Consider the following 55209-nt stretch of genomic DNA (forward strand, 5'->3'; position numbering starts at 1 on the left):
GGCGGTTCGTATTGAATATCGTAAAACAGAGCAATTGTGGTGCTCGAAGTCAGAGAAACAAGCTAAAAAGAGCCGGCTGGAATGACGACTATCGGGCTCAGTTATTCTTTGGTTAAAATATCAACAAAGTGTGCTCCCGCCCTGCCTTCACGCCAGCCATGCCGTTCAGCTTGGTTCACTCTCTGGCCTCACTCCTCCCGAGCAGATGCTCTTCCTGCTCCACAAAACAGGGGTTGTCACCCTGTATTGCCACTTCATGCCCATGGAGTGAACAAGGGGAGGGTGCAACCTATTTAGCGCCTGCGCCACGTGAGTCCCCTTGATTGACCAGCTTAGGCCCCAGTGGCCGGTCTTTTCATAGGGCGAGTGAGGCGTTCTGAGGCGTTCTTCAATCCTGTGAGTCGATGGCCGGTTGCAGATACGCAGCGGTTAGAGCAGCGTAGAGAGGGGAGGGGGTTGGTATCCTGAACCGGAATGCCACAAGGAGCGGCACCCCGGGAGATAAAAAAACCGGCCTCAGGGGCCGGTTTTTGTTGTGTGCCAGGGGCTTAACGCAGCACCACGTGCTGGAAGCCCTGCACCAGGCTGATGACAGGCTGGGGGTAGATGCCGAGCAATACCACCAGGATGGCGGAGAGCAGCACCACCAGGCCCCCGGAGGAGAAGGCCCAGTCGGCCCTGGCATCGCGCAGCTGCATGCCGGGCTCGCGCAGGTAGAGGGTGACCATGACGCGCAGGTAGTAGTAGAGACCCAGGGCGCTGCCGAGCACGATGGCGCCACTGAGCCACCACAGCTTGGCATCCACGGTGACGCCGATGAGATAGAACTTGCCGATGAAGCCGAGCGTCATGGGGATGCCCGCCAGGGAGAGCATCATCACCGTCATCACGGCCGTCAGATAGGGGCGCTTCCAGAACAGGCCGCGATAGCTGTGCAGGGAGTCCGCATCCTTGCCACGGTAGGGGCTGGACATCATGCTGATGACGCCGAAGGCCCCCAGGCTGGTGAACAGGTACATCAGCAGGTAGACACCCGCCGCTTCCACCGGCATCTCGCCGAGGCGGCTTGCCACCACCACCGCCAGCAGATAGCCGAAGTGGGAGATGGAGGAGTAACCCATCATCCGCTTGATGTTGGTCTGGATCAGCGCCAGGAGGTTGCCGACCACGATGGAGATGACTGCCATGGCCGCCAGCAGCCAGTGGATCATGGGATCCGAGGTGGCGGGTACCGCCAGGTAGAAGCGCAGCAGCACGCAGAACACGGCTATCTTGCTCACGGTGGCGAGGAAGGTGGCCACCGGTGCCGGCGCCCCTTCATAGACGTCCGGGGTCCAGAGGTGGAAGGGGGCGAGGGACAGCTTGAACGCAAAGCCGACCAGCATCAGGCCAAAGCCCCCCATCAGCAGCGGATGGTGAGCCGGGCTCTGGGCCAGGGTCACACCGAGATCGCTGAAGCTCAGGCTCCCGGCCTGGGCGTAGAGCAGCGCCATGCCGAACAGCAGGAAGGCGGTGGCACTGGCGGAGAGCACCATGTACTTGATGCTGGCTTCCAGCGAGCGCCGCTCGCGATAGGCATACCCCACCAGACCGAACATGGGCAGGGTCAGCATCTCGATCCCGATAAAGAGCGAGGCGAGGTGACGGGAGGCCGCCAGCACCAGACCACCGGCGGTGGCGATGAGCAGCAGCAGGTAGAACTCTTCCCGGTTGTCCGGATAGCCCTTGAGCCAGGTGCGACCGAAGGTGCAGGTGGCCAGGGCCCCGATGAGCACCAGCCCCATGTAGAAGACCGCGTAAGCGTCCACTTGCAGCAGGGGAGTGACCCCCTGATCCCCCTGGGCCATCACGATGGGCAGGGAGAAGAGCGCGAGGTTGAGGCCGATGATGGTGACCACGAAGGCGGTGTCGTCACAGCGCTTCCAGGCGATGGTCAGCATCAGGGCCACCATGGCCCCCGTGGTCAGCAACAGGGGCAGCAGGGCCAGCAGTTGAGAAACAGTAAACGTCATGACAGTGCTCCCGACATGGACAAGGAAGGCGAAAGAGAAAGCATCATTGCAGCGCCCCCGTGCCCGGCAGCGCGTACCAGTGCAGCACGCTCAGGAGGCTGCTGCTGGCGGTGTCGAGCACCGGCTGGGGATAGAGACCGAGCAGCACCAAGAGGCCGGCGATGGTCAGCATCATGGTCAGTTCCCGGGTATCCAGCCCCTTGAGCATACTCTCCTCCCGGGGCGTCCCGAAGCAAGCCCTTTGCAGCATGATGAGGGAGTAGACCGAGGCCAGCACCAGCCCGAAGGTGGCGATGACGGTGATGACGGGGGCCACCTGGAAGCTGCCGATGAGGATCAGGAACTCGCCGACGAAGTTGCCGGTCCCCGGCATCCCGAGGGATGCAACGGAGAAGAACAGCATCACGCCGGGCAGGTAGCGCAGCCGTCCCCAGAGACCGCCCATCTGGCGCAGATCCCGGGTGTGCAGGCGCTCGTAGAGCTGGCCGCACAGGATGAAGAGGCCGGCGGCCGAGAGCCCGTGGGCAATCATCTGTACCACTGCCCCTTGCAGGGCGAGCTCGCTGCCGGAGTAAATGGCGATCATCACGAAGCCCATGTGGGAGATGCTGGTGTAGGCAACCAGCCGCTTGATGTCGGTCTGGGCAAAGGCCAGCAGGGCGCCATAGACGATGCCGATGAGGCCGAGCACCATGGCGTAGGGGGCAAACTCGGCGGACGCCTCGGGGAAAAGCGGCAGAGTGAAGCGCAGCAGGCCGTAGGCCGCGGTTTTCAGCAAGATGCCCGCCAAGTCCACGGAGCCTGCGGTGGGCGCCTGGCTGTGGGCATCAGGGAGCCAGCCATGGAGCGGCACCAGGGGCATCTTGACCGCGAAGGCGATGAAGAAGCCCAGCATCAGCAGCCACTGTACCGTGCTGCTCATGGGGGTGTTGAGCAGTTCCTGATAGTTGAAGGTGAAGACACCGGTGGCGGCGTGGTGGGTCAGTACCAGGCCCAGGATGGCCACCAGCATGATGAGGCCGCTCGCCTGGGTGTAGATGAAGAACTTGGTGGCGGCGTTGATGCGCGACTTGCCATCGGTGACCGAGTGGCCCCAGAGCGCGATCAGGAAGTACATCGGCACCAGCATCATCTCCCAGAAGAAGAAGAAGAGGAACAGATCCACCGCCATGAAGACGCCGAGCACGCCCCCCAGGATCCACAGCAGGTTGAGGTGGAAGAAGCCGATGCGCTGGACGATCTCCTTCCAGGAACAGAGGATGGCCAGCACGCCGATGAAGCTGGTGAGGATCACCATCAGGAGCGACAGCCCGTCCACGGCGAGGTGCAGGGAGATGCCGAAGCGGGGGATCCAGGGTTGTTGCCACTCGGCTGCCCAGACGGGGAGGCCGGGGTTGGCGATGGTGAAGTCACCACCGAGCCAGATGGCGCTGGAGAGCACCAGACAGGCGCTCATGGAGGCGAGGGCCACCCAGCGGACAAACTGTCCGCCGAGCCGCTCCATCTGCCAGCAGAGCAAGCCGCCGATGAAGGGAATTAGCAAGATCCAGAGTAAGGTCACGATATCAGCTCTCATCTAGGTTCTAGTCGGGCAGGCGCTGAGCCTGCCACACAATATTGGGCTCATGGATCAGCCGAGCAGCAGCAGGGCCAGGATCAGGGCGGCGCCCATCCCCATGGAGGCCGCGTACCAGCGCAACTTGCCGGAGACGGTCCAGGCCAGCAGCTGATGCCCCCCCTGGGCCAGCACGGCGGGCAGGTTCATCATCCTGTCCAGCGGATCCTTGCCGAGCAGGCGAGTCGCCAGCAGGTAGGGCTTGACCCAAATCAGGTCATAAAGCCAGTCAAAGCCCCAGGCATTGAACCAGAGGGTGGACAGAGCCCGCCCCGGTGCGCTCTGTGCGATCCCCTTCGCCAGGCGACGTTCGCCGAGGAAGAGGAAGGCGGCCAGCGCAATGCCTGCCACGGCGATGACGCCGGAGAGGATCTCGAGGCCATGGCGTCCCTCTTCGATGTGATCCCCGGGGCCTGCCGGCAGTACTCCGGCGAGCGGTGGCACGATGAGGGCGCCGACTCCGGTGGAGAGCACCAGCAGCACCAGCAGTGGCAAATGGTGGGCAAGGCCCTGTCCGGCGTGAGCCTGGGTCTGCTCCTTGCCGTGGAAGGCGATGAAGATGAGGCGGAAGGTGTAGAGGGAGGTGAGGAAGGCACCACCCAGACCGGCCCACAGCAGGGCGCTCTGGCCGCTGGCCTGCACCTGCCAGAGGATGGCGTCCTTACTGTAGAAACCGGCGGTCACCAGTGGCAGCGCGGCCAGGGCCGAGCCCCCCACCAGGAAGCAGGCATAGACCAGTGGTAGCGATTTGCGCAGCCCCCCCATCTTGAAGATGTTCTGTTCGTGGTGGGTCGCATTGATCACGGCCCCGGCAGAGAGGAACAAGAGCGCCTTGAAGAAGGCGTGGGTCATCAGGTGGAAGATGGCCCCTTCCCAGGCACCGACCCCCAGGGCCAGGAACATGTAGCCTATCTGGCTCATGGTGGAGTAAGCCAGGATCCGCTTGATGTCGGTCTGCACCAGGGCCGCAAAGCCCGCCAGCACCAGGGTGATGGCACCGACCAGCGCCACCAGATGGAGGATCTCGGGGGCCAGCAGGAACAGGCCGTGGGTGCGGGCTATCAGGTAGACGCCGGCAGTCACCATGGTGGCCGCGTGGATCAGCGCCGAGACCGGGGTGGGACCCGCCATGGCGTCCGCCAGCCAGGTCTGCAGCGGTAGCTGAGCTGACTTGCCGACCGCGCCGCCGAGCAGCATCAGGCAGGCGAACGACAGGGCAGGGGAGCCGTCGGCAAACATCGCAGGGGCTCGCACCAGCAGCTCGTGAATGTTGAGGGTGCCGAGCTCGCGATAGAGCACGAAGAGCCCGATGGCGAGGAAGACGTCGCCGACCCGGGTCACCACGAACGCCTTGAGGGCGGCGGCGCCGTTGTTGCGATCCTTGTAGTAGAAGCCGATCAGCAGGTAGCTGCACAGCCCCACTCCTTCCCAGCCCAGATAGACGAACAGCAGGTCATCGGCCAGCACCAGGAACAGCATGCTGGCGATGAAGAGGTTGGTGTAGGTGAAGAAGCGTGAATACCCCTCTTCCCCGCGCATGTACCAGGAGGCGAACAGGTGGATGAAGAAGCCCACTCCGGTCACGACCCCCAGCATGGTCAGTGACAGCCCGTCCAGGGAGAGACGGAAGGCGGGCTGGAACTCGCCCACCGTCATCCACTGCCACAGGGTCTGGGTATAGACGCCGCCTTCCGGCATGGTATTGAGGAAATCGATGCCGACCCACAGGGTAGTGAGGGCCGAGAGACCGATGCTGCCGACACCGATGAGCGCCGAGGTGCGCTCGCCGAGGCGGCCGAGGGAGAAGGCCAGCAGCAGCCATCCCAGCAGCGGGAACAGGAAAGTCAGATATAGGAGGCTCATCCGCGCATCTCGCTCACAGTGTCCACGTTCAGGGTGTGGTAACGACGATAGAGCAGCAGTAACAGGGCGAGGCCGATACTGGCCTCCGCTGCCGCCAGAGAAATCACCAGTATGTACATGATCTGGCCGTCGGCCTGGGCCCAGCGGCTACCCGCCACCACGAATGCCAGGGCGGACGCGTTCATCATGATTTCGATACTCATGAGGATAAACAACAGGTTGCGGCGTATCAGCAGGCCGCACAGGCCGATGGCAAACAAAATGGCCGCCAGCAGGAGGCCGTGCTCCATGGGAATTCCACTCATCGCCATGCTCCTTGTGCTTGCTGGATGGAAAGGGGGCGGGCTGCCGGCAGCGAGCCATGCATCACCACGGGGATGTCGCTCATTGCTGACCTCCTTCCTGTGTGGTGCGAGGTACGGAGAGCACTTCCCCGCTCTTGTCCTCGCGGCCCAGGTGATAGGCGGTGACCAGACCCGCCAGCAGCAGGATGGAGGCGAGCTCCACCGCCAGCACATAGGGGCCGAACAGGGCGATACCGACTTCCTTGGCGCTGACCTCGGTCAGACCCAGTTCACCGCCGGTCACGCCGAGAATGCCGTGGGCCAGAAAGCCCAGCAAAATGAGGGAGAGCAGGGCCGGGCCACCCCAGGTCATGGGGGTGAGCCACTTCTTCTCCTGATCCTGGGCGCTCCCCAGGTTCAGCATCATCACCACGAACACGAACAGCACCATGATGGCGCCGGCGTAGACGATCACCTGCAGGGCCCCCGCAAAGGCGGCGCCCAGGCAGAAGAAGATCATGGCCACGGCGATGAGGGAGATGATGAGATTGAGCAGCGCATGCATGGGGTTGCTGGTGCTGATCACCCGCAGCGTGCTGTAAACGGCGACCAGGGCCGCGGCATAGAATGCCAGTTCCATGATTGACTCCTAGGGCAGCAGGCTCTTGACATCGATGGGCTTGGCTTCGTTCTCGGCATCCCCTTTGGGTTTGCCGTCGATGGCCATCCCGCTCATGCGGTAGAAGTTGTAGTCCGGATATTTGCCGGGGCCGCTTATCAGCAGATCTTCCTTCTCGTACACCAGATCCTGGCGACGATACTCCCCCATCTCGAAATCCGGCGTCAGCTGGATGGCGGTGGTGGGGCAGGCCTCCTCGCACAGGCCGCAGAAGATGCAACGGGAGAAGTTGATGCGAAAGAACTCCGGGTACCAGCGGCCATCTTCCCGCTCCGACTTCTGCAAAGAGATGCAACCGACCGGGCAGGCAACAGCACACAGGTTGCACGCCACGCAGCGTTCGTCGCCATCGGGATCCCGGGTCAGTACGATGCGACCGCGAAAGCGGGGGGCGGCGTAGACCGGCTGCTCCGGGTAGCTCAGGGTTTCACGGGGGCGCCAGGCATGGGAGAAGACCATCCCAAGACTGCGCAACTGGGTGCCAACACCCTTGATAATGCTCGTAATTTTCATAGGTGCCTCACTGCACATTTATCAGCACTGGCGTCTGGGCGTTTCCTTGCCGCAGACGGCCGAATCATCGTCATGTCCATCTCGTTTTGCTCACGCATTCATCAGCACCACGGCAGCGGTGACCAGCATGTTGAGCAGGGTCAGGGGCAGGCACACTTTCCAGCCAAAGGACATCACCTGGTCGAAGCGCGGGCGGGGCAGGGAGGCCCGCAGCAGGATGAAGAACACCATGAAACAGGCGGTCTTCAGGGCGAACCAGATGAAGGGCGGCAGCCAGGGGCCGTGCCAGCCACCGAAGAAGAGGGTCACGATGAGCGAAGAGATCAGCACGATGCCGATGTACTCCCCCACGAAGAAGAGACCCCACTTCATGCCCGCGTACTCGATGTGATAGCCGTCGGCGAGCTCCTGCTCGGCCTCCGGCTGGTCAAACGGGTGGCGGTGGGTGACGGCGACCCCGGCAAACAGGAAGGTGACGAAGCCCAGGATCTGGGGGATCACGTTCCACATGCCGGCCTGGGCCTCGACGATGTCACGCAGGTTGAAGCTGCCGGTCTGGATGACGATGCCCATGAGCGAGAGGCCAAGGAACACCTCGTAGGAGAGGGTCTGGGCCGAGGCGCGCAGGCTGCCGAGCAGGGAGTATTTGTTGTTGCTCGACCAGCCGGCGAACAGCACGGCATAGACCGCCAGCCCGGCGATCGCCAGGATATAGAGCAGCCCCACGTTGAGATCCGCCACGCCCCAGGTGGGGGTGATGGGCACCACCGCAAACGCCAGGATGAAGGCGGTGAAGGCGATGATGGGGGCCAGCACGAAGATCCGGCGATCCGCAAAGGGCGGGATCCAGTCCTCCTTGAAGAACATCTTGACCATGTCGGCCGCCAGTTGCAGCAGGCCGAAGGGGCCAACCCGGTTGGGGCCGTAACGGTCCTGCCACAGTGCCAGCAGGCGGCGCTCGATGAAGCTCATGAAGGCGCCAGCCCCCACGATCCCCACGAGTACGACCAGGGCCTTGCCGACCTCGATCAGCAGATCCATCAGAGAGTCGCTCATGCGATGACCTCCTGCAGGTTATCGATCAGGGCATGGTGCAGGGCGGTCGGCAGGCCGTTCACCCCGAGTGGCAACCCTGCCAGGCCCGGAGCCAGCGCATCGCTCAGGCGAAGACGCAGGCGCCAGTGGTTGCCACCCCAGGAGAAGGCCACCAGTGCGTCAGGGGATAGTGCCAGGCGCGCGGCATCCGCCGGGTTCAGTACCAGGGTGGGTTCCCCCATGCGAGCCTGGATGACCGGGCTTCTGGCGGAGAGCTCCTCGCCACCGAACAGCTGGTCATAGCTCACCACCTGCAGGGATGCGGCGGGCTGGAAGGGGGCCGGGATGGTGCCAAACCACCCCAGGTTGCCTTCGCCCGGCTCCAGCAGGCGGCGACCGGGATCCCCGGCACGCAGGTTGCCGCCCACCTCGTCCTGGAACTTGTTCCAGGCGGAGGGGGAGTTCCAGCCCGGCGCCCAGGCAAACGGTACCTGGGAGAGGGGCTGGCGGGAACCAGCGTAGCCTTCCATGGAGAAGGCGAACGGCGAATCGGGATCCTGGGCGACTCTGGGCTCGCTCACGTTCTGGTTTGCCAGCATGGAGGTGCGACCACTGTAGCGGTGCGGCTCCCGGGCGAGCTTCATGCCGCGAATGCGCAGGCCGGCGTTGGGTGCAGCTTCACCCATGGTGGTGAGCAGCGGGGCGCTGGCGGCGCAATCGCGACTCACATCGTCGAAGGTGTTCCAGCGAACCGAACGCGGTTGCTGGCTCCCTTGCAAGGCATCCAGCCAGCGCCAGCTCTCGCGCACCTGGATATCGGCGTTGTAGAAGGCGGGAGCATAGACCTGGAAGAAGCGCTGGGCACGGCCTTCCATGTTGACCAGGGTGCCATCGCCTTCGGCAAAACTGGCGGCAGGCAGCACCAGATCCGCCTTCTTCGCGGTGGCCGTCTCCTGATGGTCGATGACCAGCAGGTGTTGCAGGCGATCCAGGGCGGCGTCCACCCGGCTGCGGGGGGCTCGGCGGTAGAGGTCGTTCTCAAGAACGACCAGGGCAAGTCTCTCTTCCCCTTCCATGCGCTCGAGGGCTGCCTCCAGTGGGGCGGCATGCCGGGCCAGCATGGCCAGCCCCAGGCTGTTGGCTTCCTGAGCCACCAGGGCAAGCTCCGCGGCCTGGCCACGGCCCTTGAGGGCGCGGGCGATGTTGCTGGCCGCATCGATCAGCGCCTCGTTGCGGGCACCATTGCCTGCGATGATGAGGGGCTTTTTGGCGTTGCCAAGCAGGTCGGCCCATTGGGCGGCGAGGGCCCGCTGTTCGGGGGAGAGATCCGTTGGCGCCGGTGCACTGGCGTCCAGCAGGTGGGCGATGGCAAACCCGAGGCGCGCCTGATCCGCGTGGGGGGCGTGCAGGGTGCTGCTCGCCACGTCATCCAGGCGGGTGGCATCCAGACTGGTGATGAGCAAGGGGTAGCGCTGGTTCTGGGCCAGGGTCTGCACGGCGGCGACCTGCCAGAGATCCACCTTCAGCTTGCGGGCAATTTCGCGCCCCTTGCCTTTCACTGCCTGGCGCAGGGCCAGGGCGATGCGGGCGGCGGTCTGGGTGACATCTTCCCCGAGCACCAGCACGGCGTCGGCTTCTTCCATGTCGCGCAGGCTGGGAGTGCGCACGCCGCCGTGCTCCAGAATGTCCAGCATCTTCTGCAGGCATTTCCATTCGCTCTGCTCGACCCCGGAGTAGAAGTTGGCGGCCCCCACCAGTTCGCGCAGGGCGAAGTTGCTCTCCAAGGAGGCGCGGGGTGAGCCGATGCCGATGACGCCGCTGGCGGTGCGCAGCGCATCCGCCGCCCGGTTCAGGGCACCATCCACCGTGATGGCCAGCTTGTCACTGCCATCCTGCAGCAGGGGCTGGCGCGGGCGGTCGGTCAGATTGACGTGACCGTAGCCGAAGCGGCCGCGATCGCAGAGGAAATAGTGGTTCAGGGCGCCGTGGAAACGGTTCTCGATGCGGCGCAGCTCGCCGTAGCGCTCACCCGGGCTGATGTTGCAGCCGACCGAGCACCCCTGGCAGATGCTGGGGGCGAACTGCATGTCCCACTTGCGGTTGTAACGCTCGGAGTGGGTCTTGTCGGTGAAGACGCCGGTGGGACAGACCTCCACCAGGTTGCCGGAGAATTCGCTCTCCAGAGTACCATCCTCGACCCGGCCGAAGTAGACGTTGTCGTGGGCGCCATAGACCCCGAGATCCTCGCCACCGGCGTAATCCTTGTAATAGCGCACGCAGCGGTAGCAGGCGATGCAGCGGTTCATCTCGTGGTTGATGAAGGGACCCAGATCCTGATTCTGGTGGGTGCGCTTGGTGAAACGGTAGCGGCGGCTGTTGTGGCCGGTCATCACCGTCATGTCCTGCAGGTGGCAGGCGCCACCCTCTTCGCACACCGGGCAGTCGTGGGGGTGGTTGGTCATCTGCCACTCCACCACTGTCTTGCGAAACTCCTTCGCCTCTTCATCCTCGATGGAGATATAGGTGCCATCGGTGGAAGGGGTCATGCAGGACATGACCAGGCGGCCGCGCTTGTCGTCGGCATTCTGATACTGTTTGACCGCGCACTGGCGGCAGGCACCGACGCTACCGAGCGCCGGGTGCCAGCAAAAATAGGGGACGTCCAGACCCAGCGACAGACAGGCTTGCAGCAGGTTGTCTGCCCCGTCTACCTCGTACTCTTTACCGTCTACATGAATGGTTGCCATACAACTTCCCTGAAACCTGTTTTATGAAATCGGCTATTGCCCGATGCGTCCTGGCGCTTACCAGCGCTCGCCCAGCAGGTTGGGCTGGATACCCTTGAACAGCTTGTGATTGTCATGGGGGGCCTTGACCCCGGCCTCGAACTCGGACCGGAAATACTTCATCGCACTGCCAAGGGGCTCGACGGCGCCGGGGGCATGGGCACAGAAGGTCTTGCCCGGGCCCAGGAAACTGACGAGCTGTTCCAGGGTCGCGAGATCCTCGGGTTGGCCCTCGCCCCGCTCCAGCGCCCGCAGGATCTTGACGCTCCAGGGCAGGCCGTCGCGGCAGGGGGTGCACCAGCCGCAGGATTCGCGGGCAAAGAACTCCTCCATGTTGCGCAGCAGGGAGACCATGTTGATGCTGTCATCCACCGCCATGGCAAGGCCCGTACCCATGCGGGTGCCCACCTTGCCGATGCCGCCAGCGTACATCTGGGCATCCAGGTGCTCGGGCAGCAGGAAGCCGGTGCCGGCGCCGCCCGGTTGCCAGGTTTTCAGGCGATAACCGGGCTTCATGCCGCCGGCGTAGTTTTCGAACAGCTCACGGGCGGTGATGCCAAAGGGCAGCTCCCACAGGCCGGGATTGTTGACCTTGCCGGAAAAGCCCATCAGCTTGGTGCCGTGATCTTCCGAACCCGGCAGTGCCAACCCCTGATACCAGGCCACACCGTTGCCGATGATGGCGGGCACGTTGCACAGGGTTTCGACGTTGTTGACGCAGGTCGGCTTGCCCCAGACGCCGGAGACGGCGGGGAAGGGGGGTTTGGCCCGCGGGTTGGCGCGCCGTCCTTCCAGGGAGTTGATGAGGGCCGTCTCTTCGCCGCAGATGTAGCGACCTGCGCCGGTGTGGACGAACAGCTCGAAGTCAAAGCCCGAGCCCAGGATGTTCTTGCCAAGGAACCCCGCGGCCTTGGCCTCTTCCACGGCGCGGCGCAGGTGGATGGCGGCATCCACGTACTCGCCGCGCAGGAAGATGTAGCCGCGATAGGCCTTGAGAGCCCGGGCACTGATGATCATCCCCTCGATCAGCAGGTGGGGCAGCTGCTCCATCAGCATGCGGTCTTTGTAGGTATTGGGTTCCATCTCGTCGGCGTTGCAGAGCAGGTAACGGATGTTCATGCTCTCGTCTTTGGGCATCAGGCCCCACTTCACGCCGGTGGAGAAACCGGCGCCGCCGCGTCCCTTGAGGCCGGCATCCTTGACGGTGCTGACGATGTCATCCGGGCTCATCTGGCCAAGGGCCTTGCGGGCGGCCTCATAGCCCTGTTTTGCCTGATACTCCTCGAGCCAGACCGGCTGGCCGTCGTCCCGCAGGCGCCAGGTGAGAGGGTGGGTCTCGGCGGTGCGGGGGATGCGGTTGGCGGTGCCGAGGGAGGCAAGCGTCTTGCCTGGCTGAATGCTCATGGGTAAGCCTCCAGGGTTTTCAGCAGGCTGACGGCATCGAGTCCGCCATAGGTATCGTCATCGATCATGATGGCCGGCCCCTTGTCGCAGTTGCCGAGGCAGCAGACGGGCAACAGGGTGAAGCGGCCATCCGGGGAGGTCTGACCGGGGGCCAGATTGACGACCTCTTTCAGACCGGCAAGCAACTGCTCGTGGCCGTTGATGTAGCAGACCATGCTGTCGCAGACGCGGATGATGTGACGACCCACCGGCTGGCGGAAGATCTGGCTGTAGAAGGTGGCGACCCCTTCCACGTCGCTGGCGGGGATGCCAAGCTCGGCGCCGATGGCGTCAATGGCGCCGTCAGGCACCCAGCCACGGGCCTGTTGCACTATCTTGAGCGCTTCGATGCTGGCTGCACGGGGATCTTCGTAGTGGTGTTTCTCGTGTTCGATGGCATCGCGCTCAGCCTGGCTCAGGACGAAATCTCCCTGCTGGCTGCTGCATGCTCCTTGCCCTTGTGGGGTCTGGTTATTGTGACACTGACATTGGCTCATGACTTGACCTTTTGTGGCTTGTCCTTTTACTGCGCGTCTTGCCCTTCACCCCGGCTGCCGGGGCGAGAGGACTCAACGATCCACATCTGACATAACGAAATCGATACTGCCCAGGTAGACGATAAGATCCGACACCATCTGGCCGCGGATCACCGAGGGGATCTGCTGCAGGTGGGCAAAGCTCGGGGTGCGGATCCGGGTCCGGTAGCTCATGGTGGAGCCATCGCTGGTCAGGTAATAGCTGTTGACCCCCTTGGTCGCCTCTATCATCTGGAAGGACTCGGCGGCCGGCATGACAGGCCCCCAGGAGACTTGCAGGAAGTGGGTGATCAGGGTTTCGATGTCCTGCAGGGTGCGCTCTTTGGGCGGTGGCGTGGTGAGCGGGTGATCCGCCTTGAAGGGGCCCTCAGGCATGTTTTTCATGCACTGCTCGATAATGGACAGGCTCTGGCGGATCTCCTCGATGCGCACGGTGGCGCGGTCGTAGGCGTCCCCGTTGCTGCCCACCGGCACCTCGAACTCGAACTGATCGTAACCGGAATAGGGGCGCCATTTGCGCACGTCAAAGTTGAGCCCCGTGGCCCGCAGACCGCCCCCCGTGGTGCCCCAGGCCAGGGCCTGGGCCGTGTTGTAGGCGGCGACGCCGATGGTGCGGCCCCGCAGTATGCTGTTGCGCATGGCCGCCTTTTCATACTCCATCAACCGCTTGGGCAGCCAGCTCAACAGGTTGTCCTGGATGAGGCGGGTCCAGCCGGCAGGCAGATCGTGGGCCACGCCGCCGATACGGAACCAGGCCGGGTGCATGCGGGCTCCGGTGATGGCCTCGATGATGGTGTAGATCTTCTGGCGGTCCGTGAAGGTGAAGAAGACCGGAGTCATGGCCCCCACGTCCTGAATGTAGGTGCCAAGGAACAGCAGGTGGCTCTGGATGCGGAACAGCTCCGCCATTATCACCCGGATCATGTCGACCCGCGCCGGCACCTTGATGCCGGCCAGCTTCTCGACCGCCAGCACATAGGGCAGGTTGTTCATCACGCCGCCCAGGTATTCGACCCGGTCGGTGTAGGGGATGTAGCTGTGCCAGGACTGGCGCTCGCCCATCTTCTCGGCGCCGCGGTGGTGATAGCCGATGTCGGGCACGCAGTCGCGGATCTCTTCCCCGTCGAGTTGCAGCACCAGGCGGAAGGCGCCGTGGGCGGAGGGGTGGTTCGGCCCGAGGTTCAGGAACATGTAGTCCTCGTTCTCGTTGCCGCGGGCCATGCCCCACTCTTCCGGCTTGAACAGCAGGTTGTCCTGCTCCTGATCCTGCTTGACCGCATCGAGCATGAAGGGATCAAACTCGGTGGCGCGCGCCGGGTAGTCCTTGCGCAAGGGGTGCCCTTGCCAGCTCTTGGGCATCATGATGCGGGTCAGATGGGGGTGGCCATCGAAGGTGATTCCCATCAGATCCCACACTTCCCGCTCGTACCAGTTGGCGTTGGGGAAGTGGCGGCTGACGGTGGGCAGATGGAGATCGCTCTCCTTGAGCGCCACTTTCAGCATCACGTCGGCGTTACGGTCGATGGAGATGAGGTGATAGAAGACGGTAAAGTCGCTCTCTGGCAGGCCGTGGCGATGGCTGCGCATCCGTTCGTCGGTGGCGCTGAGATCGAACAGCATCACGAAGGGGGAGGGCAGCTTTTGCAAGAAGCCCATCACGTCCAGCAGCAGATCCCGGGAGAGCCAGATGACCGGCACGCCGGTACGGGTGCTCTGCACGGTGAAGCGCTCGGCACCGAAGTGGGCGAACAGCTCGCCGACCACCTGGGCATCGGCGTGATCGGCGGTTTGCCACTGGGCCATGGTGTAATTGCTTGGGAATTCTCGAGTCAGTTTCATGATCAGATCTCATCCGGCGTGCGCAGGTTGGTCACGTTGATCCGCTCGCCGCGCTTGCGTTCCTTCTCGGATTGCATCTGGGGACGGTAGATCCCCTGATCCCCCACCACCCAGGAGAGGGGGCGGCGTTCCTTGCCGATGGACTCCTGCAGCAGCATCAGGGCTTGCAGGAAGGCCTCGGGGCGGGGCGGGCAGCCCGGAATGTAGACATCGACCGGCAGGAACTTGTCCACCCCCTGTACCACGGAGTAGATGTCATACATGCCGCCGGAGTTGGCGCAGGCCCCCATGGAGATGACCCACTTGGGCTCGAGCAACTGCTCATAGAGCCGCTGGATGACAGGGGCCATCTTGATGAAGGGGGTGCCGGCAATCACCATGAAGTCGGCCTGACGGGGGGAGGCTCGTATGACCTCAGCGCCGAAGCGAGCCACGTCGTGGGGAGAGGTGAAGGCGGTACACATCTCCACGTAGCAGCAGGAGATGCCGAAGTTGTAGGGCCAGAGGGAGTTCTTGCGGCCCCAGTTGACGGTGTCTTGCAGCACCTCTTCGAGGCGCCCGATCATGATGCCGCGGGTCGCTTGCTGCGCCAGTGGATCATCGACGGTCTGGCGCTGTTCCTGGGGGTAGCGCTCAACGGGCGCATCCGGGTCAATCCGGGTCAGGGTGTACTTCATGGTGCAACCTCAAAGAGATAATCGGTAGTTCAGTCTGGTTTCTTGTCAGTCAGGACACGCTTTTTCGGGGCCCAGTCGAGGGCACCAATGCGCCACAGGTAGAGGAGGCCTACCAGCAGCAGGGTGATGAAGATGGTGGCTTCGATGAAGCCGACCCAGCCGCTCTCCCGAACGGAGACGGACCAGGCAAAGAGATAGAGGGCTTCGACATCGAAGATGACGAAGAACATGGCGACCAGGTAGAACTTGGCGGAGAAGCGCAGGCGGGCGTTGCCGACGGAATCCACCCCGGATTCGAAGGGTTTGTTCTTGGCACGGCCATAGGCGCGTCCCCCCAGCAAGGCCGCCAGGCCTATCATGGTCAAGCAGATACAGATGGCGCCAATGACATAGACAGCAAAAGCCCAGTGCTGGACGGCAATATCAGCAAACATATAGGTTTTTCCCTAACCAAATTAATCATGTGACTTAACAATGACGTTACGTAGTATGCCACTTTCGTACTGATTTACATGTCATTTCAAAGGATTAATTATTAATCAACGGGATGAAAATTGTGTTTTGCTAGCGGGGTCAACTTTCTCGTTTGAGAATTGTTTTCAATCGTTTTTATTTAGCAGAAAAAAACCGGATAGTTTGAAAATCCGGTGGATGGCAGGAAACAAAAGACCCCGCATGGCGGGGTCTGTTTCAGGGTTGGAGAACGGGGAGGCTCTGCTCTGCCGCCTTGCCCTGGGAGAGCACGATCTCCACCCGGCGGTTGGCCTGGCGGTGAGCCGGGGTATCGTTTGGATAACGGGGTTGGGTATCCGCCACCCCCTGGGCGATCAGTCGTCGTGAATCCAGCTTGGGGTTGGTCAGCAGGGTGTGGGTGATGGTGGCCGCCCGCAGCACCGACAGCTCCCAGTTGTTGCGATAGAGCTCCACCGGCGCCTGGGAGTTGTCGGTGTGACCGGTGACCACCACCATGCCGGGGATGTCCGCCAGCACGTCCGAGACCTTGTTGACCAGCGGAATGAACTGGGGCTGCAAGAAGGCGGAGTCGGCCGGGAACAAGGTCTTTTCGCCGATGCGGATGACTAGCTGGCTGCCAAGCTGCTCCACCTCGATCTCCTTGGACTCGATTTGGCTCTTGAGCTGCTGATCCAGCTTCTGCTTGGTGACCGTGACCCAATCCTGCTCCTTGGTCTTGTGGGGCCAGGACTCCGTGGCCGTAGGTTTCTCCGAGGAGCCGATGGTCTCGTTGAAAGGGTCGGCCGCCGCTGCGGGCGTCTGGGTATCCAGCACCTGCTCTTTCTGGGAGGTATTGGGGGTGGTCTTGGACTCGGGTTCCAGTATGCCTGTGCCCCCCTGCATCACGGGGGAGCCGGCGGGAAGGGAAACCAGCCCTATCTTGCCAAGAGATTCGATAAAGCCCTGAATGAGCACGCGAGTCTCTGACTGCTTGGCCATGGCGAAGGAGTAGAGCACCACGAACAGGGCGAACAGCAGTGTCATGAAGTCGGCGTAGGAGACCAGCCAGCGTTCGTGGTTCTCCGGCGCCTCAGCCTTTTTCTTTTTCGCCACCGTGGCCTCCGAGGTAAGGCTCAAGGGTCACTTGCAGCCGTTGCTGTGACTCGCCGTCCACGATGCAGAGGATGCCGGTGAGGGTCATCTCCTTGTAGTGGCGGATCTGGTGGGCAAACGACTTGTAGCGGTTGCCGAAGGGCAGGAAGATGAGGTTGGCGGCCGACACCCCGTAGATGGTGGCGATAAAGGCCACCGCGATGGCGCCCCCCAGCTTGTCGGGGGCATCAAGCAGGCCCATGGCGTGAATGAGGCCAAATACGGCCCCGACGATCCCCATGGTCGGGCAGTAGCCCCCCATGGCCTCGTAGAATTTGACGGTCTGTTCGATATCTTCCTGCTCGAACTCGATCTCGTTTTCCAGTACCTCGTGGATTTTGGTCTTCTCGTAGCCATCGACCATCATCTGTACCCCTTTTTGCAGGAAGGGATCCTTGATGTCGTCGATCATGCCCTCCAGTGCCAGCATGCCGCTGCGCCGTGCATTGCCCGCCAGGGTTTCAAGCAGTTGGGCCTGCTCCAGCATGTCGAGGCGCAGGGGAGTAATGAGCCACTTGAAGCGCTTGAGGGTTTTACCAACCACGGAGAAGGGAAACTGGGTCAGTGCGGCACCGACGGTACCGCCGATCACGATGAGAAAGGCGGGCAGATCGAGCAGGGCGCTGGGGTGCCCCCCTTCTATCATGTTGCCACCCAGAATGGCTGCCAGGGCCAGCAGCAAGCCAATAAGACTCATTTGTCCATATCCCTATGCGATGTGTGAGGCTAGTGTAGCCATTTAACTATCAGTTTTTCAAAACGATATCCAATCGGTGAGCAATATCCGAGAGGTTGCGCAGACCCGGTAGTGTCCGGTGGCATCGGCCTGTGCCGCTTGATCTGTAGAGCAGGTTGACGGTGCCGGCATGGCAGGACGAGGCAGTTATCCAGGTGATATCACAATACACTGTGCTATCTGTGAGAGGATGTTGGTTGTTTATATCGCAATACTCTATTTTCTTGGCGTAATAAGCTGTCAACGAGAGAGGGCTGGCTGCCCTCGGGGCATCTCCCCTGTCGGCAGAGATCAGAGAGGCGGAAGGGATGGGATTGACTGGGCGGCACTCGGCCAGGTATCGCGGCAAACCGTTTTTTCTGGCCCCGCCGATGACGGGTTTCTCCTGCCAGGGGGTTGGCAGACGCCTTGAAGCAAAAACCGACCCTGAGGTCGGTACCTCAAGCTGTACGCTGGATCGGGATTGACTCGCACCATCCCTGGCGCTCGCCCTGCGGGCGGCCTCTGGCCGTCCAGTCGGGCTATCCTGTCCGCCTGTCGACAGGGGGCGAACCGAGCCGCCCATCATCGGAAAAAGTAAAAGGCCCCGTCTTGCGATGGGGCCTTTTACTTTATTTGGCGGTGAGGGAGGGATGATTCACCACTGCGTGGCTCACCCCTTCGGGGCGACCTGCGGCCGTTCATCGCAGCAAGCTGCTCTGCTCGAACCCGACGAGGCTTCTCACCCTCCCTCCATCGGCATCGGATGTTGCCATGTCACCAGATGCAAAAAACCGACCCTGAGGTCGGTTTTTACAATTTGGCGGTGAGGGAGGGATTCGAACCCTCGATACGTTGCCGTATACACACTTTCCAGGCGTGCTCCTTCAGCCACTCGGACACCTCACCAAATTTTATTGCTTGAAGTGGCTTTCGTAGCACGCTGCGCCTGCATCTTGCCGACTTCGTCGGTGGGCAGCCTCTCGGATACCTCACCAAATTTTGGTCTGTGATTTAACGTGTTCAGCCAACACGGTGTTCGCTGCGCCGTTGCGCTGGAACGGGGCGTAATTTAGGGGAAAGGGCTGCCTGGGTCAACCACTTTTCCCCTTATTTTTCATAATCTTTATCGAGTGCCTATCCCTTGAACAGAATGCCGATTTTTTAATCCCGTTCAAGGCTTGTCGAGAATGATCAGGCTGTCAGGCAGCTCGTTCTGATCCCGGGTTGCGGGGAAGGCGTCGGTCAGAATGGCGCTGGTGCGCTCCACGCACTCCAGAAACCCCTGCTCGACCTCCTTGTTGCGTACCCGAACCACGAAGTCGTCGATGATCTGCTGCCACTGGGTGTTGTCGATGTGCTGGGCGATCCCGTCGTCTACCAGGATCTCCACATAGTGCTCCGCCACCGAGACGAAGATGAGCACACCGAGCCGGTCCCGGGTGCGGTGAAGTCCCTGCTCGACAAACTGCAGGCGGGCCATCAGGGCGGCCCGGTGACGGCGTACCTTGTTGGGAATGAGCCGCATCTTGATGGGCGTCCAGTGGAACAGCAGGCTCAGCAGCAACCAGACCGACCACTGCACCAGCAGGATCTCGTACCAGCCAAGCCAGAAGCCGAGCTGGAAGACCAGCAGAGGGGTGAGCATGGCGAGCAGGGCGGCCCATAGGGTCGGGATATAGCGATAGCCATCGCTGGCCGGGGCCAGCACGGTGACCAGTTCGGCATCCGTGGCCTGCTCGGCCTGTCGAACCCTGGCCTGCAAGGTGTGGAAAAACTGTTTCGAAATCATCTTGTTGTCTCTTTTTCCCTGATTACCAACCGCCAGATGCACCGCCGCCGCCAAAGCTGCCGCCGCCACCACTGAAACCGCCACCACCACCGCCAGTGCGGCCGCCAAAGGAGCCAGCACCGAATCCACCGGCCATGTAGGCGGCCCGGCGACGTCCTCCCGGCCCACCGCCGCCGCCGCGCAGGTTGTGCAGCACGATCATCGCAATCACCACCAGGATGAAGAGCCAGGGACCTCCCTGCTTGTCGGCCTTGCTGGTGTTGTCCACGGGCTGATACTCCCCGGCCAGGGCCTGCATGATGCCCTGGCTGCCGGCGAGGATGCCAGCCACCATGTCACCGCGCTTGAAGGCGGGCAGGATCCGGGTCTGGATGATATTGGCGGCGATGGCGTCGGGCAGGGCACCTTCCAGGCCATAGCCCACCTCGATGCGCACCTTGCGCTCGTCCTGGGCGATGATCAGCAGAACGCCGTTGTTCTTGCCTTTTTGGCCGATGCCCCAGTGGCGACCGAGCTGGTAGCCGTACTCTTCGATGGTATCCCCCGCCAGCGTGTCGATGGAGACCACCACCAGCTGGACGCCGCTGCGCTTCTCGAAGACGGCCAGTTGCTGTGCGAGTTGGTGGGCCTGCTTGCGGGACATCAGATTGGCCTCGTCCACCACCCGCCCGGTCAGGGCCGGGAAATCGGGGGCGGCATGCAGTGCCGTGGCACAGAGCAGCAGACAGAGCGCCAGCCAGTGTCTCATCACGTTCATTGGAAGCTGACCTTGGGCGCCTCATCGGCACCGGGTTTGGCGCTGAAGGTGGGTTTGGCTTCCAGATCGGAGTAAAGCAGCTTGGACCAGATGACCCCGGGGAAGGTACGGATCTCGGTATTGAACTGGCGTACTGCCTCGATGTAATCCCGTCTGGCCACCGCGATGCGATTCTCGGTGCCTTCCAGCTGGGCCTGCAGGGTCAGGAACTGCTGATCGGCCTTCAGATCCGGGTAGCGCTCGACCACTACCATCAGCCGGGAGAGGGCGCTGGAGAGCTGCTCCTGAGCCGCCTCGAACGCCTTGAGCTGGGAGGGGTCACTCACCTGCACGCTGCCGACTCGGGCACGGGCATCGGTGACCGCCTTGAGGGTCTCCTGCTCGTGGCTGGCGTACCCCTTGACGGTGGCCACCAGGTTGGGAATGAGATCGGCCCTGCGCTGGTACTGGTTCTCGACCTGTCCCCAGCTCGCCTTGACCTGCTCATCCAGGGTCGGAATGGTGTTCATGCCGCAGCCGGTCAAACCCAGCAGCAGGGTCAGGGTCAGCAGGGCACGGGTACCACGCTGCCAGAGTGAAGTGGCCATCTTGTTGTTCTCCATTGATATTTCTCTCGGAAATAGGTTCACCATAACAGCTTGTGGTCAGCCCTCACAACGCCTGGGTAAGAGGGGGGCGCGGTAGCTCATCGACACCTTGGGCAGCTGGGGTTTGTCCTTGAGCCAGGAGGTCAGCTCCTCCCCACAGCCATTGCCGGGGGGAATGGGAGCCTGGGGCTGGCAGTCCGGACTGTTTGCCGGGCAGCGCAGGCGCACGTGAAAGTGGCTGAAGTGGCCGACCCAGGGGCGCAGCTTGCCGACCCAGGATTCACCGGGTGCCTGTTTGCACACCTCGGCCTTGATGACGGGGTTGACGAAGATACGCGCCACCTCGGGGCGATCAGCCGCAAGGCGCAGCAGATTGAGCTGCCTTGGGCCGAATCGGCCGGGCAGCATCCGGTAGCTGGGTTCGTCGATCAGCGCCCACTCCCTGGGGGCATCCTGCTCCCAGCGGCTGATGGGTCTGTCAGCCATCCTGAACCAGATGTCGGCATCCAGGCCGGTCTGGTGGCTGCGATGACCTGAGGTAAAAGGCCCCCCGTGCATCATGGCGAGGTCGGCGATATAGAGATCCGGCATGCCGGCCAGTCTGGTCTGGTTGGCCAGATGCTGTAGGTAATGGATGAGGTCGGGGTGACCGTAATAGCGCAGCCGTTTGGTGCGGATCACCTGATAACCAGGGCCTTCGAGGGGCAGGGCCACGGCATTTTTCAGGCAGCCGGCGGAGTAGCCGCCGATGGCCTCGGCATAGAGTGTGCTCGCGGACAAGAGCAGGGCGGTGGCGAACATGGGACTCCCGGGATGGCGCCCAGTGCGGGCTCAGACAGCCCCAAGCATACCAAGAGTGGCGGCTGGCCGTCATCCGTGTCGCGGTGGCGGTTGCATCGCGGCGCGTCGCTCGCGCACAATGCGCGGCAACGCAGCGACGGCAAGGCCGTTCGCATCACAGAAGGAGAAGAGAAGATGAGAGTCAGTGAGCTGGCAGCGCAAGAGAACGTGAGCTGGCTGATGCCCCCGGCCCGGCGGTTTTACGGGGTCATGATCTGCCTGTTGCTGGCGAGTCTCGCCACTGTGGTGGCCGCCCTCTGGCTGGGATATCCCGACATGGGCCTGCTGCCCTGGGTCGGGGTGGTCTTTGGCGGTATCGTGCTGGTGATGATGGTGTTGCCGCGCAACTGGCAGCGCTGGCGTCTGGCGGAGCTTGCCTGGGATGAACGCCATCTCTATCTGCTCAATGGCGGCGAAGACCGGGCCTTGGCGCTGCCCAGAGCCGTGCTGGTGGGCATGGAGCGGGATCGCAAGGTGGGACACGATGGCCAGTGGCTCGATTTCAGCCTGGATCTCGGGCTGGATGAGGTGACCCTGGCGACGGCCACCAGCCTGCTCGGGTTGTCCCGGGAAGTGACTCACGAAGTGGCTCCCGGGGTCTATCGATTCGGGTTCAAACGTGCCTGGCATGGGCGTCGTGCCCTCGGCACATTGCTGGCCGAACTGCACCCGCTCTGACTATTTTCTCGACAATTCATCCCAATGCTCAGATACTGCCTCTGATTCGATTTGATCTTTCCTGCTCCGATAGCCCAAGAGATCAAGGACTTGGGATACGAAGCTGGAAGTGCCATGGCATGATGCCGTGGCTGGTCCGGCAGGGGGGTTGTGCCCTTACTCCCAGGTCGGTGGATGCATAGATAAGGCACCTTGAATCGAGAGTGGATGGCATGAAGATTTACGTAGGTAATCTGTCGTACCGGATGACGGCCGACGAACTGACAACCGTGTTCAGCCAATTTGGGCAGGTAGACAAGGTCGATATCATCATCGACCGCGATACCGGTCAGTCCAAGGGGTTTGGTTTCATTGAAATGCCGGTCAATGGTGAGGCCGAGAAGGCCATCGCCGAGTTGCACGGCACCGAGGTCGGCGGCCGCACCATCACGGTCAATCAGGCCAAACCGAAGACGGATGCACCCCGTGGTCGCCCCCAGCGCCATCGTTGAATCGTCTCGATAGCGGAAAACGGCATGGAATCCTCCATGCCGTTTTTGTTTTCAGGGTCTGGTGCAGACTCAGGGAACGTCATAACCCAGAGCGGCCTTGCGGATGCGGAACCACTGCTGGCGAGTGAGCTCAATGGACTCGGCTGCCACAGCGGCGGCGATCCGCTCCCGTTTGCCGGAGCCGATGAGGGGCAGCGGCTGACTCGGCAGCATCATCACCCAGGCGTAGACCACCTGCTCCAGACAGTCGGCGCCCACCTCCTGGCGGATCTGCTCGAGTTCCGACCGCAGCGGGGCATATTCGGGGGCATGGAACAGCCGCCCGCCGCCAAGGCAGGACCAGGCCATGGGCTTGATGCGCAGTTGCTGGCATTGATCCAGGGCACCATCCAGCGTCCCCTCCTGATGGAGCGGGGAGATCTCCAGCTGGTTGGTGACCAGGGGGAAGGGCAGGCGGGATTGCAGCAGGGCGAACTGGTGGGGCGTGAAGTTGGAGACCCCGGCGTGCTTGATCTTGCCTGCCTGCTTGAGGGTGATGAAGGCGTCGGCCACCTCGTCGGCGTTCATCAAGGGGTCGGGGCGATGGATCAGCAACAGATCCAGATGATCGGTGCCGAGCTTTTGCAAGGAGGCTTCGGCACTGGCGACGATGTGTCCCTTGCCGGTGTTGTAGTGATTCAGGGCGTGGGCCGGATTGGCGGTGAGGACGATGCCGCACTTGCTGACGATCTCCATGCGATCGCGCAGGGAGGGCTCCAGGCGCAGGGCATGGCCGAAGGCCTCCTCGCACTGGTAGCCGCCGTAGATGTCGGCGTGATCGATGGTGGTGACCCCGAGATCAAGGTGATATTTCATCAGGTCCAGCAGGGCGGCGGGGGAGAGCTGCCACTCCATCAGGCGCCAGTAGCCCATGATGAGGCGGGAAAAGGTGGGGCCTTGCTCGTGCAGGGCCAGACGGGATACGGACATGGTGACTCCTCTGGAGATAACAATGCGAAAAGAAAGGGGCAAAATCATGTGCCAGCATCTTGGTCTCTTCCGGCGGACAAGGCAATAATGCCCCCTTCGCGAATTCGAACTATGGTTCTGACTCCGACGGGTCAAGATCCCGGTGTCAGTGAGAGGAGAAGGGGTGATGGAAGGATTTGCCGCCAGGCTGCAAAGCCTGATCGGGGAGGGGAGTGTGAGCGCCTTTGCCCGCAAGGTGGGGTTGAGTGAAGCCCTGATCCGCAAGTATCTGAAAGGGGCCGAGCCCGGCCTTGGCAAGGCGAACCAGATTGCCATGGGGGCCAACTGCTCGCTGGAGTGGCTCGCCACCGGTTGCGGGTATCTCTATCGTCAGGCCGAGGTGGTGGACAGGGACGCGCTGGTGGCGGCGGGGTCGCTGGTGCAGGAGACCCGTCCGGGAAAGCCCATGCCGGACGAGGAGCAACTGGTGACCCTGCTCGCCTATTACCAGTTCCTGCGCAGCCACAAGCAGGCGGACGGTTTTCTGGACCTGGCCCGGGCGCGGGAGTTTGGGCGCCATCTGGCCGAGGCCTGAGCCTGACGGGTGTTCCCGGCAGTCCGCCATTCTTCTGATACCCTCTAAGCAGTGATCAAATCCAAGGACACGCAGATGAGCTATCTGATCCTGGGCAGTGGCGGGTTGGGCAGTGCGCTGGCACGGGAGCTGGCCAGACGGGGCGAAGAGTGGTTGCTGGCGGGCAGGCAACTGCCCAGGGGGCTGGATCCCGCCTGCTACTTTCCGCTGCAGGAGGTGGACCCGCTCTCCTTTGAGGCCCTCTTCACCCTCTATGACAGCACCACCTTGCCGACGGTGGTGATCAACACAATAGGCCTGCTCCATGATCTTGCCCACATGCCGGAGCGGCGGGTGGAGGAGGTGACCCCCCAATGGCTCGAAGAGAGTCTGCTGGCCAATGCCTGGCCCCACCTGGCCCTTGGTGTCAACCTCAGCCGGCGCATGATGCCCCAGAGCACGCTCTGGCTCTGCACCCTCTCGGATCGGGCGGGATGCCTGGAGGAGGGGGGCCAGGAGGCCATGTGCCACTACAGCTACCGCATGAGCAAGGCCGCCCTCAACATGGGATCCCGGATCCTGGCGGGTGAGTGGGCCGGACGTTTTCCCGGCGCCGGTGTCATCACCGTGCATCCCGGCCTCATGAATACCCCCATGCAGCAACCTTTTCTTCAGGAGATGGATCCCGCCCTGCTGCAGGATCCCGCCGAGGTCGCCGTCCGCCTGCTGGATCTGATGGCCACACTGACGCCCGCGCACTCGGGCCGTTTCGTGGATCTGCAGGGTCAGTCGCTGCCCTGGTGAGCCGCCGGGCTCACATTCCCGCTTGCCGTTTCTTGCCAGCCGGGTGTCGGCTGGTTAATGTCATCGTCCTGCATCAGGAGGATGACATGCGCTATATCGATTTACGAAGTGATACCGTGACCCAACCCACGGAAGCCATGCGCCAGAGCATGCTGCATGCCGAGGTGGGAGACGATGTCTATGGGGAAGATCCCAGCATCAATGCGCTGGAGCGCCGCGGCGCCGAACTGCTTGGCAAGGAGGCGGCCCTGTTCGTGCCCTCCGGCACCATGTCCAACCTGCTGGCCATGATGAGTCACTGCCAGCGTGGGGAAGGGGCCGTGCTGGGGGCGGCCTCCCACATTTATCGCTACGAGGCCCAGGGTTCTGCCGTGCTGGGCTCGGTGGCCCTGCAATCCGTCCCCATGCAGGCGGACGGCACCCTGGCCATCGAGGATGTGCGGGGGGCCATCGCTCCCGATGATCCCCATTTCGTCCAGACGCACCTCGTCTGCCTGGAAAATACCCATAACGGCAAGGTGCTGCCATTGACCTACCTGCGCGCCATGCGCGAATTCGTCGACGAGAAGGGGCTGAAGCTGCACCTGGACGGGGCTCGCCTCTTCAATGCGGTGGTGGCGAGCGGGGAACCGGTGGCCGCCATCGCGGCGCCTTTTGACAGCATCTCCGTCTGCCTCTCCAAGGGACTGGGAGCACCGGTGGGTTCCCTGCTGGTGGGATCGGCTGCGTTCATCGCCCGCGCCAGACGGCTGCGCAAGATGCTGGGGGGCGGCATGCGCCAGGGAGGGATCCTGGCCCAGGCCGCCCTGTTCGCGCTGGATCAGCACGTTGCCCGGCTGGCGGATGATCATCGCCGCGCTAGGCGTCTGGCAGAGGGGCTGGCCGCCTTGCCAGGCATCGCACTCAACTTGGGGGAGGTGCAGACCAACATGGTATTCCTGCGCCTGACCCAGGGAGATCCCGCCACCTTGCTGGGTTTCATGAAGGAGCGCGGTATTCTCTTCTCCGGCTACGGGGAGCTCAGGCTGGTGACCCACCTGCAGATCACCGACGATGACATCGACGAGGTGATCGACGCCTTCACCGAGTACCTGAGTGGCTGACGCCATTCCCCATCGCAACAACAAGGGCGCCATCGGGCGCCCTTGTTGTCATGGCAGGGTCGGTCATCCCTGGCGCTGGCCGGTGATCAGCATGGCCTCGTCGGTGGCGTCATAGATCATGATGGCCAGGTGGGTGACCTCTCCGGCGAAGTCGGCCAGCGGCACCAGGGTCAGGTTCTGGTACATGTAGGGGGCCGATCCCGTGATGGGGCGGTAGTTGGAGAAGCGCAACAGGTAGGGGCGCTGCTCCCAGGTGCTGAAGGCACGGTTGTTGAGCTTGAACACCATGTTGGCCTTGCGCTCGAACCAGGCCTTGTCCACATCGGGGAAGAGCGAGAACAGCCCTTGATCGCGCACCTCGCCTGCCAGCCGGCCGCTGTGACTCTCCATGAAGCCGTTCCACACCTGGATCCGGTACTCCCTGTCGAGCACGACCAGCCCCACGTCCAGATTCTGGACGATGTTCATCAGCCAATGAAATTCCCGAATGTCCATGGTCACTCCTGGTGGTTGCTGCCGCGGTGCGGTCACAGCATGTGCATGATCTTGTTGTTCATGGTGGCGATGGAATCTTCGGTAAACAGCAGCAAGAGATCGCACTGCACCGCATAGCCCTGCACCCGATAGTTGATCTCGATGGCCAGAGTGCGGCGCCAGCGGCTCTGGTTGGTCCGAATGAGATCCTGAATAGGCCTGTGCTGGCCCAGCACCACGGGGTGACCCTGGCTAAAAGGGGTGTCGAGCTGGTTGGCGTAGCCGCGCAGGAAGGCACCGATCAGCACGTTGGCGGTGTCCATCAGCAGTTCCAGCTCGGCGCCGTGATCCAGCTCCCCCTGATGGTTCATCAGGCGGGCCAGGTCCTGGAAGCTGGCATCGTGGAACAGCAGCAGGGCCTCCCCGGCGATCCCGGCCCCGATGAAGCCCTGACAGACCGCGGAGAGAGTCTCCGACTCGGCGGCGGCCGAAAGCGCCATGTGCAGCTCGGAGACCTCCAGCACGTTGACGTTGGGGATGGGGAGCAGCACGAAGGCGCCGAGCAGGCGGGCCAGCAGATCCGCCCCCTGGCCCATGGCGACGTTGGCCAGCTCCTGATAGACATCCCGCAGCTCGGGGGTGAACTGGATGCTGCTCTGGGCAGCCTGGTGGCTGGCGACGGGCTGGGGCTGGATGGCCGTCACCTGGGTGGCCGATTGCCACAGACCGTGGCGCTTGAGCAGGGCAAGGAGGGTGTCCGGGGAGGCCGGTTTCTTGATGAAATCGAGCGCGCCAAGAGCCATGACACGCTCATGGGCTTCCGGCTGGATGTCGCCGGAGACCACGATCACCTTGCTGCGCACCCCCTCTCGCTTGAGGGTCTCGAGCACGCCATAACCGTCCATCTCCGGCATGGTGAGATCGAGAAAGATCAGGTCCCCGTGCCCCATCAGGATCTGCTCGACCCCTTCCAATCCGTCCGCGGCCTGGTGCAAGGTGACACCCCAATCGGCGGGCAGGGCGCGCACCAGCTGTTTGCGCGCGAACCCGGAGTCATCACATATCAATACATTCATAGTGTTAGCCGACCTGTGCAACGAGGATTGCGCTAAGTGTGGGTCATCAGCCGTCAGATGCAACGGGCAGCGGCTGCGCCGGTGAAAATTGATCGTTCTGCTGGCGGGTACGATAGCGCTCGGAGTGCTTCTCGACGAAATCGGCGAACATCTTAACACGCAACGGGGTGAACCGGGGCTGACAATGGAGCATGTAGAAGGGACGTTTTCCCGACTGCCAGTCAGGCAGGACGGGGACGAGCTGACCATCTTGCAGGAAGGGGTGCACATAGTGCTGCGGGGCGTTGACGATGCCGAGGTGGCGCTGGGCTGCTCGTACGGCGGCCTGGGTCTGGTCGATGCAAAGGCGAGGTGTGCGCTTGATGCAGACCGTCTGTTCGTCCCGCCCGTTCAGTTGCCAGTGCTGATGGGGCCAGCAGTAGATGAGATCGTGCTCTTCCAGCTGGGTCGGGTGGGAGGGCACACCCATCTTCTCCAGATAGAGGGGGGAGGCGAACAGACCGTACTGGATGTGACCCAGACAGAGGGCGTTGGGCAGGGTCTGGGGAAGCTCGCCGTTGAAAAAGACCAGGTCCCTGTCCTGATCCGCCTGGAGGGCATGATCGTTGGACTGGCGGATGTCGAACTGTACCCCGGGATAGCGCAGGCCGAAGTCCACCAGCATGTCGACCAGGATGGTGTTGGAGAGGGCGATGGGGGCCGCCAGGCGGATGAGGCCGCTGATGTCCGTCTCCTCACCCCGGATTTCGCCGGTGGCCTGCTCTATTTCCGCAAGGGGGGTACAGAGGCGCTCGTAATAGCGCAGCCCTTCGTCGGTGAGACGCAGCTTGCGGGTGGATCTGTGCAGCAGGCTGCATCCGAGCTGCTCTTCCAGTTGGGAGATACGTCGACTGATGGTGCCTGTCGGCATGCCCAGCGCAGCGGCGGCGTGGGAGAAACCGCCCTCTTGCACCACCTTGACGAACAGATAGAACTCTTCGATGTACTTCATAAGCGGTTTTAGGAGGTGTTCTGGCTGTAACAAGCCAGTGACCTTATGAAGAGTCACCGGGCTTGGCAAGCGCAATCCGGCGTTTAATTGATCTGGATTAGATTCGACTCGCGCTGGTATTGCTGGAGCAGATGGACGAAATCTTCCGGGGATCTGTCCAGGCTGTTGTCGGGCACCAGCAGATCGTACCCTAGCAGATCCCGCAGCCGTGCCATGCGGTTGCCGAGCATGGCGATCACCCCCTCATAGCGCTGGCCGGCGGGTGAGCAGAAGCGGCTCTCCTCCAGCAGTCCCTCTCCCAGGAGCCCACTGCCGCACCCTCCGGTCGGGCAGTCGGAGCGCTCGCTTCGCATGGCCTGCATCAGCACGGCGCGCTGCTCGGTGAGCAGACGGACGGCGAGCCGGGGTGTGATCAGCGTCAAAAAAGCGTCGTAATCCTTTATTTTCAAACCGATGTAGGGCAGCTCCACCAGATCCCACCCCAAATGGATACGTGGTTGGTCAATTCGCTGAATATTTCTCCATTTTAGGATCCAGCCGCCGTACTTGTGATGGTATTGCAGGCAGTCCTGACACAAAGAGAGACTAAAATGAGGCTCACCCAGTTTCCAAGCCCCGACAAGAATTGTCATCAGGCCCGCCAGGAGGAGGGAAATGGCGGGGATTAGTAGTTGTTCACGAAGAAAAAAAAGTATAAAAATCATAGCAATGGTTATCACCATGCCCAACAATACCAGTGTGAGTCCATTTCTTCTTACCATGGGGATCACATGTAGCGTTTTCATATGATTTCGGCCTTTTTTCATCCGTTTGTTATCCGATTATGGGCCGGAACGGATTTTGTACCAGCGCGAATGCTCCTGTCAGGGGGCGCAAGCGACTGGTTCGACCATGAGCTTTCAGCATGAATCATCACTCAACATGAATACGCTAGACGAACGCCTGCTCACCGTGATGGATGTCCTCCACACGCCGGTCTGGGTCTATGACATCCAGCGTCATCATATTTACTGGGCCAACGATGCTGCCCTCGGGCTCTGGGAGGCGAGCTCCCTGGCCGAGCTGAAGTCCCGGGATTTCTCCGCCGACATGGCCGCCGCCATCGATCTGCTGCTGCAGCGCTATCTCGGCGATTTCCAGCAGGAGCGCAGTTACAACGAGTGGTGGACCCTCTCACCCAAGGGGGTCAAGAAGCAGGTCTATTTGCGTCTTTCCGGGATCCAGCTTGCCGGACGGCAGATGATGATGGCGGAAGCGGTCATCGATGCCGACACCCTCTATCAGGAGTCCTCCCTCGCCACTGGCGACACCCTGGCCTGTCTCTTTGACAACGAGGGGCGCCTCGAGAGCGGCAACCATCACTTCGACATGTGCTTTGGCACCGGCATTCTGACGCTGCCCCAGATCTTCTCCGGTGCGGACGAGGCCTTCTATCGTCGCCTCTCCCGTCTGGACGAAGTGGTGGCTGAAGGGGAGTGTCGCACCCAGAAGGGGATGCGCTGGTTCCAGTACCAGTTTCGCCATATCCAGCAGGGGGCACGGATCCTGCTGACCATGCGGGACATCACGGATCGCAAGCTCGAAGAGCTGGAGCATCGCCACCTGGCCTGGCACGACTCCCTCACTGGGCTGCTCAACCGCTACGGCCTGATGAAATCCCTGGAAGCCTATTGCGGCCTCGGGGGGCGCTTTGCCCTGGTGTTCATGGATCTGGACAACTTCAAGCTGGTCAATGACAACTACGGCCACAAGGCCGGGGATCGCCTGCTGGAGCGGGTCGCCGGACGGCTCAAGCAGATCTGCCCGCGGGACGTGGAGCTGGCGCGCCTTGGCGGGGATGAGTTCACCGCCCTGGTGCCCCTCAACCAGGCGAGCGATCGGGCCCAGGAGGTGGCGGATCTCATGCTCTCCCAGATGAGCAAGCCACTGCAGCTGAGTGGTGTCCCCGAGGTCACCATCGGCGGCAGCATCGGCATCGCCATCTACCCGGACGACGCGGATGATGGCGACAATCTCATCACCCGTGCCGACATGGCCATGTACCAGGCCAAGCAGATGGGGCGGCTTCGCTGGCAGCGCTTCACCCCCAGCATGCAGCAAAGCCTGCATCGCAAGCTGACCCTCAAGCAGTTTCTGGCCAAGGCCGTCGGTCGGGGGGAGCTCAGCCTGCGCTATCAGCCCCAGGTGGATGTGGCGCAAGGTCGGGTCATCGGTTTCGAGGCCTTGGTACGCTGGTACAATCCCGTGCTTGGCCATGTGTCGCCGGCGGAGTTCATTCCGCTGGCCGAAGAGATGGGGCTCATCCGGGAAATCGGAAGCTGGGTGCTTTCCACCGCATTGGCCCAGATGGGGGAGTGGCAGCGACAGGACGGGGTGAGGGTGCCGGTGTCGGTCAATCTCTCGGGCTTTCAGCTCTCTGCCAGTTTGCCGGAGCTGGTGGCCCAACTGCTCGAGGCATTCTCGGTGGAGGCGGCACTGCTGACCCTGGAGCTGACCGAGACGGTGCTGATGCTGGACATGAAGGGGTGCATCGAGATCCTCGACGCCCTGAGCGAGCAGGGGATCAAGATCGCCATCGACGACTTCGGGACGGGCTACTCCTCCCTGGCCTACCTCAACCGGTTGCCCATCGACACCATCAAGCTGGACCGCTCCTTCGTGGTGGGGCTCAACCTGCCGGTGATCCGGGCGACGGTGGCCATGGCCACCAGTCTGGGGCTCGGGATCCTGGCGGAAGGGGTGGAGGAGGAGCACGAGCTCGCGGCCCTGCAGACCCAGGGTTGCCATGTCTTCCAGGGATTTCTGTTCAGCCGTCCCATGACACCGGAAGAGGTGGCGGCGGCGGGGTTCGCAGTACAGTGCCGGCTGGGCCGCTATCCCCTCGCAAACCATTGAGAAAGTTGTCGATAAATGTGCGGCATCTCCCATTTATGAAGTGCGAGATGCCAAATTAAACATAATTAATCGAATTTTTGTCTCATATCATGGGATCCATTAGACGTTATCGCTAGTATGCGCGCTCATTCCTTGGTAATGGAGTATCACCATAATGAGTCAAGCTGCAGTGAACGAGCGTCCGGCCCCTCCCAACGGCTGGTTGAACCGCTTTCTGAACGGGGTGGAGAAGGCGGGCAACAAGCTGCCGGATCCCGCCATGCTCTTCCTCTATGCCTTGCTGATCGTCTGGGTCGGCTCCTGGATAGGCTCCCAGTTCTCCTTCGATCTGGTCAATCCCCGCACCGGAGAGGCCGTGGTCATCAACAACCTGTTGACCGGGGCAGGGCTGGCGGACTTTCTCGCCAGCATGGTCACCACGTTCACCGGGTTTGCTCCCCTTGGCATCGTGCTGGTGGCCATGCTGGGGGTAGGGGTGGCTGAACAGTCCGGTATCATCAACACCGGGCTCAAGAAGCTGCTCAAGGTGACGCCGGCGCGCTTTCTGACCCCCATGCTGATCCTGGTGGCCATCGTCAGCCATACCGCCGCCGATGCGGGCTATGTGCTGGTGATCCCCATTGGCGGCATCATCTTCCATGCGGCGGGTCGTCACCCGCTGGCGGGGATTGCCGCGGCCTTTGCCGGGGTTTCCGGCGGGTTTGCCGCCAACTTCCTGCCCTCCGGCGGGGATGCGCTGCTTCAGGGGTTCACCCAGTCTGCAGCCCAGTTATTCGACCCTGACTACATGGTCAACACCCTGTGCAATATCATCTTCACCGGCGCTTCTTCCTTGCTGATCATCTGCGTGGGCTGGTTTGTCACCGAGAAGATTGTCGAGCCGCGCCTCAAGCAAGTGCCCCTCAACGAGGATCTGGAGAGCGCCGACGAGATGGGTCGTTACAGCGCGCAGGAGAGCCGGGCCTTCAACTGGGCCGGGTTCGCCATGCTGGCGGCCGTGGTGCTGCTGGGGCTGGCGCTGGCCCCCGGCGACTCGCCGATGCGGGCACCGGACGGTTCCCTCACCACCTTCGCCGCACCGGTGATGAAGTCCATCGTGCCCCTCATTTTCCTGCTCTTCATCCTGCCCGGGATCGTCTACGGCTTTGTCGCCGGCAGCTTCAAGAGCGGCAAGGATGTGATCGACGCCATGTCGGCCACCATGAACAAGATGGGCTCCTACATGGTGATGGCCTTCTTCTGCGCCCTCTTCATCAAGGCGTTCGGGGATTCCAACCTCGGTACCCTGCTGGCGCTCTCCGGTGCCGAGGTGCTTCACGCCCTGGCGCTGCCGGGAGAGGTGACCATCGTCGGCATCATACTGCTGACGGCCACCGTCAACCTGGTGGTGGGCTCGGCCTCCGCCAAGTGGGCCCTCATTAGCCCCATCCTGGTGCCCATGCTGATGGCGGTGGGGATCTCGCCCGAGCTGACTCAGGCCGCGTATCGGGTGGGGGATTCCGCCTCCAACATCATCACCCCGCTGATGGTCTTCTTCCCCCTGGTGGTGGTCTATTGCCAGCAGTATGTGAAGAGCACAGGCATCGGCACCCTGGTCTCCATGATGCTGCCTTACTCCCTGGCCTTCCTGGTGAGCTGGACGGGCTTCCTGCTGATCTACTGGGCGCTGGGGTTCCCGCTTGGGTTGCAGGCCCCCTATGTCTATCCTGTCCCTTGAGGGTGACGGGGGGCCTTGGGCCCCCCGCTTTTTTTGGGTAGAGTGTGACCTTCATTCCGGAGGTACCATGAACCCGACCATCGATCTCATTCTTTCCCATCGCTCCATTCGCCAGTTCACCCCAGAGCCCGTCAGCGCAGAGCAGCTGGATCAGATCCTGAGCGCCGCCCAGAGCGCCGCGAGCTCCAGCTTCCTCCAGGCCAACAGCATCATCCGGGTTACCGACAAGGGGTTGCGGGCCACCCTGGCGGAGCTGGCAGGCCATCAGGCCTATGTGGTCGAAGCGGCGGAGTTTCTGGTGTTTTGCGCCGACTACCATCGTCACAGCCAGATAGTGCCGGAGGCCCGCACCGGCTTTGTGGAGCAACTCATGATCGGGGCCATCGACGGCGCCCTGATGGCGCAAAATGCCTTGCTGGCGGCCCAGTCACTTGGGCTGGGGGGGGTCTATATCGGCGGCATTCGCAACAATCCTGCCGAGGTGAGCGAGGTGCTGGGTCTGCCCCATCAGGTGATACCGCTGTTTGGCCTCTGCCTGGGCCATCCCGCCCAGCGGCCGGAGCAAAAACCGCGGCTGCCCCGGGCGCTGGTGGTGCACGAGAACCGCTATCCTGCCACCCTGGACCGCGCCCTGCTGGCCCGGTACGACGGGCAGATCCACGACTACTACCAGGCCCGCAGCAGCAACAACAAGGATCAGACCTGGAGCGGGCAGATCAGGGGGATCCTGGGCAAGGAGGCGAGGCCCTTCATGCTGGGATTCCTGCAGTCGAAGGGTTTTTGCCTCAAGTAATGGGGGCGGCGGGCGATATGGAGCATGACGCACCGGATGCGGTCACCGCCTGCGAGCGTTCTTGTGAGGCAATACGGGATCTGGGCGCTACCCTATGAGGCTAAGCTGTTGTAGGATCTCGCAATTGGATTGGGACTGGAGTGTGAACACCCTATGATTTTAACCCTGATATTGCTGTCAATCGGCGCACTCCTGTTTCTGGTCATCGCCTATAACGTGGTGCAGCAATACAAGCAGAAGGCCGAATCGGACAAGCGCCAGGCCATTGCCCGTCACAAGGCGGTGGCAGACGAGACCGAAGAGGTGTTGCTGAACGTCAACCTGGTGCCCTTTTCCAAAAACATGGTGCTGCTGTTGCAACACCGGATCCTGGATGCCTACCGCGCCATCGCGCTGGTGATGCCCAATGCGCAGGTCAAGCAGCGCATCGCCGATGTCCAGCTTCAGATCAAGAATGTGCAGGAGAACTACAGCAGCCAGGACGAGGGGCATTTCAAGACGCCGGAGTCCGACCGCCAGGCCATCCAGATGCTGCAACTGGCCAAGAAGATGCGGGCCGTGCTGCGGGTCGAGCACAACAAGGGCAAGATAGATCCCCAGGGCTTTGCCCAGGAGGATCGCCGCCTCGAGCTGATGCAGCTCAAGATCAACATCGCCAACCTGCTCAAGCGGGCCATGGATGCCCAGATCCAGGGGCAGTACGGCACCTGCCGCCAGCTCTACACCAAGGGGCTGGGGGCGCTGGCCAATGTCACCGACAAGGATCCCTACCTGCTGGCGCGGGAAGAGGACATGCGTCAGGGGATGCGCCAGCTGGAAGAACACCTGCAGCAGCACAGCGAGAAGGAGCTGCAAAACATCAAGGACAAAGAGACGGACGAACTGGACGTCCTGTTCCAACCGAAGAAGAAATGGTGATCATGTCACATCCCCTGGATTCCACACTGGGGCCCATGGCCCCATTTGTTTGTCAACTGCTCACGGAAATGCATGCCGTCATGGGAGTCAATGACTCCCCCGTGGTGGATCACCTCTGCTACCGCGCCGCCACCCTGCCGGAATATCTGGAGTTGAAAGCGGTGCTGGCCGCCCACGGAGTCTTGCTGGTGGAGGGGATGATAGGCGGTCGTCCCATCGCCACCTATCGCCTGCACCAGCCCGTCTGCTGGGAGCAGGTGACCGTCCCCTGCATCGAACTGGCCGCCCCCAAGGCGGGCCGAAGCCATCAGGTCGGGCTCGAACATATCGAGCTGGTGGTGCCCTCGCTCACGGCCTTGGTGGCGACGCATCCCGATGTCCCCTTCAAGACCGGCAACATCGATGACGGACGCAATCCGGATATAGGATTGATGCTGCCCTCTGGGCAGATCAAGTTTCATCTGCGCCCGCTTGAGGAGGTGATCGACGAAGAGCTCTGTACCGGCGCCGTGGTGCCGGTACCGGCGGACTATTATGACGGTCTGTGAGGGGAGGGCCCGTTGACGGGAGCCTGACCCTGTGGCGTCAACGTACAAGCGGGCGCCACACGTCCTTTCAAGTGACCGAGCCAGAGGCTCAACCCCGCGGTGATCATCAACACCAGCTCGATGCCGAGCACCAGACCCCAGAGCCCCCCCTGCTCCCAGAAGGGATGCAGATAAAGCCCGCCCAGACTGGCTCCCAGGTAGTACCCCACCAGATAGAGCGACGAGGCGAGCGCCCGGTTGTGCTCCACGTGCTGGCCGACCCAGGCGCTGGCACAGGCGTGGGCGAGGAAGAAGCCGAAGCTCGAGACAAGCAATCCCCCGATGATGGCGACAAGGCTCCCCTGCAACAGGGCCAGGCTGCCGAGTGCCATCAAGGTTATTCCCGCCAGCAGCAGACGATGTGCTCCCCAGCGATGGGCCCCGCGGCCGCTCAGTGAAGAGGCGACGGTGCCGGTGAGGTAGGTCAGAAACAGCATGCCGAGCCACTGGGGCGGCAGGGAGAAGGGGGCCTTGGCCAGCAGGAAGGTGAGATAGCTGTACTGGTTCAGGAAGACCATGAAGTTGAGACCGCCGATGAGATAGGCCCCCACCAGCAGGGGATTGCCAAGGTGACTCTGGATGGCGCGGCGCAGTTGCCCAGGCGCTGCCTCCACGGCCACGAAGCAGCGCTGGGCGGGCAGCAGCCAGATGACCAGTGGCAGCAGGGCGAGGCTGATGACCCCGATACCGAGGAAGGTGTGCTGCCAGTCACCAAACCAGCCAGCCAGCAGACCGCCGACCACCCGGCCCGCGATGCCCCCCAGGGAGTTGGCGGCGATATAGACGCCGACGGCTACGATGAGGGCACGTTTGCTGAACTCTTCCCCCATGTAGGCAATGGCGGTGGCGGGCAGCCCTGCCAGCAGGACGCCTTGCAGGATGCGCAGGCTCACCAGCACATCAAAGTGGGTGACCCAGGGGATGCACAGGGAGAGCAGGATGGCGGCCGCCAGGGTCCACAGCATGATCCGCCGCCGTCCGAACCGATCAGCCAGACGGGCACAGACGAGCAGGGAACCTGCAAGCCCTGCGGTACAGCCTGCCAGCGTCCAGCTGGCGGACAGGGCGCTGACCGAGAAAACCTCTGCCAGGAGCGGCAGCAGGGGATGGGTCTGGTAGAGATTGAGGAATACCAGGAAGGAACCCAGGCTGAGGGCCAGGGTGGCGCGTATCCATTCGCGACTGCCTACTTCGATCATATGGAGTTGTCCCGACGACTTTTGTGCAGGGTAGTGCGACGAAACGTATAAATATAATATATTTAAGTTATCACCCTGATAAATTAAATTGATATGGATCTGAAACAGCTCGGATACCTGCTGGCGGTGCGCGATGCCGGCTCCTTCACCAGGGCGGCCCAGGGGCTGAACGTGGCCCAGCCTGCCGTCAGCATGGCCATCGCCAAGCTGGAGCAGCAGCTCGATCTGCGGCTGTTTGACCGGCAGGACCGCAGCGTGCGCCTCACCCCGGAGGGAGAGGTCCTCTGTCGCCACGCCGAACGGCTGCTGCGCCAGATGCACCAGGCCGAGGCCGAGATGGCCGAGCTCAAGGGGCTGGAGCGGGGGGAGGTGCGCATCGGCATCCCCTACATGATGGGATCCTATTACTTCCCGCCAATCCTGATGGCGTTCAAGCATCGCTACCCCGGCTTGAAGATCCGGGTGGAGGAGGCGGGCACCCGGGAGCTGCTCAGCCGCATGGTGGATGGCAGTCTGGATCTCGCCATCCTCATCACCAGCGATCTGCCACCGGCCCTCGAGGGGGCGCAACTGCTGCGGGAAGAGATGCTGATGGTGGTGGGGGAGGAGCACCCGCTGCGCGGCGCTGAGTCGGTCTCGCTGCCACAGTTCTTCGGCCAGGAGCTCGCCATGTTCCGGCGAGGCTTCTACCACAGGGAACACATGGAGGTGTTGGCGCAGGGGCTGGGGGTAGAGCCTGACATCGCGTTCGAAAGCAATCTCATCCCGCTGCTCAAGGCGGTGGTGCGTCAGGGATTCGCCGTGACCACCTTCCTGCGCATGGCGCTGGAAGAGGAGCCGGCCCTCACCGGCATCCCTTTTTCACCCCCTATCTTCCTGGATCTCTGCGTCGCCTGGCGACGGGGGGATCCGCTCTCCATGGCGAACCGGGCGTTGCGGGATTTTTTGCTGGCGCAAGGGGATGCGTCTCATCATTGTGCTACAGATACTGAATGATTGAGTGGTATCACCAATAAAAACGCCTCCAATCTGGAGGCGTATGCTGAAAAGGTGGATGCAACCTTATTTCTTGAACAGGTGATCCAGCTTGTTTGCCTTGGTGGAGAGATAAAACTCGTTGTGGGGATTGCGACCTTCCTGAAGGGGCACGCGCTCCGCCACGGGGATGCCAAAGGATTCCATCGCCTTCAACTTGCGCGGGTTGTTGGTCATCAGGCGCAGGGACCTGACCTCGAGCGCCTTGAGCATGTCGGCGCAGATGGTGTAGTCGCGCATGTCGGCGGCAAAGCCAAGCGCCACGTTGGCCTCCACGGTATCGGCCCCCTGATCCTGCAGATGATAGGCCCGGATCTTGTTGAGCAAGCCGATGCCTCGCCCTTCCTGACGGACATACAGCAGGACGCCGCGGCCCGCCTTGGCGATGTTTTCCAGCGCGGCCTGCAATTGGAAGCCGCAGTCACAACGCAGACTGAACAGGGCATCCCCGGTCAGACACTCGGAATGAATGCGTCCCAGCACGGGTTCGCCGTCTGCGATATCGCCCATCACCAGCGCGGCATGATCCTTGCCCGTGCCGGTTTCCTGAAAACCAACCAGCGTGAAAGTGCCCCAGGGGGTCGGCAACTTGGATTTGGCCACGAGGGTAACGCTGCTCATATGGTTGCTCCTGACTACAGCTGCTTAAAAAAGGGCGGCCAGTTTAGCGCGCATTGTCCGGAACAACCATAAGAACAAAACCTTGCGTGAGAAGTGGGTTAACCCGATTGGTCAGAATAGGTGCAATCACGACGACTTTTGCGCAATTGTGTGCCCTGACAACTGCCAGCGACGGCGCATTCGGGTATAATCGGCGCCCATTAACCCATCCCGACAGGGATGTGTGCAACCAGTCAAGATGCCGAGTGCGCAGGAGAAACGTTATGGCTCAGATGGCCCCCGTGATGACTATTGATGGCCCAAGTGGAGCAGGAAAAGGCACCTTGTGCCAGTTGCTGGCTGAAAAACTGGGCTGGCACCTGCTCGATTCCGGTGCCATCTACCGGGTGCTCTCCCTGGCAGCCCTGCATCACGATGTGGAGCTCGATTCCGAAGCCGCATTGGTTCCCCTGGCCGCCAATCTGGATGTGCAATTCCAGGTAGAAGGGGAGCTGGTCAAGGTGATCCTCGAAGGGGAGGATGTTTCCCGCACCATTCGTACTGAAGAAGTGGGCAACGCGGCCAGCAAAATCGCGGCGTTTCCCCGGGTACGTGAAGCCCTGCTGCGCCGTCAGCGTGCATTTCGCCAAGCCCCCGGTCTCATCGCCGACGGTCGCGACATGGGTACAGTGGTTTTCCCCGAGGCGAATGTGAAGATTTTCCTCGACGCCAGCGCCGAGGAGCGGGCCCAGCGCCGCTATAAGCAGTTGCAAGATAAGGGCTTTGATGTTAACTTTGAGCGTCTTTTAACCGAGATTCGGGAACGTGACGATCGCGACAGAAATCGCGCCGTCGCTCCCCTGAAACCCGCGGAAGATGCTCTTGTTGTAGACTCAACGTCCATGACCATAGATGAAGTGCTGGCAACGGTGCTTGCCTATGCAGAGCAACAACTTGGTGATGTCAGCGCAAACTGATGTCAGTCGTCTGCACCAAGGATGGCGCAGATAATTTAAAACAACCCCGCTTGTGCCGGATTGCAAGTGGATGTTTCATTTGTGACATAAACAATGATCGAATCTTTTGCTCAACTCTTTGAAGAGTCCCTGAACGCCGTTGAAACCCGTCAAGGTTCCATCGTCAAGGGCACTGTCGTTGCTATCGAGAACGGTTTCGTACTGGTTGATGCCGGTCTGAAATCCGAGTCTGCTATCCCGGCTGAAGAATTCAAGAACGCCATGGGCGAGCTGGAAATCAACGTAGGTGACTCCGTTGACGTGGCTCTGGACTCTATCGAAGATGGTTTCGGCGAAACCAAGCTGTCCCGCGAAAAAGCCAAGCGCCACGAAGCCTGGCTGCAGCTTGAAAAAGCTTACGAAGAGCAAGCTACCGTTATCGGTATCATCAACGGCAAGGTCAAGGGTGGTTTCACCGTTGAACTGAATGGCATCCGTGCCTTCCTGCCGGGTTCTCTGGTTGACGTGCGTCCGATCCGTGACACCGCTCACCTGGAAAACAAAGAACTCGAGTTCAAAGTCATCAAGCTGGACCAGAAGCGCAACAACGTTGTTGTTTCCCGTCGTGCCGTGATCGAGACCGAGAACACCTCCGAGCGTGAAAGCCTGCTGGCCAACCTGCAAGAAGGTCAAGAAGTTAAGGGTATCGTCAAGAACCTGACCGACTACGGTGCATTCGTAGATCTGGGCGGTGTTGACGGCCTGCTGCACATCACCGACATGGCGTGGAAGCGCGTTAAGCATCCTTCCGAAATCGTCAACGTTGGCGACGAGATCGCTGTCAAGGTTCTGAAGTTCGACCGCGAGCGTACCCGTGTATCCCTGGGCCTGAAGCAGCTGGGCGAAGATCCCTGGGTTGCTATCGCCAAGCGTTACCCGGAAACCACCCGTCTGTCTGGCCGCGTGACCAACCTGACCGACTACGGCTGCTTCGTTGAAATCGAAGAAGGCGTGGAAGGCCTGGTACACGTATCCGAGATGGATTGGACCAACAAGAACATCCACCCGTCCAAGGTTGTCAACGTTGGCGACGTGGTTGACGTGATGGTTCTGGACATCGACGAAGAGCGTCGTCGTATCTCCCTGGGTCTGAAGCAGTGCAAATCCAACCCGTGGCAGCTGTTTGCCGAAACTCACGCCAAGGGCGACCGTGTTTCCGGCAAGATCAAGTCCATCACTGACTTCGGTATCTTCATTGGTCTGGATGGCGGCATCGACGGCCTGGTTCACCTGTCTGACATCTCCTGGAACAACCAGGGCGAAGAAGCCGTGCGTGAATTCAAGAAGGGCGACGAGATCGAAGCCGTTGTTCTGCAAGTGGACCCGGAGCGTGAGCGCATCTCCCTGGGCGTCAAGCAGATCGAAGAAGACCCGTTCAATAAGTACCTGTCTGACAACAAGAAAGGTGCTATTGTGAAGGGCAAGGTTACCGAGGTTGATGCCAAGGGTGCCGTGATCGAACTGGCTGACGGCGTAGAAGGCTACCTGCGTGCCTCCGACGCTGCTCGTGACCGCGTAGAAGACGCCACTCTGGTGCTGTCTGTTGGTGACGAAGTTGAAGCCAAATTCATGGGCGTTGATCGCAAGAACCGTACCGTAAGCCTGTCTGTCCGTGCCAAGGACGAGGCTGACGAGCGTGTTGCCATCGACAGCCTGAACCAACAAGAAGAAGTTGTGTTCAGCAATGCCATGATGGAAGCGTTCAAAGCCGCCAAGGGTGAGTAATCCTTGATGCAAGAAAAGGGCGGCATTGCGCCGCCCTTTTTTATCTTGGCAAAATGATTATTGCATGTGATCGGGGAAGGAGATTTAACCTTATGACCAAATCAGATCTCATCGAACAACTGGCAGCCAGCCGCATGCATATGCCGGCCAAGGATGTCGAAGCCGCTATCAAGGAGATCCTTGAGCAGATGGCATCGACCTTGCAAAACGGCGACCGGATTGAAATCCGAGGATTTGGCAGTTTCTCGCTGCACTATCGTGCGCCCCGCGTGGGTCGCAACCCCAAGACCGGGGACAAGGTTGAACTGACCGGGAAATATGTCCCGCACTTCAAACCTGGCAAAGAGTTGCGCGAACGCGTCAACATCATCGAATAATGCAGAAAACGGCATACCTGAGTATGCCTTTTTCATTTTTATGGCCTGGAGTCTGCCCGTTGTCGGGTTTCTCACACTCTTTTCCCATTCGCGCTAGAGTCTGCCTGTGATTTTAAGGATAATCAGTCACTCATTCGCTACAGACAGGGAGCTCCCATGAAGCGTATCTTGGCCCTCATTCCACTGGTGCTGGTGTTTGTCCTGACCCTTGCCATCGGTTCTCAAAATGGTCAGCTGGTGCAGTTCAACTACCTGATTGCCCAGGGGGAGTTCTCGCTCTCCATGTTGCTGGGGTTCTTCTTCGCCGGCGGTTTTCTGCTGGGCTGGCTGGTATTTGGTCTGCTGTTCCTGCGTCTCAAGCTGCAAAATCGCACCCTGAACCGAACCATGCGTCGTCAATCTCGCGAGTTGGAGCTTGCCCGGTCGACAACCAAGGAATAATGTCCCTCGATGCTTGAACTGCTTTTCCTGCTGTTGCCCATCGCCGCCGGTTATGGCTGGTACATGGGCCGCAGGAGTGTTCGCCAGGACACCCAGCAACAGAGTAACCAGTTTTCCCGCCAGTACGTGGCGGGCCTCAACTATTTGCTCTCTGACGAGTCGGACAAGGCGGTGGATCTCTTTATCCAGCTGCTGGAAGTCGACAGCGAAACCATCGAAACCCACCTCTCCCTCGGCAACCTGTTCCGTCAACGGGGCGAGGTCGATCGTGCCATCAAGATCCACCAGAACCTGGTCGCCCGTCAGCTGACCCGTGAGCAGCGTCAGCTTGCCTTGCAGGAGCTGGCCCGTGACTTTCTGGCTGCCGGCTTGCTCGATCGGGCCGAAGCACTCTGGAAAGAGCTGTGTGATGACAGCGATTTCGAAGAGACGGCTCTGGCACAGCTCCTGATCATTCATCAGCAGTTGCGTGACTGGGACAATGCCATCGCCGTGGCGGTGCGTCTGCAGAAATTCCAGGGCAAGAAGCTGGCCGAGCCCATATCCCACTTCTATTGCGAACAGGCGGAGAGTGCCTTGCGCGATGGCGACAAGCCTGCGGGCATCGCCAAGCTCAAGCGTGCGCTCGGTGCGCACCCGGCCTGTGCCCGCGCCAGCTTGCGGCTGGCCGATCTGGCGATGGAGGAGGGCAGGTTCGAGGATGCGGCCAAGGAGCTCCTGCGGGTGTTCGAGCAGGATATCGACTTTGCCTCCGAAGCCATGCCAAAACTGCTCGAATGCTATCGCCAGCTTGGTCGCAGCCAGGAGCTGATCCCGCTGCTTGAAAAAGCGGTAGAGGATCATGCGGGGGTCAGCGTGACCCTGGCCCTGGCCAATCTGGTGGAGGCCCGCGATGGGTTGAGCCAGGCCCGGGCCCTGGTGCTGCGCCAACTGCGTCGCCACCCCTCCATGAAGGGCTTCTATCAGCTGGTCGGTTTCCAGTTGGCCAGTGCCGAGGAGGGGCCTGCCAAGGAGAGCCTGGAGCTGCTGCAACAGCTGGTCGGTGAGCAGATCAAGATCAAGTCGACCCACAAGTGCCGTCAGTGCGGCTTTGCCACCCATTCGCTGTTCTGGCAATGCCCTTCCTGCCGGCAGTGGGGCACCATCAAGCCGATCCGAGGGCTGGATGGGGAGTAAACGCCAGCGAGGCCAACACGCCCGGGCGAGCACGGATACCCAAGAATTTCAGATGCCAGCGTGCAACCGGGCCCCTGCTCTGCTGCGCCTGGCTGTGGCATAACAATCCATAGGAAGTGACATGCAAGACCCCAAAGTACTGGTCGCGCTGGATTATCAGCACGAAGCCGACGCCTTTGCCTTCATTGAGCAGATCTCACCGGCCCAGTGCCGCCTCAAAGTAGGCAAGGAGATGTTTACCCTGTTTGGTCCCCAGTTCGTTCGTCAACTGGTGGCCAAGGGGTTCGACGTCTTCCTGGATCTGAAATTTCACGACATTCCCAACACCGTCGCCAAGGCGGTGGCGGCCAGTGCGGAGCTGGGCGTCTGGATGGTGAATGTCCATGCCAGCGGTGGTGAACGCATGATGCGTGCCGCCAGAGAGGCGTTGCTGCCATACGGGGACAAGGCGCCCCTGCTCATCGGGGTAACCGTACTGACCAGCATGGAGCAGTCCGACATGGCGCCCCTGGGTCTGGATGTGACGCCGGCAGAACAGGTGATCCGCCTGGCCACCCTTGCCAAGGCGGCCGGGCTGGATGGTGTGGTCTGCTCCGCGGAAGAGGCGAGTGTGCTGAAGGGGCTGCTGGGAGCCGAATTCAAGCTGGTGACGCCGGGCATTCGTCCGAGCGGATCGGCTGCCGGTGATCAGCGCCGCGTCATGACGCCGCTGGCAGCGGTGGAGGCGGGGGCGGATTATCTGGTGATCGGCCGTCCTATCACCCAGTCCTCGGATCCCGCCGCCGTGCTTGGGGCGATCAATGCCGAGCTTTGCCGGTAACGGCGTAATGGGCGAATGAGCGCAGGCCGGATCCCAGATCCGGCCTGCTGCATTTTGGCCGTGGGCTGGCCTTGCCTATGGGGAGCTCAGGAGTGGACGGTCTGGGCGTCCAGACGAATGGGGAAGAGGCCGAGCAGCAGGCCGGCGAGTGCGCCGATGAAGTGTGACTCGATGTGTACCCTGGCACCGATCAAGGCGGAGACAGGGCTCTCGCCGGCACTGTAAAAGTCCACACCGAGCTTGATGGCGACGCCCGCCAGCATCAGCCAGCCGGAGTGACGGCGAAAGCGGATGTCCTGCATGGCACCCCATACGAACAAGCCGTGCAGCAGGCCGGAGAGTCCCATGTACCACTGGGTTTGCGGGCAGCCCCACCAGATGCCGAGTCCGACCGCCGTTCCCAGCAGCAGCAACAGCACGGGCAGGCGCCATCCCGTCAGGTACTCCTGAAACAGGCTGTAGAGCACGGCCAGACCGCTCAGGTTGAGCAGCAGGTGCCATCCATTGGTGTGTGCCAGATTGCCTGTTATGATGCGCCACCCTTCGCCCTGGGCGATCAGGTCGCGATCGAAGGCGAGCTGATGATTTGGCACGGTGAAAAAGAGCAAGGCAGTGACGAGCGAAAGCGCGATGCCCCAGAGCAGACCTGATTTTCCTGACAACATGAAGCAGCCCAACGACAAAGAGAGCCGATACTGTACACGCTGTACCCGGGCCCTCAAAGCGTGCCTGTGCGATTATATTCAGCGAGTGCCGAACCTGGCTGCGCTCCATATCCTGCAACACCCTGCCGAAGTAGGTCACCCCAAGGGGACGGCTGCGTTGCTGGCGGCGTCCCTGTCCGATGTGCGCATCCATGTGGGGGAGGACTTTTCCGACGATGAAGGGCTCAATGCCCTGCTTGCCGACCCCGCTGTGCAGTGCTACGTGCTGTGGCCCGGTGAGGAGGCCCTGACCCTGATAGAGGCAAGGGAGCATCTCCTGAGGCGTGGACGCACCGTGCGAGCCCACTTCATCCTCCTCGATGGCACCTGGCGCAAAGCCTATCGCATGTTGCACAGCTCGCCTGCACTGCTCGGGTTGCCGCGGATCACCCTCGGCGCCATTGCCGGGCAATATTCCATTCGCAAGAAGCCCTTTGAGGAGGCATTGTCCACCCTGGAGGCGGGCTACCATCTGTTGTCCCGGTGGGAAGGAGAGCCTGAGCGCTTCGCCCCGCTGATGACCCTGTTTACCCATTTGAACCGGCAGTGGCATGACTTTGCACAAGGCCGCCGCCGTTGAGTTGCCCAGAGGAGTGAAAAACATGAAAAAAGCCGTCGTGGTCTTCAGTGGCGGGCAGGACAGCACCACCTGTCTGGTGCAGGCACAGGCCCGCTATGACGAAGTGCATGCCATCACCTTCGATTACGGCCAGCGCCACCGGGCGGAGATTGACACCGCCCGCCATCTGGCGACGGCGCTCGGGATTGCCGCCCACAAGGTAATGGATGTGACCATGCTCGGAGAGCTGGCCATCTCTGCGCTGACCCGGGACGACATACCGGTGAGCTTCGAGCTTCAGGAGAACGGCCTGCCCAACACCTTCGTACCGGGACGCAACATCCTGTTCCTGACCCTGGCGGCCATCTATGCCTATCAGGTGGGCGCCGAAGCGGTGATCACCGGGGTGTGCGAGACCGACTTTTCCGGCTATCCCGATTGCCGCGACGACTTCGTCAAGGCGCTCAATCAGGCGGTCTCCCTGGGGCTGGATCGCCCCATCCGCTTCGAAACCCCCCTGATGTGGCTCGACAAGGCCGAAACCTGGGCGCTGGCGGATCATTACGGTCACCTCGATACCGTGCGTCACCAGACGCTCACTTGCTACAACGGTGTCCAGGGAGATGGTTGCGGGGCCTGTCCGGCCTGCGAGCTGCGTCGCCGTGGCCTGGATCACTATCTGGCTGACAAGACCGGCATCCGTGCCAGACTTTACGAGAAGAGCGGACTGGGCGAGAAAAGCGGATCCTGAGCCTGTGCCTAGCCCGGGTTTGGGGTATAATCCGCCCCTTTTGCAGCAAGTCGTGACCAAGATGCACTACCCAATCAACGAGATCTTCCAGACCATCCAGGGGGAGGGGGTATTTACCGGCCTGCCCGCCATCTTCGTTCGCCTTCAGGGCTGCCCGGTGGGCTGCCCCTGGTGCGATACCCGCCACACCTGGGTGGTGGACCCCGAGCGTGAGGTGGCCCCTGGCGAGGTGCTCGATCGTTCCAATGAGTCCGACGGCTGGAGCAAGATGAGTACGGAAGATATCCTGACCAGCTTTACCCGGCTCGGTTACCGGGCCCGTCACGTGGTGTTGACCGGTGGTGAGCCCTGCCTCTACGACTTGCGTGAGCTCTCTTCGGCCCTGGTGGCATCGGGTTATCAGGTGCAGATCGAAACCAGCGGGACCAGCGAGGTGCTGACCCATGAGCAGACCTGGGTGACTGTTTCCCCCAAGATCGGCATGAAGGGTGGGTTGCCGGTGCTGGTCTCTGCCCTCGAGCGGGCCAACGAGATCAAGCACCCGGTGGCCACCGAGCACCATATCGAGGAGCTGGATGCCCTGCTGGCCACCGCCCGGCTGCGCCCCGATGTGATGATTGCGCTGCAACCCATCAGCCAGAAAGCCAGGGCCACGGAGCTGGCCATGGCGACCTGCATCGCCCGTAACTGGCGACTCTCCATCCAGACCCATAAATACCTGAATATCGATTGATATGGATGGACTCAGCGATGAGCGCATCTTGCTGACGCTGGCCAGCAAGATGCCTTACGGGAAATACAAGGGGCGGCGCATCATCGATATTCCCGAACCCTATCTGGTATGGATGGCGCGAAGCGGTTTTCCAGCCGGTACCCTGGGCCAGTCTCTGGCACTGGCCTACGAGATAAAGCTCAATGGACTCGAGTCCATGATTATTCCCATTATTAACAGGATGTCAGAATGAGAATATATACAAGGCAAGGGGACAAGGGGCTCACGCGACTGGCCGATGGCACTTCCCTGGCCAAAGACGATAAACGTGTCGAGACCTATGGCGCCATCGACGAGCTGAATTCCCAAATAGGCTTGTTGATGGCTGAAATACCCGCCGGGGAGACGACTCTCCTTGCCGATCTCATATTGTTGCAGCAGGAGCTGTTTGATCTGGGCGGGGAGCTGGCATTTTCCAGTGAATCACAAACGGATACGCTGTGGCAGGTGAACGAGGCTTGGACGAACAGGCTCGAGCAACAGATCGATGCCTACAGTGCCGGGTTGCCGGTGCTGCGCAATTTTATTTTGCCGAGCGGTTCGCGGGCGGCGGCCCAGGCACATGTGGTGCGTACCCTGACCCGTCGCTGCGAGCGCCTGCTGCTTGGGTTGAGCCGCGTAGAGCGGGTGAATCCGGCCGTTTTGCCCTACCTCAACCGGCTGAGCGACTGGTTTTTCACCATCGCCCGATACCTGCTGGTATCGTCGGGTACCCCGGAGATCCTTTGGGTCAAGGCGGCTGACAGAGGCTGACAACCGCTCGAAGCGGCAATAAAAAACCTCGCCTTGCGAGGTTTTTTATTACTGTGGAAAGGGGCCTGATATTGCTGTCAGATAGCAAAGGCTTCCACGGATTTGCCCTCGGCAACGGCCTTGGCAATGACCGAGGGCATGCGGCCCTGACCGGTCCAGGTTTTTTCCACGCCATTGTCCAGATAACGATATTTGGCGGGGCGGGGCGCACGTTTGCTGACCTTGGTATTCTCGGGCACCACGGTGTTGACCAATTCTGCGGGATCGATCCCAGCGGCCTTCAGCATTTCGGCATATTCGGCAATTTTCTTTTGATGCTCTTCACGGGCCTGGCGTTCGGCGGATTCATCTTGCCGACGTTCATCGACGATGGCGGAGAGCTTTTCCAAGCCTTCTTCCAGTTGTTCCAGCGTCAAATCGCGGCAAGCTGCACGCAGGCTACGGATATTCAACAGCACTTTCAGAAATTCGTTCATATTGGCTACCACGCGAGCAAAATATTAAGGGAAGAACTGGTTTTTCGATAATTTATAGGGGTGATTGGCACCAAGTCAAGCCTGCCAAAATAATTAATTAGGCTGATAAATTAAGTCTTGAAATAGATATGAAGGATATTTTTATCCGTTTGACGGGCCAACATCTTCGAATGGGCTCGTGTCAGATGAAAATATCGCCAGCGGAGTCTTTGATGAACCATTTGACTATCTTTGAAGATGTGGGCGCCTCAGAAACCTTGAAATTTAATCAAAAAACTTGCTATCACCCGGCGGCTCGATAAAATATGCCGCGAATACCTTTAAGTAGAGGCGCGCTGCCTATGAGTAACCGAGCGGAGGGTGATGCCTGCGATGCTCGATGAAAGGAGTCGGCGCCGAAGTGACCAGGCCATCATACCGGGTTGCTGGTTCTGCATCTAATAGGTGCAGGACTGCCATAGTCATCCACTATGGAGCGCTACCTGAAGGGGCTGAGGAGTATACCCTCCCCATGGGTTTTGTTTCTTTGATCCTCTCGGTAGATCTCCACCTGTTGTCTTTAGGTGCAAAGAGATCATGGACATCGTTCATTACGCCGACTCCGGTTGGTCCGTCGTTCCTCCCCTGCTGGCCGTTGCGCTGGCGATCATCACTCGCCGCGTCCTGGTGTCGCTGGGGGTGGGCATAGTCGCAGGCAGCCTGCTGCTCAACCAGTTTTCTCCCCTTGCATCCCTGCATTACATGCTCGATACCGTGCTCAGGATCTTCTGGGTCGACGGTGCGCTCAACCGTGACAACGTCAACATGATCCTCTTCATGTTGCTGCTGGGCGGCCTCATCAGTCTGATGAGCGTCTCCGGTGCGACCCGGGCGTTTGCCGAGTGGGCGGAGCGCCGCGCCAAGACCCGCAAGGGTGCCAAGTCCCTGACCGGTCTGATGGTGTTCGCCTTCTTCATCGACGACTTCTTCCATAGTCTGTCGGTGGGGGCCATCTGCCGTCCGGTGACCGATCGCTTCCAGATCTCCCGCGCCAAGCTGGCCTATCTGCTGGACTCCACCGCCGCGCCGGTCTGCGTGCTGATGCCGATCTCCTCCTGGGGGGCCTACATCATCGCCCTCGTCGGCGGCATCATGGCGGCTCATGGTCTGACCGACCAGAGCCCCATCTCCGCCTTCGTCGAAATGATCCCCATGAACCTCTATGCGGTGTTCACCCTGATCATGGTGCTGGTGGTGATAGCCTTCCAGCTCGACATCGGCCCCATGCGCCAGCATGAGCAGTGGGCACTGGAGGGCAAGCTGTGGGACGAGTCCAAGGGGCGCCCCATCGGGCTCGACATGGAGAGCCCGGAGGAGAGCAATGGCGGCATGATTGACATGGTGCTGCCCATCCTGACCCTCACCCTGACCACTGTCTATTTCATGATTGACTCCGGGGCTGCGGTGCTGGCCGACAAGGGGCTGCCGTTCAGCGTGCTCGGCTCCTTCGAAAATACCAACGTCGGCTCCTCCCTGGTCTATGGTGCCCTGTGCAGCCTGGTGGTCTCCATCGGTCTGGCCATGCGCCTCAAGCTCGGGGCAAGCAACTGGATGAAGGCGGCTCCGCAGGGGATCATGGCCATGCTGCCCGCCATCAACATCCTGCTGTTCGCCTGGACCATCGGCGCCGTGGTGCGCGATGTGGAGACCGGTAAATACCTGGCCTCCCTGGCCAATGGCAATCTGCCGGTGGAAGTGCTGCCCGCCGTGGTCTTCGTGCTCTCCTGCGCCATGGCGTTTGCCACCGGCACCAGCTGGGGTACCTTCGGCATCATGCTGCCGCTCGCCGGCGACATGGCGGCCGCCAGCGACATCAGTCTGATGCTGCCCATGCTGGCCGCTGTACTGGCAGGGTCCGTGTTCGGAGATCACAGCTCCCCCATCTCCAGCACCAGCATCCTGTCTGCCACCGGGGCCGGTTGCCATCACATCGATCACGTGATGACCCAGCTGCCCTATGCCCTGGCCATCGCCTTTGGCGCTGCGCTCGGCTACCTGGTGATGGGGCTGATGCACTCCGCGCTGGCCGGTTTCACCGTGAGCGGGCTCTGGTTCCTGATCTTCTCCGGTTACCATTTGCGCAAAGCCCGGGCGTATAGCGCCGTGGCAGTCGCATAAGAGAACAAGGGGCCTGCGGGCCCCTTGGTTTTGGCAGGGGCTTTGGTTAGCATGCGCCCCATCACTCCCGTTTCGGAACCCCATCATGGCTTCACTGCACTACAAATTTGCCACCATGAACTCAGGCAAATCGACCCAGCTCATCCAGGCCCACTTCAACTATCTGGAGCGTGGCATGTATCCGCTGGCCATGACGCCCGCCATCGACGATCGCTTCGGTGCCGGCGTCATCAGTGCCAGGGTCGGCCTTGAGCTGAAAGTGGAGGTGTTCAGCGATAGCTGCGATCTCTTCGAGATGGTCAAGGCGCGCCACGCAAAGCGGCACATCGATGTCTTCATCGTTGACGAGGCGCAGTTCCTGACCCGTGAGCAGGTCTACCAGCTCGCCCGCATCGTCGACGAGCAGGACATTCCGGTGATCGCCTATGGCCTCAAGACCGATTTTCGCGGTGAACTGTTCCCCGGCTCCTACCACCTGCTCTGTCTGGCGGACAAGTTCGAGGAGCTAAAAAGCATCTGCTGGTGCGGCAACAAGGCCCACATGAACTCGCGGGTCAACGAGGCGGGGCAGGTGATGCGCGACGGTGAGCAGGTGGAGATCGGCGGCAACGATCGCTATGTGTCGCTCTGCCGCAAGCACTATCTGGAAGGACGGGCCTTCAAGTAACCCGTGGCTGGCTCGTGCAGCCTGGACACTAAAGAGGGCGCCCATCTGGCGCCCTCTTTGTCTATGGGAGTCAGTCGATCTCGATGTCGACGGGGGCGATGATGGGGTCGGCCGCCGGCAGGCGGTGGAAGAGCTGGCGAAAATGCTGCTGTACCCGGCCTATGTCCACCAGGGACATGCCGGAGGCGAAGCCGAACCAGACGTAGAGCCCGGTGAGGTCGCGAAACATGGGAGGGAGGTAGCGAGGGGCGTCGATGAGCCCCTCCAGATAGTGCTGATAGAGCACGGGAATGTCGTCCAGGGTCACCTTGCCGACGAACAGCATGGGCAGGATCTCCGGCACTCCCTCCAGCACGGCGCTGCGAATGAAGTTCACCGTCTCCACATAGCCCTTCACATAGGAGAGATCCTTGGTAAAGCAGGCACCCCCCTCGACCATGCCTCCGCGAAACACTCGCTGGGTGATCTTGTAGGCGTCGTGCTCGCTGGCCCCCTTGGCCACGAAGTGGCGGAACACCTCGATGAAATCGGCGCCATGCTCCGCCATGTCGATGGCCATGACCCGATCCGAGATGCGCTTGGCCCTGTCCGGGAAGGAGCTGAACGTGAGGGTCTCGATGAGTACCGCCAACCCCTCCTGACAGGCGGTGATGCGGGGCGAGCCGGCGCCGAGCCAGGTGGCGTAAGATTGCTGGCGGCCGTTGAGGGTGGTGCCGACGTGAACCCAGCCTTCGTGTACCTCCAGCACCTGCAGATCGAGCTCCGAGAAACGGGCGTGGGAGTTGAGCTTGATGTAATCCCCCCCGGCGGCGGCATCGGAGACGATGCCATCGCTGAGCTTGACCTGGACTGTGCCGTCGCTGAAGTAGCTCGACAGCTTGCCCTGCAGCCTCGCCACCGCGGCTTCCCCCTCGAACTCCTTGGGGTAGGGGCGCACTAGGTGGCGGGCGCCGGGCAGGGAGAAGATGTCGCACAATCTGGCCCCCAGCTCCTTCAGGGTCTTGCGATCCCCGCGCAGGTGATCGCTTGCCGAGCCGTAGAGCCGCTGACTGTAGCGCTGGAAGTCAGGCTGCCCGCGCTGGCGCAGCATCTCGATGACCACCATGTACTGATCCACCGTCTCTTGCAGGATCCGGCCGAGATCGTCCTGAGGGCCGAGGTGCCGGCGGATCCTGTCCCTCAACTCCTTGAGCTCAAGGTACTTGTTGCGGGGATCGAACCCCAGGGGGAGGGATTCATAGAAGTGCCTGTCGATGGCGGGCAGTGCCTTGCCGCCACTTGCCAGAAAGTCGCTTTGCAGGTGACGGGGCCATTTGATGGCATCCAGGATGCGGATGGGTTTTTGCAGGGCGAGCAGTTCATCCGAGAGGGATTTGAGGTGCAGGCGATACTTTTCTTGGATGGTCATCGGGCTCTTTGGAGGCGAGTGCGCTACGAGAATGGCTGAGTATAGGCACAGGGCCTGTCAAAAAGAAGCGAGACGACGGGGATCCGGCCTGTGTGCTTTTGGTTGTCTGAAAATTGGTTTAGACTGCGCCCCTTGATCTCTACCGTGTCGTGAAAATGATGAATATCCCCAGCTCTGAAATGATAATGCGTTGGTTGCAACAGGCCCGGATCGAGCACTATGTGTGCGATCAGTGTCATGGCATCCACATGGTCTCCCTGCAGTCCGTCGAGGGCATCCAGGAGAGCCGGATCTTCGTGGAAGAGGAAGGGCTGCTGTTCTCATCCGAGCTGGAGGTGCGCCCCTCATCGCTGTTGCCCCTGGTGGCCGAACTGGGTCGTCTCAACATGCAATATCCGTCCCTCAAGGTGTTCCTCGACATCATCGATGACAACCTGCCACGCCTCGTCGTGGGTCACACCGTCTTTACCAAGGCGGGTCTCACCGTCGAGCAGTTCCTGCTGTTCGTTGAAAGCACCACGGCAGCCACCCATGAAGTGGTTTCCGAATGTGAACGCCTTGGCTTCCTCAATCTGCCGGAAATCCAGGTCGCACCGGAATCCGTTCACTGACTTCAGCATCTGAACTGTGCGTTTAATGTGCGAACGGTTCGCTGCGGCTAAAAAGCCGTTGACGGCGGCGGGGCTTTCCCCTAAATTACGCCCCGTTCCAGCGCAACGGCGCAGCGAACATCGTGTTGGCTGAACACGTTAAACCACAGACAAAAATTTGGTGCGGTATCCGAGAGGCTGCCCACCGACGAAGTCGGCAAGATGCACGCACAGCGCGCTCCGAAAGCCACTTCAAGCAGTAAAAATTTGGTGAGGTGTCCGAGTGGCTGAAGGAGCACGCCTGGAAAGTGTGTATACGGCAACGTATCGAGGGTTCGAATCCCTCCCTCACCGCCACATTGAGAACCCCTGCTTTCGAGCAGGGGTTTTTCTTTATAGGTCAAAAACTTCCTGATTTCATAGCGATTTTGTGATCAACCCTTCCATCCCGGCACTTCCGAGGTGGTACAAAAAGGTGGTACAAAATGAGGTCTATGAGCAACCTACTCCAAAACCGAAATGGCACGTGGTATGCCCGCGTTGTCATCCCTAAAGCACTCCGCCCTTTGCTCAACGACCAGTGGGAGTTTCGTCGTTCTCTGAATACCACGAACGAGTCTGAAGCCCGTCGGGCCGCTCTGCCTGTCCTAGATGAACTTTATCGCCTGCTGGAGGCCGCCAAGATTGATCTAGCGGTGCGGCCCCTCGACCTCTCCAACGCCGCAGACTGTTGGTACAACTCGATGATAGAGAGGCTGGACGAACCTGATGTGCGTGGTCGCTTCATCCGTCAGGTGTGGGATGGTGACGGTTTGGTCTGGGAGGACTACACCGAAATTCTGACCATGTCGGAGGAGGAAAAAGACCCCAAACGAACCCGTGACGTGCAGAAAGGGCTTGCCCGCTTCCTGATCTGGATGAAGCCCTACATCGACGAGGCATTCCAGCTTACAGGGCTTCGCCTGTGCGTCGATTCGGCCAACTATGTCGCCTTCGCCGAGCTGCTGGCGGGCAAGTTCAAGGCCCTCTCCAGAGCGGTCATACAGAATGCCGCGACGAATGCCAATCAAAGGCGTATCTGCCAGCCAGAGATCCCTCTTGTTCCAACTGGTGACAACACGGTGACCACAATCAGTCCACGGGGTATCCGCCTATCTGTCCTGTTTGAGCGTTACAAGGCCACCATCAAGCGGCGAGAACCAAAGAAAGCGGATGCCCGTATCCTTGAGTATCAGGTCGCTGTTGAGCGATTCATCGAGCTGATGGGCGATAAGGGCATCGAAGATATAACGAAGCGTGACGTTGCCGAGTTCCGCAACTTGATGGAGCAACTGCCAGCTCGCCCCAAACGCCATGTGTCCGCCATGCCGTTACGCCAGCAGATCGCCTATGCAGCAGAGCACAGTTTTCCTCGTCTGACTGCTGCTACCGTCAAGAAACTGGGGCGAGCCCTGTCAGCGGTGCTAGGTCACGCGGTGGACGATGGCCTGCTGGAGTTCAACCCTGCTCACGGGGCCAAGTACACAGAAAGCGTCATCAACCCACTGGCTGAACCGGAACGCCCGTACACCTCGACCGAGCTGGCGACCATGTTTGGTTCCCCGTTGTTCGCCAGACGTGCCCGACATACCCGATTCGGTGAGGCTCACTACTGGGTACCGCTGATGCTCTACTACACAGGGGCTCGGGCCGAGGAGGTTTGTCAGCTCTACGTGGCGGATGTCATACAGCAAGATGGCGTCTGGTTCTTCCGAGTTGCTGAGTTGCGGGAAGACCAGAGCGTGAAGAACCGCAGCAGTAACCGAGACATACCTATACACCCCCATCTGCTGGCGCTTGGTCTACTGGACTATGTTCGCACCTTACCTGCGGATGGCCGCCTGTTCCCCCTGTTGCAGCCCTCTGGCCCCAAGCAGAACTACCATGTGCGGCTGGGTGTATGGTGGCAGCGGTACTTACGTGAAAAGCTCAAAATCGTCCGGGAAGATATTCAGCCGTTCCATAGCTTCCGGCACACCTTCATAACCCTGCTACGGACAGCCGGGGTGCGTGAGGACGTGCAGAACGCCCTCACGGGGCACAGCCAGCATGGTGATAGGACGGCGACAGGGCGAAACTATGGGGCCTACACGCTGGGCCAAAAGCTGGCCGCAGTAGAAGTCATTCCTTTGGTTCCCATATCAACCCATGACGAACAACTACAAGCTGAGACACAGTAGGAGGCCGTATTGGACATCAATCAAATCTTCATCGGCCACCACTCACTAGGTCTCATTAGCCCACGGGGAACGCTCTCGCAGATACCCGGCTTCAATGGGCGGTACAGCCAGTATGTCAGGCGGGCGATAGACAACAT

General features: G+C 61.1%; 56 protein-coding genes, 2 tRNA genes, 1 other RNA gene, 1 pseudogene and 1 riboswitch (1 of these 61 only partly in view). Of the genes and pseudogenes, 29 read left to right on the forward strand and 31 right to left on the reverse strand.

What is annotated here, in order from left to right; all coding sequences use genetic code 11:
* Positions 1-116, forward strand: a pseudogene (locus J9889_RS06545) (ISAs1 family transposase); the annotation flags it as partial.
* Between the two features lie 432 nt (positions 117-548).
* Here J9889_RS06545 and nuoN read toward each other — a convergent pair.
* The 21 genes from nuoN to mepA form a co-directional block, all read right to left on the reverse strand.
* Entirely contained in the window at positions 549-2012 is a 1464-nt protein-coding gene (gene nuoN, locus J9889_RS06550; RefSeq protein ID WP_210556160.1) for an NADH-quinone oxidoreductase subunit NuoN, read from the reverse strand.
* A gap of 43 nt (positions 2013-2055) precedes the next feature.
* Positions 2056-3573, reverse strand: a complete 1518-nt coding sequence (gene nuoM, locus J9889_RS06555; RefSeq protein ID WP_210556193.1) for an NADH-quinone oxidoreductase subunit M — start codon at positions 3571-3573, stop codon at positions 2056-2058.
* Between the two features lie 69 nt (positions 3574-3642).
* On the reverse strand, positions 3643-5490 hold the full coding sequence (gene nuoL / locus J9889_RS06560) for an NADH-quinone oxidoreductase subunit L (RefSeq protein WP_210556163.1): 1848 nt from the start codon (positions 5488-5490) through the stop codon (positions 3643-3645).
* On the reverse strand, positions 5487-5795 hold the full coding sequence (gene nuoK / locus J9889_RS06565; protein ID WP_010675036.1) for an NADH-quinone oxidoreductase subunit NuoK: 309 nt from the start codon (positions 5793-5795) through the stop codon (positions 5487-5489). Before nuoK ends, nuoL begins: the two co-directional genes overlap by 4 nt.
* A gap of 79 nt (positions 5796-5874) precedes the next feature.
* Positions 5875-6414 carry an NADH-quinone oxidoreductase subunit J gene (gene nuoJ / locus J9889_RS06570; protein ID WP_010675035.1) on the reverse strand — a complete coding sequence of 180 codons (540 nt, stop codon included), beginning with the start codon at positions 6412-6414 and terminating at the stop codon, positions 5875-5877.
* Between the two features lie 9 nt (positions 6415-6423).
* Entirely contained in the window at positions 6424-6966 is a 543-nt protein-coding gene (gene nuoI / locus J9889_RS06575; RefSeq protein WP_010675034.1) for an NADH-quinone oxidoreductase subunit NuoI, read from the reverse strand.
* Between the two features lie 90 nt (positions 6967-7056).
* The gene (gene nuoH, locus J9889_RS06580) at positions 7057-8022 is read right to left on the reverse strand and encodes an NADH-quinone oxidoreductase subunit NuoH (RefSeq protein ID WP_010675033.1); all 966 of its coding nucleotides are present in this window, start codon (positions 8020-8022) and stop codon (positions 7057-7059) included.
* The gene (nuoG, locus tag J9889_RS06585; RefSeq protein WP_210556165.1) at positions 8019-10748 is read right to left on the reverse strand and encodes an NADH-quinone oxidoreductase subunit NuoG; all 2730 of its coding nucleotides are present in this window, start codon (positions 10746-10748) and stop codon (positions 8019-8021) included. Before nuoG ends, nuoH begins: the two co-directional genes overlap by 4 nt.
* Positions 10749-10805: 57 nt before the next feature.
* Positions 10806-12191, reverse strand: a complete 1386-nt coding sequence (gene nuoF, locus J9889_RS06590) for an NADH-quinone oxidoreductase subunit NuoF (protein ID WP_103260273.1) — start codon at positions 12189-12191, stop codon at positions 10806-10808.
* The gene (nuoE, locus tag J9889_RS06595; RefSeq protein WP_246878052.1) at positions 12188-12727 is read right to left on the reverse strand and encodes an NADH-quinone oxidoreductase subunit NuoE; all 540 of its coding nucleotides are present in this window, start codon (positions 12725-12727) and stop codon (positions 12188-12190) included. The genes nuoF and nuoE overlap by 4 nt, the downstream gene beginning before the upstream one ends.
* 72 nt (positions 12728-12799) lie before the next feature.
* Complete coding sequence (gene nuoC, locus J9889_RS06600; RefSeq protein ID WP_210556195.1) at positions 12800-14569, reverse strand: NADH-quinone oxidoreductase subunit C/D; 1770 nt, start codon at positions 14567-14569, stop codon at positions 12800-12802.
* A 38-nt stretch (positions 14570-14607) separates the two neighbouring features.
* On the reverse strand, positions 14608-15282 hold the full coding sequence (locus J9889_RS06605) for an NADH-quinone oxidoreductase subunit B (RefSeq protein WP_010675028.1): 675 nt from the start codon (positions 15280-15282) through the stop codon (positions 14608-14610).
* A gap of 29 nt (positions 15283-15311) precedes the next feature.
* The gene (locus J9889_RS06610; RefSeq protein WP_039038710.1) at positions 15312-15716 is read right to left on the reverse strand and encodes an NADH-quinone oxidoreductase subunit A; all 405 of its coding nucleotides are present in this window, start codon (positions 15714-15716) and stop codon (positions 15312-15314) included.
* 256 nt (positions 15717-15972) lie between these two features.
* Complete coding sequence (locus tag J9889_RS06615) at positions 15973-16848, reverse strand: flagellar motor protein MotB (RefSeq protein ID WP_010675026.1); 876 nt, start codon at positions 16846-16848, stop codon at positions 15973-15975.
* The gene (locus tag J9889_RS06620; RefSeq protein ID WP_029314677.1) at positions 16826-17584 is read right to left on the reverse strand and encodes a flagellar motor protein; all 759 of its coding nucleotides are present in this window, start codon (positions 17582-17584) and stop codon (positions 16826-16828) included. Before J9889_RS06620 ends, J9889_RS06615 begins: the two co-directional genes overlap by 23 nt.
* 655 nt (positions 17585-18239) lie before the next feature.
* Positions 18240-18368, reverse strand: a non-coding RNA gene (locus tag J9889_RS06625) — RtT sRNA.
* A gap of 55 nt (positions 18369-18423) precedes the next feature.
* Positions 18424-18511 (reverse strand) — tRNA-Ser (locus J9889_RS06630).
* A gap of 265 nt (positions 18512-18776) precedes the next feature.
* Positions 18777-19394, reverse strand: a complete 618-nt coding sequence (locus J9889_RS06635) for a TPM domain-containing protein (RefSeq protein WP_010675024.1) — start codon at positions 19392-19394, stop codon at positions 18777-18779.
* A gap of 22 nt (positions 19395-19416) precedes the next feature.
* Positions 19417-20151, reverse strand: coding sequence for a TPM domain-containing protein (locus J9889_RS06640; protein WP_045524444.1), 735 nt, complete (start codon positions 20149-20151; stop codon positions 19417-19419).
* The gene (locus J9889_RS06645) at positions 20148-20753 is read right to left on the reverse strand and encodes a LemA family protein (RefSeq protein ID WP_010675022.1); all 606 of its coding nucleotides are present in this window, start codon (positions 20751-20753) and stop codon (positions 20148-20150) included. The genes J9889_RS06640 and J9889_RS06645 overlap by 4 nt, the downstream gene beginning before the upstream one ends.
* Positions 20754-20795: 42 nt before the next feature.
* On the reverse strand, positions 20796-21539 hold the full coding sequence (gene mepA, locus J9889_RS06650; protein WP_210556171.1) for a penicillin-insensitive murein endopeptidase: 744 nt from the start codon (positions 21537-21539) through the stop codon (positions 20796-20798).
* A gap of 174 nt (positions 21540-21713) precedes the next feature.
* Between mepA and J9889_RS06655 the strand changes: the two genes are divergently transcribed.
* Together J9889_RS06655 and J9889_RS06660 are read left to right on the forward strand one after the other, a co-directional pair.
* Positions 21714-22256, forward strand: coding sequence for a hypothetical protein (locus J9889_RS06655; RefSeq protein ID WP_203764981.1), 543 nt, complete (start codon positions 21714-21716; stop codon positions 22254-22256).
* 212 nt (positions 22257-22468) lie between these two features.
* On the forward strand, positions 22469-22747 hold the full coding sequence (locus J9889_RS06660; RefSeq protein WP_029314670.1) for an RNA-binding protein: 279 nt from the start codon (positions 22469-22471) through the stop codon (positions 22745-22747).
* 69 nt (positions 22748-22816) lie between these two features.
* Here the strand turns inward: J9889_RS06660 and J9889_RS06665 are convergent, their stop codons facing one another.
* Positions 22817-23716 carry an aldo/keto reductase family oxidoreductase gene (locus J9889_RS06665; RefSeq protein WP_203764982.1) on the reverse strand — a complete coding sequence of 300 codons (900 nt, stop codon included), beginning with the start codon at positions 23714-23716 and terminating at the stop codon, positions 22817-22819.
* Positions 23717-23882: 166 nt separating this feature from the next.
* Here J9889_RS06665 and J9889_RS06670 point away from each other — a divergent pair, with 166 nt between their 5' ends.
* The 3 genes from J9889_RS06670 to ltaE all read left to right on the forward strand — a co-directional run bounded on the left by J9889_RS06670 (position 23883) and on the right by ltaE (position 26176).
* Positions 23883-24290, forward strand: coding sequence for an XRE family transcriptional regulator (locus tag J9889_RS06670; RefSeq protein ID WP_203764983.1), 408 nt, complete (start codon positions 23883-23885; stop codon positions 24288-24290).
* Between the two features lie 75 nt (positions 24291-24365).
* The gene (locus J9889_RS06675) at positions 24366-25073 is read left to right on the forward strand and encodes a short-chain dehydrogenase (RefSeq protein WP_052816458.1); all 708 of its coding nucleotides are present in this window, start codon (positions 24366-24368) and stop codon (positions 25071-25073) included.
* Between the two features lie 86 nt (positions 25074-25159).
* Positions 25160-26176: a low-specificity L-threonine aldolase gene (ltaE, locus tag J9889_RS06680; protein ID WP_210556172.1), complete on the forward strand. Its 1017-nt coding sequence runs from the start codon at positions 25160-25162 to the stop codon at positions 26174-26176.
* 63 nt (positions 26177-26239) lie between these two features.
* On the opposite strand, the gene J9889_RS06685 is transcribed toward ltaE, so the two are convergent.
* The 4 genes from J9889_RS06685 to J9889_RS06700 form a co-directional block, all read right to left on the reverse strand.
* The gene (locus tag J9889_RS06685) at positions 26240-26671 is read right to left on the reverse strand and encodes a PAS domain-containing protein (RefSeq protein ID WP_039038700.1); all 432 of its coding nucleotides are present in this window, start codon (positions 26669-26671) and stop codon (positions 26240-26242) included.
* Positions 26672-26703: 32 nt separating this feature from the next.
* Positions 26704-27726 (reverse strand): response regulator, encoded by a 1023-nt coding sequence (locus tag J9889_RS06690; protein WP_041211557.1) that lies wholly within the window; start codon positions 27724-27726, stop codon positions 26704-26706.
* Between the two features lie 46 nt (positions 27727-27772).
* Positions 27773-28717 (reverse strand): LysR family transcriptional regulator, encoded by a 945-nt coding sequence (locus tag J9889_RS06695; protein ID WP_171865345.1) that lies wholly within the window; start codon positions 28715-28717, stop codon positions 27773-27775.
* An 83-nt stretch (positions 28718-28800) separates the two neighbouring features.
* On the reverse strand, positions 28801-29523 hold the full coding sequence (locus J9889_RS06700) for a DUF2982 domain-containing protein (RefSeq protein WP_323948392.1): 723 nt from the start codon (positions 29521-29523) through the stop codon (positions 28801-28803).
* Between the two features lie 148 nt (positions 29524-29671).
* Here J9889_RS06700 and J9889_RS06705 point away from each other — a divergent pair, with 148 nt between their 5' ends.
* The 5 genes from J9889_RS06705 (at position 29672) to J9889_RS06725 (ending at position 35588) form a co-directional block, all read left to right on the forward strand.
* Positions 29672-31612 (forward strand): EAL domain-containing protein, encoded by a 1941-nt coding sequence (locus J9889_RS06705; protein ID WP_039038812.1) that lies wholly within the window; start codon positions 29672-29674, stop codon positions 31610-31612.
* A 154-nt stretch (positions 31613-31766) separates the two neighbouring features.
* Positions 31767-33329 (forward strand): AbgT family transporter, encoded by a 1563-nt coding sequence (locus tag J9889_RS06710; protein WP_210556173.1) that lies wholly within the window; start codon positions 31767-31769, stop codon positions 33327-33329.
* Positions 33330-33396: 67 nt separating this feature from the next.
* Complete coding sequence (gene nfsA, locus J9889_RS06715) at positions 33397-34122, forward strand: oxygen-insensitive NADPH nitroreductase (protein ID WP_010675008.1); 726 nt, start codon at positions 33397-33399, stop codon at positions 34120-34122.
* 153 nt (positions 34123-34275) lie between these two features.
* Positions 34276-35040 (forward strand): hypothetical protein, encoded by a 765-nt coding sequence (locus tag J9889_RS06720; RefSeq protein ID WP_010675007.1) that lies wholly within the window; start codon positions 34276-34278, stop codon positions 35038-35040.
* Positions 35034-35588, forward strand: a complete 555-nt coding sequence (locus J9889_RS06725) for a VOC family protein (protein ID WP_160837237.1) — start codon at positions 35034-35036, stop codon at positions 35586-35588. Before J9889_RS06720 ends, J9889_RS06725 begins: the two co-directional genes overlap by 7 nt.
* Here the strand turns inward: J9889_RS06725 and J9889_RS06730 are convergent.
* The gene (locus J9889_RS06730) at positions 35573-36826 is read right to left on the reverse strand and encodes an MFS transporter (RefSeq protein WP_210556174.1); all 1254 of its coding nucleotides are present in this window, start codon (positions 36824-36826) and stop codon (positions 35573-35575) included. The two genes, J9889_RS06725 and J9889_RS06730, sit on opposite strands and share 16 nt — an antisense overlap.
* A gap of 93 nt (positions 36827-36919) precedes the next feature.
* On the opposite strand from J9889_RS06730, the gene J9889_RS06735 reads away from it, so the two are divergent.
* Positions 36920-37822 (forward strand): LysR family transcriptional regulator, encoded by a 903-nt coding sequence (locus J9889_RS06735; RefSeq protein WP_160837233.1) that lies wholly within the window; start codon positions 36920-36922, stop codon positions 37820-37822.
* Between the two features lie 66 nt (positions 37823-37888).
* On the opposite strand, the gene ribA is transcribed toward J9889_RS06735, so the two are convergent.
* Positions 37889-38482 carry a GTP cyclohydrolase II gene (ribA, locus tag J9889_RS06740; protein ID WP_039038692.1) on the reverse strand — a complete coding sequence of 198 codons (594 nt, stop codon included), beginning with the start codon at positions 38480-38482 and terminating at the stop codon, positions 37889-37891.
* 263 nt (positions 38483-38745) lie between these two features.
* Between ribA and cmk the strand changes: the two genes are divergently transcribed.
* The 6 genes from cmk to pyrF all read left to right on the forward strand — a co-directional run bounded on the left by cmk (position 38746) and on the right by pyrF (position 44016).
* The gene (gene cmk, locus J9889_RS06745; RefSeq protein ID WP_042016625.1) at positions 38746-39438 is read left to right on the forward strand and encodes a (d)CMP kinase; all 693 of its coding nucleotides are present in this window, start codon (positions 38746-38748) and stop codon (positions 39436-39438) included.
* A gap of 93 nt (positions 39439-39531) precedes the next feature.
* Positions 39532-41202, forward strand: coding sequence for a 30S ribosomal protein S1 (rpsA, locus tag J9889_RS06750; RefSeq protein ID WP_010675001.1), 1671 nt, complete (start codon positions 39532-39534; stop codon positions 41200-41202).
* Between the two features lie 92 nt (positions 41203-41294).
* A complete protein-coding gene (ihfB, locus tag J9889_RS06755; protein WP_005299934.1) occupies positions 41295-41579 on the forward strand; it encodes an integration host factor subunit beta in 285 nt (94 codons plus the stop codon).
* Between the two features lie 156 nt (positions 41580-41735).
* Complete coding sequence (locus tag J9889_RS06760; RefSeq protein ID WP_010675000.1) at positions 41736-42020, forward strand: lipopolysaccharide assembly protein LapA domain-containing protein; 285 nt, start codon at positions 41736-41738, stop codon at positions 42018-42020.
* Between the two features lie 9 nt (positions 42021-42029).
* Positions 42030-43196, forward strand: coding sequence for a lipopolysaccharide assembly protein LapB (lapB, locus tag J9889_RS06765; RefSeq protein WP_010674999.1), 1167 nt, complete (start codon positions 42030-42032; stop codon positions 43194-43196).
* Positions 43197-43317: 121 nt separating this feature from the next.
* Positions 43318-44016 carry an orotidine-5'-phosphate decarboxylase gene (gene pyrF, locus J9889_RS06770; RefSeq protein WP_010674998.1) on the forward strand — a complete coding sequence of 233 codons (699 nt, stop codon included), beginning with the start codon at positions 43318-43320 and terminating at the stop codon, positions 44014-44016.
* Between the two features lie 86 nt (positions 44017-44102).
* Here the strand turns inward: pyrF and rrtA are convergent, their stop codons facing one another.
* Positions 44103-44681, reverse strand: a complete 579-nt coding sequence (gene rrtA / locus J9889_RS06775; protein ID WP_246878054.1) for a rhombosortase — start codon at positions 44679-44681, stop codon at positions 44103-44105.
* Between rrtA and J9889_RS06780 the strand changes: the two genes are divergently transcribed.
* The 5 genes from J9889_RS06780 to J9889_RS06800 all read left to right on the forward strand — a co-directional run bounded on the left by J9889_RS06780 (position 44647) and on the right by J9889_RS06800 (position 47555).
* Positions 44647-45300: a tRNA-uridine aminocarboxypropyltransferase gene (locus J9889_RS06780; RefSeq protein WP_210556175.1), complete on the forward strand. Its 654-nt coding sequence runs from the start codon at positions 44647-44649 to the stop codon at positions 45298-45300. The genes rrtA and J9889_RS06780 overlap by 35 nt on opposite strands.
* Before the next feature lie 22 nt (positions 45301-45322).
* The gene (gene queC / locus J9889_RS06785) at positions 45323-46030 is read left to right on the forward strand and encodes a 7-cyano-7-deazaguanine synthase QueC (protein WP_045524469.1); all 708 of its coding nucleotides are present in this window, start codon (positions 45323-45325) and stop codon (positions 46028-46030) included.
* A 61-nt stretch (positions 46031-46091) separates the two neighbouring features.
* Positions 46092-46763, forward strand: a complete 672-nt coding sequence (queE, locus tag J9889_RS06790; protein WP_210556187.1) for a 7-carboxy-7-deazaguanine synthase QueE — start codon at positions 46092-46094, stop codon at positions 46761-46763.
* Position 46764: 1 nt separating this feature from the next.
* Complete coding sequence (locus J9889_RS06795) at positions 46765-46995, forward strand: DUF3820 family protein (protein WP_039038687.1); 231 nt, start codon at positions 46765-46767, stop codon at positions 46993-46995.
* Positions 46992-47555, forward strand: a complete 564-nt coding sequence (locus J9889_RS06800; protein ID WP_041211547.1) for a cob(I)yrinic acid a,c-diamide adenosyltransferase — start codon at positions 46992-46994, stop codon at positions 47553-47555. The genes J9889_RS06795 and J9889_RS06800 overlap by 4 nt, the downstream gene beginning before the upstream one ends.
* Positions 47556-47632: 77 nt before the next feature.
* Here the strand turns inward: J9889_RS06800 and J9889_RS06805 are convergent, their stop codons facing one another.
* The gene (locus tag J9889_RS06805; RefSeq protein WP_041215041.1) at positions 47633-48031 is read right to left on the reverse strand and encodes an H-NS family nucleoid-associated regulatory protein; all 399 of its coding nucleotides are present in this window, start codon (positions 48029-48031) and stop codon (positions 47633-47635) included.
* 317 nt (positions 48032-48348) lie between these two features.
* Positions 48349-48520, forward strand: a riboswitch (Lysine riboswitch).
* Between the two features lie 87 nt (positions 48521-48607).
* Here J9889_RS06805 and J9889_RS06810 point away from each other — a divergent pair.
* The gene (locus J9889_RS06810) at positions 48608-50188 is read left to right on the forward strand and encodes a Na+/H+ antiporter NhaC family protein (protein ID WP_042016617.1); all 1581 of its coding nucleotides are present in this window, start codon (positions 48608-48610) and stop codon (positions 50186-50188) included.
* Positions 50189-50273: 85 nt separating this feature from the next.
* Positions 50274-50855, forward strand: coding sequence for a thymidine kinase (locus J9889_RS06815; RefSeq protein ID WP_010674989.1), 582 nt, complete (start codon positions 50274-50276; stop codon positions 50853-50855).
* A 70-nt stretch (positions 50856-50925) separates the two neighbouring features.
* On the opposite strand, the gene J9889_RS06820 is transcribed toward J9889_RS06815, so the two are convergent.
* A complete protein-coding gene (locus J9889_RS06820; protein ID WP_210556188.1) occupies positions 50926-52263 on the reverse strand; it encodes a flavohemoglobin expression-modulating QEGLA motif protein in 1338 nt (445 codons plus the stop codon).
* Between the two features lie 155 nt (positions 52264-52418).
* Between J9889_RS06820 and J9889_RS06825 the strand changes: the two genes are divergently transcribed.
* The 4 genes from J9889_RS06825 to J9889_RS06840 form a co-directional block, all read left to right on the forward strand.
* Complete coding sequence (locus tag J9889_RS06825; protein WP_160839247.1) at positions 52419-52874, forward strand: YbjN domain-containing protein; 456 nt, start codon at positions 52419-52421, stop codon at positions 52872-52874.
* A 248-nt stretch (positions 52875-53122) separates the two neighbouring features.
* Positions 53123-53210: transfer RNA gene (locus J9889_RS06830), tRNA-Ser, on the forward strand.
* Positions 53211-53347: 137 nt separating this feature from the next.
* Entirely contained in the window at positions 53348-55072 is a 1725-nt protein-coding gene (locus J9889_RS06835) for a site-specific integrase (RefSeq protein ID WP_210556189.1), read from the forward strand.
* Between the two features lie 9 nt (positions 55073-55081).
* Positions 55082-55209, forward strand: the beginning of a protein-coding gene (locus J9889_RS06840) for a hypothetical protein (protein WP_104455777.1). It continues 811 nt past the right edge of the window; the window shows 128 of its 939 coding nt (coding positions 1-128); the start codon lies at positions 55082-55084; its stop codon lies beyond the right edge, outside the window.

The organism is Aeromonas sp. PrichA-15, from assembly GCF_017939245.1.
GTDB classification, from domain to species: domain Bacteria; phylum Pseudomonadota; class Gammaproteobacteria; order Enterobacterales; family Aeromonadaceae; genus Aeromonas; species Aeromonas caviae.

Excerpts from the sequence above, each read along its gene's own strand:
- nuoN (WP_210556160.1), bottom strand. The coding sequence starts at position 2,012 with ATGACGTTTACTGTTTCTCAACTGCTGGCCCTGCTGCCCCTGTTGCTG.
- nuoL (WP_210556163.1), bottom strand. The coding sequence starts at position 5,490 with ATGAGCCTCCTATATCTGACTTTCCTGTTCCCGCTGCTGGGATGGCTG.
- nuoK (WP_010675036.1), bottom strand. The coding sequence starts at position 5,795 with ATGAGTGGAATTCCCATGGAGCACGGCCTCCTGCTGGCGGCCATTTTG.
- nuoJ (WP_010675035.1), bottom strand. The coding sequence starts at position 6,414 with ATGGAACTGGCATTCTATGCCGCGGCCCTGGTCGCCGTTTACAGCACG.
- nuoI (WP_010675034.1), bottom strand. The coding sequence starts at position 6,966 with ATGAAAATTACGAGCATTATCAAGGGTGTTGGCACCCAGTTGCGCAGT.
- nuoH (WP_010675033.1), bottom strand. The coding sequence starts at position 8,022 with ATGAGCGACTCTCTGATGGATCTGCTGATCGAGGTCGGCAAGGCCCTG.
- nuoG (WP_210556165.1), bottom strand. The coding sequence starts at position 10,748 with ATGGCAACCATTCATGTAGACGGTAAAGAGTACGAGGTAGACGGGGCA.
- nuoF (WP_103260273.1), bottom strand. The coding sequence starts at position 12,191 with ATGAGCATTCAGCCAGGCAAGACGCTTGCCTCCCTCGGCACCGCCAAC.
- nuoE (WP_246878052.1), bottom strand. The coding sequence starts at position 12,727 with ATGAGCCAATGTCAGTGTCACAATAACCAGACCCCACAAGGGCAAGGA.
- nuoC (WP_210556195.1), bottom strand. The coding sequence starts at position 14,569 with ATGGCCCAGTGGCAAACCGCCGATCACGCCGATGCCCAGGTGGTCGGC.
- J9889_RS06605 (WP_010675028.1), bottom strand. The coding sequence starts at position 15,282 with ATGAAGTACACCCTGACCCGGATTGACCCGGATGCGCCCGTTGAGCGC.
- J9889_RS06610 (WP_039038710.1), bottom strand. The coding sequence starts at position 15,716 with ATGTTTGCTGATATTGCCGTCCAGCACTGGGCTTTTGCTGTCTATGTC.
- J9889_RS06620 (WP_029314677.1), bottom strand. The coding sequence starts at position 17,584 with ATGAGTCTTATTGGCTTGCTGCTGGCCCTGGCAGCCATTCTGGGTGGC.
- J9889_RS06635 (WP_010675024.1), bottom strand. The coding sequence starts at position 19,394 with ATGATTTCGAAACAGTTTTTCCACACCTTGCAGGCCAGGGTTCGACAG.
- J9889_RS06640 (WP_045524444.1), bottom strand. The coding sequence starts at position 20,151 with ATGAACGTGATGAGACACTGGCTGGCGCTCTGTCTGCTGCTCTGTGCC.
- J9889_RS06645 (WP_010675022.1), bottom strand. The coding sequence starts at position 20,753 with ATGGAGAACAACAAGATGGCCACTTCACTCTGGCAGCGTGGTACCCGT.
- mepA (WP_210556171.1), bottom strand. The coding sequence starts at position 21,539 with ATGTTCGCCACCGCCCTGCTCTTGTCCGCGAGCACACTCTATGCCGAG.
- J9889_RS06655 (WP_203764981.1), top strand. The coding sequence starts at position 21,714 with ATGAGAGTCAGTGAGCTGGCAGCGCAAGAGAACGTGAGCTGGCTGATG.
- J9889_RS06660 (WP_029314670.1), top strand. The coding sequence starts at position 22,469 with ATGAAGATTTACGTAGGTAATCTGTCGTACCGGATGACGGCCGACGAA.
- J9889_RS06665 (WP_203764982.1), bottom strand. The coding sequence starts at position 23,716 with ATGTCCGTATCCCGTCTGGCCCTGCACGAGCAAGGCCCCACCTTTTCC.
- J9889_RS06670 (WP_203764983.1), top strand. The coding sequence starts at position 23,883 with ATGGAAGGATTTGCCGCCAGGCTGCAAAGCCTGATCGGGGAGGGGAGT.
- J9889_RS06675 (WP_052816458.1), top strand. The coding sequence starts at position 24,366 with ATGAGCTATCTGATCCTGGGCAGTGGCGGGTTGGGCAGTGCGCTGGCA.
- ltaE (WP_210556172.1), top strand. The coding sequence starts at position 25,160 with ATGCGCTATATCGATTTACGAAGTGATACCGTGACCCAACCCACGGAA.
- J9889_RS06685 (WP_039038700.1), bottom strand. The coding sequence starts at position 26,671 with ATGGACATTCGGGAATTTCATTGGCTGATGAACATCGTCCAGAATCTG.
- J9889_RS06690 (WP_041211557.1), bottom strand. The coding sequence starts at position 27,726 with ATGAATGTATTGATATGTGATGACTCCGGGTTCGCGCGCAAACAGCTG.
- J9889_RS06695 (WP_171865345.1), bottom strand. The coding sequence starts at position 28,717 with ATGAAGTACATCGAAGAGTTCTATCTGTTCGTCAAGGTGGTGCAAGAG.
- J9889_RS06700 (WP_323948392.1), bottom strand. The coding sequence starts at position 29,523 with ATGAAAAAAGGCCGAAATCATATGAAAACGCTACATGTGATCCCCATG.
- J9889_RS06705 (WP_039038812.1), top strand. The coding sequence starts at position 29,672 with ATGGATGTCCTCCACACGCCGGTCTGGGTCTATGACATCCAGCGTCAT.
- J9889_RS06710 (WP_210556173.1), top strand. The coding sequence starts at position 31,767 with ATGAGTCAAGCTGCAGTGAACGAGCGTCCGGCCCCTCCCAACGGCTGG.
- nfsA (WP_010675008.1), top strand. The coding sequence starts at position 33,397 with ATGAACCCGACCATCGATCTCATTCTTTCCCATCGCTCCATTCGCCAG.
- J9889_RS06720 (WP_010675007.1), top strand. The coding sequence starts at position 34,276 with ATGATTTTAACCCTGATATTGCTGTCAATCGGCGCACTCCTGTTTCTG.
- J9889_RS06725 (WP_160837237.1), top strand. The coding sequence starts at position 35,034 with ATGGTGATCATGTCACATCCCCTGGATTCCACACTGGGGCCCATGGCC.
- J9889_RS06730 (WP_210556174.1), bottom strand. The coding sequence starts at position 36,826 with ATGATCGAAGTAGGCAGTCGCGAATGGATACGCGCCACCCTGGCCCTC.
- J9889_RS06735 (WP_160837233.1), top strand. The coding sequence starts at position 36,920 with ATGGATCTGAAACAGCTCGGATACCTGCTGGCGGTGCGCGATGCCGGC.
- ribA (WP_039038692.1), bottom strand. The coding sequence starts at position 38,482 with ATGAGCAGCGTTACCCTCGTGGCCAAATCCAAGTTGCCGACCCCCTGG.
- cmk (WP_042016625.1), top strand. The coding sequence starts at position 38,746 with ATGGCTCAGATGGCCCCCGTGATGACTATTGATGGCCCAAGTGGAGCA.
- rpsA (WP_010675001.1), top strand. The coding sequence starts at position 39,532 with ATGATCGAATCTTTTGCTCAACTCTTTGAAGAGTCCCTGAACGCCGTT.
- ihfB (WP_005299934.1), top strand. The coding sequence starts at position 41,295 with ATGACCAAATCAGATCTCATCGAACAACTGGCAGCCAGCCGCATGCAT.
- J9889_RS06760 (WP_010675000.1), top strand. The coding sequence starts at position 41,736 with ATGAAGCGTATCTTGGCCCTCATTCCACTGGTGCTGGTGTTTGTCCTG.
- lapB (WP_010674999.1), top strand. The coding sequence starts at position 42,030 with ATGCTTGAACTGCTTTTCCTGCTGTTGCCCATCGCCGCCGGTTATGGC.
- pyrF (WP_010674998.1), top strand. The coding sequence starts at position 43,318 with ATGCAAGACCCCAAAGTACTGGTCGCGCTGGATTATCAGCACGAAGCC.
- J9889_RS06780 (WP_210556175.1), top strand. The coding sequence starts at position 44,647 with ATGCCCCAGAGCAGACCTGATTTTCCTGACAACATGAAGCAGCCCAAC.
- rrtA (WP_246878054.1), bottom strand. The coding sequence starts at position 44,681 with ATGTTGTCAGGAAAATCAGGTCTGCTCTGGGGCATCGCGCTTTCGCTC.
- queC (WP_045524469.1), top strand. The coding sequence starts at position 45,323 with ATGAAAAAAGCCGTCGTGGTCTTCAGTGGCGGGCAGGACAGCACCACC.
- queE (WP_210556187.1), top strand. The coding sequence starts at position 46,092 with ATGCACTACCCAATCAACGAGATCTTCCAGACCATCCAGGGGGAGGGG.
- J9889_RS06795 (WP_039038687.1), top strand. The coding sequence starts at position 46,765 with ATGGATGGACTCAGCGATGAGCGCATCTTGCTGACGCTGGCCAGCAAG.
- J9889_RS06800 (WP_041211547.1), top strand. The coding sequence starts at position 46,992 with ATGAGAATATATACAAGGCAAGGGGACAAGGGGCTCACGCGACTGGCC.
- J9889_RS06805 (WP_041215041.1), bottom strand. The coding sequence starts at position 48,031 with ATGAACGAATTTCTGAAAGTGCTGTTGAATATCCGTAGCCTGCGTGCA.
- J9889_RS06810 (WP_042016617.1), top strand. The coding sequence starts at position 48,608 with ATGGACATCGTTCATTACGCCGACTCCGGTTGGTCCGTCGTTCCTCCC.
- J9889_RS06815 (WP_010674989.1), top strand. The coding sequence starts at position 50,274 with ATGGCTTCACTGCACTACAAATTTGCCACCATGAACTCAGGCAAATCG.
- J9889_RS06820 (WP_210556188.1), bottom strand. The coding sequence starts at position 52,263 with ATGACCATCCAAGAAAAGTATCGCCTGCACCTCAAATCCCTCTCGGAT.
- J9889_RS06825 (WP_160839247.1), top strand. The coding sequence starts at position 52,419 with ATGATGAATATCCCCAGCTCTGAAATGATAATGCGTTGGTTGCAACAG.
- J9889_RS06835 (WP_210556189.1), top strand. The coding sequence starts at position 53,348 with ATGAGCAACCTACTCCAAAACCGAAATGGCACGTGGTATGCCCGCGTT.